This window comes from Niveispirillum fermenti, from assembly GCF_052474395.1.
The window spans coordinates 345,169-402,839 of the sequence record NZ_CP156679.1; the positions used below are offsets into that span (position 1 = coordinate 345,169).

The 57,671-nt window shown below is 65.7% G+C and carries 42 protein-coding genes (2 of these 42 only partly in view); 23 read left to right on the forward strand and 19 right to left on the reverse strand.

The window, feature by feature from the left end:
* The 5 genes in view from ABC728_RS05920 to ABC728_RS05940 are tightly spaced (at most 48 nt apart) and all read left to right on the forward strand, a layout consistent with a single transcriptional unit that may run on beyond the window.
* A protein-coding gene (locus tag ABC728_RS05920; protein WP_416619184.1) for a hydantoinase/oxoprolinase N-terminal domain-containing protein crosses the window boundary here: on the forward strand, positions 1 to 222 show its final stretch. 1,341 nt of this gene lie to the left of the window's left edge; the window shows 222 of its 1,563 coding nt (coding positions 1,342–1,563); the start codon falls outside the window, past its left edge; it ends in the stop codon at positions 220 to 222.
* Between the two features lie 48 nt (positions 223 to 270).
* A complete protein-coding gene (locus ABC728_RS05925) occupies positions 271 to 2,340 on the forward strand; it encodes a TonB-dependent receptor (protein ID WP_416619183.1) in 2,070 nt (689 codons plus the stop codon).
* A gap of 34 nt (positions 2,341 to 2,374) precedes the next feature.
* Complete coding sequence (locus tag ABC728_RS05930) at positions 2,375 to 3,673, forward strand: cytosine permease (protein ID WP_416619182.1); 1,299 nt, start codon at positions 2,375 to 2,377, stop codon at positions 3,671 to 3,673.
* Entirely contained in the window at positions 3,670 to 4,377 is a 708-nt protein-coding gene (locus ABC728_RS05935) for an aspartate/glutamate racemase family protein (protein ID WP_416619181.1), read from the forward strand. The genes ABC728_RS05930 and ABC728_RS05935 overlap by 4 nt, the downstream gene beginning before the upstream one ends.
* A gap of 32 nt (positions 4,378 to 4,409) precedes the next feature.
* Positions 4,410 to 5,495, forward strand: a complete 1,086-nt coding sequence (locus ABC728_RS05940; protein WP_416619180.1) for a DUF917 domain-containing protein — start codon at positions 4,410 to 4,412, stop codon at positions 5,493 to 5,495.
* Positions 5,496 to 5,532: 37 nt separating this feature from the next.
* Here ABC728_RS05940 and ABC728_RS05945 read toward each other — a convergent pair whose 3' ends face one another.
* From ABC728_RS05945 to ABC728_RS05960, 4 genes are read right to left on the reverse strand one after another with little or no spacing between them, the layout of a single operon-like run.
* The gene (locus ABC728_RS05945; RefSeq protein WP_416619179.1) at positions 5,533 to 6,036 is read right to left on the reverse strand and encodes a sarcosine oxidase subunit gamma; all 504 of its coding nucleotides are present in this window, start codon (positions 6,034 to 6,036) and stop codon (positions 5,533 to 5,535) included.
* A complete protein-coding gene (locus ABC728_RS05950; protein ID WP_416619178.1) occupies positions 6,029 to 8,983 on the reverse strand; it encodes a sarcosine oxidase subunit alpha family protein in 2,955 nt (984 codons plus the stop codon). Before ABC728_RS05950 ends, ABC728_RS05945 begins: the two co-directional genes overlap by 8 nt.
* The gene (locus ABC728_RS05955) at positions 8,980 to 9,237 is read right to left on the reverse strand and encodes a sarcosine oxidase subunit delta (RefSeq protein WP_416619177.1); all 258 of its coding nucleotides are present in this window, start codon (positions 9,235 to 9,237) and stop codon (positions 8,980 to 8,982) included. Before ABC728_RS05955 ends, ABC728_RS05950 begins: the two co-directional genes overlap by 4 nt.
* A gap of 14 nt (positions 9,238 to 9,251) precedes the next feature.
* Positions 9,252 to 10,505 carry a sarcosine oxidase subunit beta family protein gene (locus ABC728_RS05960; RefSeq protein ID WP_416619176.1) on the reverse strand — a complete coding sequence of 418 codons (1,254 nt, stop codon included), beginning with the start codon at positions 10,503 to 10,505 and terminating at the stop codon, positions 9,252 to 9,254.
* Between the two features lie 159 nt (positions 10,506 to 10,664).
* Here ABC728_RS05960 and ABC728_RS05965 point away from each other — a divergent pair, with 159 nt between their 5' ends.
* From ABC728_RS05965 to ABC728_RS06005, 9 genes are all read left to right on the forward strand, one after another.
* Positions 10,665 to 11,570: a GlxA family transcriptional regulator gene (locus ABC728_RS05965; RefSeq protein WP_445376377.1), complete on the forward strand. Its 906-nt coding sequence runs from the start codon at positions 10,665 to 10,667 to the stop codon at positions 11,568 to 11,570.
* Positions 11,571 to 11,831: 261 nt separating this feature from the next.
* On the forward strand, positions 11,832 to 13,904 hold the full coding sequence (locus ABC728_RS05970) for a TonB-dependent receptor (protein ID WP_416619174.1): 2,073 nt from the start codon (positions 11,832 to 11,834) through the stop codon (positions 13,902 to 13,904).
* 114 nt (positions 13,905 to 14,018) lie between these two features.
* Complete coding sequence (locus tag ABC728_RS05975; protein WP_416619173.1) at positions 14,019 to 15,383, forward strand: MFS transporter; 1,365 nt, start codon at positions 14,019 to 14,021, stop codon at positions 15,381 to 15,383.
* A 33-nt stretch (positions 15,384 to 15,416) separates the two neighbouring features.
* Positions 15,417 to 16,331, forward strand: a complete 915-nt coding sequence (locus tag ABC728_RS05980; RefSeq protein WP_416619172.1) for an alpha/beta hydrolase — start codon at positions 15,417 to 15,419, stop codon at positions 16,329 to 16,331.
* Position 16,332: 1 nt separating this feature from the next.
* Positions 16,333 to 18,393: a prolyl oligopeptidase family serine peptidase gene (locus ABC728_RS05985; RefSeq protein ID WP_445376415.1), complete on the forward strand. Its 2,061-nt coding sequence runs from the start codon at positions 16,333 to 16,335 to the stop codon at positions 18,391 to 18,393.
* Between the two features lie 52 nt (positions 18,394 to 18,445).
* The gene (locus ABC728_RS05990) at positions 18,446 to 20,062 is read left to right on the forward strand and encodes a gamma-glutamyltransferase family protein (protein ID WP_416619171.1); all 1,617 of its coding nucleotides are present in this window, start codon (positions 18,446 to 18,448) and stop codon (positions 20,060 to 20,062) included.
* 64 nt (positions 20,063 to 20,126) lie between these two features.
* Entirely contained in the window at positions 20,127 to 21,827 is a 1,701-nt protein-coding gene (locus ABC728_RS05995; protein ID WP_416619170.1) for a DUF885 domain-containing protein, read from the forward strand.
* A 16-nt stretch (positions 21,828 to 21,843) separates the two neighbouring features.
* A complete protein-coding gene (locus ABC728_RS06000) occupies positions 21,844 to 22,770 on the forward strand; it encodes a M14 family metallopeptidase (RefSeq protein WP_416619169.1) in 927 nt (308 codons plus the stop codon).
* A gap of 77 nt (positions 22,771 to 22,847) precedes the next feature.
* On the forward strand, positions 22,848 to 23,753 hold the full coding sequence (locus ABC728_RS06005; protein WP_416619168.1) for a LysR substrate-binding domain-containing protein: 906 nt from the start codon (positions 22,848 to 22,850) through the stop codon (positions 23,751 to 23,753).
* Between the two features lie 9 nt (positions 23,754 to 23,762).
* Here the strand turns inward: ABC728_RS06005 and ABC728_RS06010 are convergent, their stop codons facing one another.
* Positions 23,763 to 25,046, reverse strand: a complete 1,284-nt coding sequence (locus tag ABC728_RS06010; RefSeq protein ID WP_416619167.1) for an NAD(P)/FAD-dependent oxidoreductase — start codon at positions 25,044 to 25,046, stop codon at positions 23,763 to 23,765.
* A 244-nt stretch (positions 25,047 to 25,290) separates the two neighbouring features.
* Between ABC728_RS06010 and hglS the strand changes: the two genes are divergently transcribed.
* Genes hglS through amaB form a run of 3 tightly spaced genes read left to right on the forward strand, consistent with a single transcriptional unit; the run spans position 25,291 to position 31,207 of the window.
* Positions 25,291 to 26,694, forward strand: a complete 1,404-nt coding sequence (gene hglS / locus ABC728_RS06015) for a 2-oxoadipate dioxygenase/decarboxylase HglS (RefSeq protein WP_416619166.1) — start codon at positions 25,291 to 25,293, stop codon at positions 26,692 to 26,694.
* A gap of 2 nt (positions 26,695 to 26,696) precedes the next feature.
* Positions 26,697 to 29,624: an FAD-binding and (Fe-S)-binding domain-containing protein gene (locus ABC728_RS06020; protein WP_416619165.1), complete on the forward strand. Its 2,928-nt coding sequence runs from the start codon at positions 26,697 to 26,699 to the stop codon at positions 29,622 to 29,624.
* 11 nt (positions 29,625 to 29,635) lie between these two features.
* Complete coding sequence (amaB, locus tag ABC728_RS06025) at positions 29,636 to 31,207, forward strand: L-piperidine-6-carboxylate dehydrogenase (protein WP_416619164.1); 1,572 nt, start codon at positions 29,636 to 29,638, stop codon at positions 31,205 to 31,207.
* 8 nt (positions 31,208 to 31,215) lie between these two features.
* Here amaB and ABC728_RS06030 read toward each other — a convergent pair whose 3' ends face one another.
* Positions 31,216 to 32,835 (reverse strand): GMC family oxidoreductase, encoded by a 1,620-nt coding sequence (locus ABC728_RS06030; RefSeq protein WP_416619163.1) that lies wholly within the window; start codon positions 32,833 to 32,835, stop codon positions 31,216 to 31,218.
* Complete coding sequence (locus ABC728_RS06035) at positions 32,832 to 33,107, reverse strand: hypothetical protein (RefSeq protein ID WP_416619162.1); 276 nt, start codon at positions 33,105 to 33,107, stop codon at positions 32,832 to 32,834. Before ABC728_RS06035 ends, ABC728_RS06030 begins: the two co-directional genes overlap by 4 nt.
* Positions 33,108 to 33,415: 308 nt before the next feature.
* Between ABC728_RS06035 and ABC728_RS06040 the strand changes: the two genes are divergently transcribed.
* Together ABC728_RS06040 and ABC728_RS06045 are read left to right on the forward strand one after the other, a co-directional pair.
* A complete protein-coding gene (locus ABC728_RS06040) occupies positions 33,416 to 34,918 on the forward strand; it encodes an AMP-binding protein (protein WP_416619161.1) in 1,503 nt (500 codons plus the stop codon).
* Complete coding sequence (locus ABC728_RS06045) at positions 34,915 to 35,721, forward strand: enoyl-CoA hydratase/isomerase family protein (RefSeq protein ID WP_445376378.1); 807 nt, start codon at positions 34,915 to 34,917, stop codon at positions 35,719 to 35,721. The genes ABC728_RS06040 and ABC728_RS06045 overlap by 4 nt, the downstream gene beginning before the upstream one ends.
* Before the next feature lie 72 nt (positions 35,722 to 35,793).
* Here ABC728_RS06045 and ABC728_RS06050 read toward each other — a convergent pair whose 3' ends face one another.
* From ABC728_RS06050 to ABC728_RS06065, 4 genes are all read right to left on the reverse strand, one after another.
* Positions 35,794 to 37,071, reverse strand: a complete 1,278-nt coding sequence (locus ABC728_RS06050; RefSeq protein ID WP_416619159.1) for a spinster family MFS transporter — start codon at positions 37,069 to 37,071, stop codon at positions 35,794 to 35,796.
* A gap of 191 nt (positions 37,072 to 37,262) precedes the next feature.
* On the reverse strand, positions 37,263 to 38,456 hold the full coding sequence (locus ABC728_RS06055) for an acetyl-CoA acetyltransferase (RefSeq protein ID WP_416619158.1): 1,194 nt from the start codon (positions 38,454 to 38,456) through the stop codon (positions 37,263 to 37,265).
* Positions 38,457 to 38,536: 80 nt separating this feature from the next.
* The gene (locus tag ABC728_RS06060) at positions 38,537 to 40,003 is read right to left on the reverse strand and encodes a 3-oxoacyl-[acyl-carrier-protein] synthase III C-terminal domain-containing protein (RefSeq protein ID WP_416619157.1); all 1,467 of its coding nucleotides are present in this window, start codon (positions 40,001 to 40,003) and stop codon (positions 38,537 to 38,539) included.
* An 11-nt stretch (positions 40,004 to 40,014) separates the two neighbouring features.
* Positions 40,015 to 40,923 (reverse strand): SDR family NAD(P)-dependent oxidoreductase, encoded by a 909-nt coding sequence (locus ABC728_RS06065; RefSeq protein ID WP_445376416.1) that lies wholly within the window; start codon positions 40,921 to 40,923, stop codon positions 40,015 to 40,017.
* A gap of 110 nt (positions 40,924 to 41,033) precedes the next feature.
* On the opposite strand from ABC728_RS06065, the gene ABC728_RS06070 reads away from it, so the two are divergent.
* Entirely contained in the window at positions 41,034 to 41,924 is an 891-nt protein-coding gene (locus tag ABC728_RS06070; RefSeq protein ID WP_416619155.1) for a LysR family transcriptional regulator, read from the forward strand.
* 5 nt (positions 41,925 to 41,929) lie between these two features.
* On the opposite strand, the gene ABC728_RS06075 is transcribed toward ABC728_RS06070, so the two are convergent.
* From ABC728_RS06075 to ABC728_RS06085, 3 genes are read right to left on the reverse strand one after another with little or no spacing between them, the layout of a single operon-like run.
* Positions 41,930 to 44,101 carry a 3-hydroxyacyl-CoA dehydrogenase NAD-binding domain-containing protein gene (locus ABC728_RS06075; protein ID WP_416619154.1) on the reverse strand — a complete coding sequence of 724 codons (2,172 nt, stop codon included), beginning with the start codon at positions 44,099 to 44,101 and terminating at the stop codon, positions 41,930 to 41,932.
* A gap of 23 nt (positions 44,102 to 44,124) precedes the next feature.
* Complete coding sequence (locus tag ABC728_RS06080; protein WP_416619153.1) at positions 44,125 to 45,333, reverse strand: acetyl-CoA C-acetyltransferase; 1,209 nt, start codon at positions 45,331 to 45,333, stop codon at positions 44,125 to 44,127.
* A gap of 49 nt (positions 45,334 to 45,382) precedes the next feature.
* A complete protein-coding gene (locus ABC728_RS06085; protein ID WP_416619152.1) occupies positions 45,383 to 47,731 on the reverse strand; it encodes a TonB-dependent receptor in 2,349 nt (782 codons plus the stop codon).
* A 324-nt stretch (positions 47,732 to 48,055) separates the two neighbouring features.
* On the opposite strand from ABC728_RS06085, the gene ABC728_RS06090 reads away from it, so the two are divergent.
* The gene (locus ABC728_RS06090) at positions 48,056 to 49,534 is read left to right on the forward strand and encodes an aldehyde dehydrogenase family protein (RefSeq protein WP_416619151.1); all 1,479 of its coding nucleotides are present in this window, start codon (positions 48,056 to 48,058) and stop codon (positions 49,532 to 49,534) included.
* 158 nt (positions 49,535 to 49,692) lie between these two features.
* On the opposite strand, the gene ABC728_RS06095 is transcribed toward ABC728_RS06090, so the two are convergent.
* The 4 genes from ABC728_RS06095 to ABC728_RS06110 all read right to left on the reverse strand — a co-directional run bounded on the left by ABC728_RS06095 (position 49,693) and on the right by ABC728_RS06110 (position 53,782).
* Complete coding sequence (locus tag ABC728_RS06095; RefSeq protein WP_416619150.1) at positions 49,693 to 50,940, reverse strand: MFS transporter; 1,248 nt, start codon at positions 50,938 to 50,940, stop codon at positions 49,693 to 49,695.
* A gap of 61 nt (positions 50,941 to 51,001) precedes the next feature.
* Positions 51,002 to 52,390 carry an FAD-dependent oxidoreductase gene (locus tag ABC728_RS06100; RefSeq protein ID WP_416619149.1) on the reverse strand — a complete coding sequence of 463 codons (1,389 nt, stop codon included), beginning with the start codon at positions 52,388 to 52,390 and terminating at the stop codon, positions 51,002 to 51,004.
* Positions 52,387 to 52,683 carry a (2Fe-2S)-binding protein gene (locus ABC728_RS06105; protein ID WP_445376379.1) on the reverse strand — a complete coding sequence of 99 codons (297 nt, stop codon included), beginning with the start codon at positions 52,681 to 52,683 and terminating at the stop codon, positions 52,387 to 52,389. Before ABC728_RS06105 ends, ABC728_RS06100 begins: the two co-directional genes overlap by 4 nt.
* Positions 52,664 to 53,782 carry an NAD(P)/FAD-dependent oxidoreductase gene (locus tag ABC728_RS06110; RefSeq protein ID WP_416619147.1) on the reverse strand — a complete coding sequence of 373 codons (1,119 nt, stop codon included), beginning with the start codon at positions 53,780 to 53,782 and terminating at the stop codon, positions 52,664 to 52,666. Before ABC728_RS06110 ends, ABC728_RS06105 begins: the two co-directional genes overlap by 20 nt.
* A gap of 494 nt (positions 53,783 to 54,276) precedes the next feature.
* Between ABC728_RS06110 and ABC728_RS06115 the strand changes: the two genes are divergently transcribed.
* Positions 54,277 to 56,952: a TonB-dependent receptor plug domain-containing protein gene (locus ABC728_RS06115; protein ID WP_416619146.1), complete on the forward strand. Its 2,676-nt coding sequence runs from the start codon at positions 54,277 to 54,279 to the stop codon at positions 56,950 to 56,952.
* A 94-nt stretch (positions 56,953 to 57,046) separates the two neighbouring features.
* Here the strand turns inward: ABC728_RS06115 and ABC728_RS06120 are convergent, their stop codons facing one another.
* A complete protein-coding gene (locus ABC728_RS06120; protein ID WP_416619145.1) occupies positions 57,047 to 57,418 on the reverse strand; it encodes a RidA family protein in 372 nt (123 codons plus the stop codon).
* Positions 57,419 to 57,617: 199 nt separating this feature from the next.
* Here ABC728_RS06120 and ABC728_RS06125 point away from each other — a divergent pair, with 199 nt between their 5' ends.
* Positions 57,618 to 57,671: the beginning of a LysR substrate-binding domain-containing protein gene (locus tag ABC728_RS06125; protein ID WP_416619144.1), read on the forward strand. It continues 864 nt past the right edge of the window; 54 of the gene's 918 nt are visible here — the first part of the coding sequence; it begins with the start codon at positions 57,618 to 57,620; its stop codon lies beyond the right edge, outside the window.

Consider the following 57,671-nt stretch of genomic DNA (forward strand, 5'->3'; position numbering starts at 1 on the left):
GTTGACCGTGTCTACCATTATGGCCGCATCGGCCGGGACGCGGCGCTGGAGCAGGCGCGGGCGGAAGCCATCGCCGCCGCCGCGTCGGCCGGCGCTGATCCAGCCACCATTGAGATCTTCGACCTGGAGGAACGGCCGCTCGCCTATGTGCCGGGCGGTGCGGTGCGCATCCGGGCCAAGGCCGTCGGGGCGCTGCGAACAGGCCGGCAATCATTGGCCTGAGACAGATCGCTCCTTTCATACAACAATAAGTGAACACGGGAGTTCATCATGGGAAAGCGTAAAGGGAAACATTCCATCCTGGCGTCGCTGCTGCTGACGACAGTCCTGCTGCCGCCGGTGCCGGCTGTGACGGCATCGGAAATACAGCTTGAGGAGATCGTCGTGACCGCCCGCAAGCGGGAGGAGCGCCTGCAGGAGGTGCCGGAATCGGTTACCGTCTTCTCCGCCGCGCAGATCGAGCAGGCCGGCATCGAGAGCGTGCGCGACTTCGTCGACATGACGCCCAACCTGATCATCCGGGAGACGTTCCGCAGCAACGAGACCTTCCTGACCATGCGGGGCCTTGCCGGTGCCCAGGGCGCCCTGCCGCCGGTCAGCATCATTGTCGATGGCGTGCAGTTAGGGTCGAACGACTTCCTGACCCAGGACCTGATTGATGTGGCCCAGATCGAGGTGCTGAAGGGGCCGCAGGGGGCGTTGTACGGCCAGGGTGCCATCGCGGGCGCCATCAATATCACCACGAAGAGGCCCACCAACGAGACGGAGGGCCAGGTGAAGGCAAGCTATGGCCGGGGCAACACCTACCGCCTGTCGGGTGTCGTATCGGGTCCCATCGTGGAAGACAGGCTTTTCGTGCGGGCCAGCGCCTACCATCGCAGTACGGACGGCCTGATCCATAATGCGCGCGGCGACCGGATCGACTTCAGCGATCAAACGTCGGGCCGCCTGCAATTCGTTTATCAGGGGGAGAAGCTGCGCGCACAGATGCGCGGCGCCTGGACGGAGGGTGATGGCAGTTGCTGCATCCAGGACATCGCACCGCGCGACGCAGCGGGCAATTTTGCAGGTATCGACGATATCGTGGACGGCCTGGCAACCAGCAATATCATCGGACGCGACAGTACCCGGTTCCGGGATGCGTCACTACGGCTCGACTATGACATGGGGGCTGTCAGCCTGATCTCTGTCAGCGGTTTCGCGGACGTGGAGCAATGGATCTTCGCCGACGCCGATTATTCCGCTGCCCCGCTGCGGGTTCAGGATATCACCTTCGCCACCAAGGTGATGAACCAGGAACTGCGCCTGGCATCGAATGGCAAGGGAGTGTTCAACTGGATCGTCGGCGGTTTCTACCAGGACAAGCAGGAGAACCAGGCGATCCAGGTGGGGGCGGAGATCCCCGGCGGCATCAATCCCAACCTGCTGAACCAGTTGAACCGCATCAACAGTGAAAGCTGGGCCCTGTTCGGACAGGGGGAATATGAGGTGACGGAGGAACTGACGCTGCTGGCGGCCCTGCGCTATGACCGCGACAAGCAGGATTCGCGCGACCGCCGCGCCCCGGCGGCCAGCTTCAAACAGGCGACCTTCAAGAAATTGCAGCCCAAATTGCAGGTCTCCTACAAATGGTCGCCCGATGTGATGACCTATGTCACCTATTCGGAGGGTTTCCGCACCGGCGGCTTCACCCAGAACACCAAGTTCGACAACGAGACCACGCGCAATTACGAGGTGGGGTTCAAGACCACGCTGATGGACGGGCTGATGACGCTGAACGGGTCGGTCTTCCATATCGACTATTCCAACCAGCTCCTGTCCTTTGTGATCTTCTCCGCCACGGAATCCCGCCGCGGTGTCCTGAACATCAAGAGTACGGATATCGACGGGTTCGAGTTGGAACTGAACGCAAGGTTGACCGATGCGCTGTCGGTCAATGCCGGTATCGGTGTCACCGACAGCACGGTTGCCGCCATCGACACCACGGAACTGGGGGCCGCCACCGCCGTGGGCAAGAAATCGCCCACCGTGCCGCCCTTCACCTTCAACGCATCAGCCACCTACACACAACCCCTGACGGCGGATATGGACCTGATCGCTTTCGGTTCCTACCAGCGGCGCGGCGCCTTCTATTTCGACCTCAACAACACAATGCGCACCGGTACGAAAAGCTTCATCGACGCCCGGCTGTCGGTGGATGCGTCCGACTGGGCCGTGGCGCTGGTCGGCAAGAACCTGACCGACAGCCGGCATGCGACCAACCTGTCCATCACCGGATCCGATCTGCGCTTTCCCAACCAGCCGCGCAGCTATGGCGTGGAGGCGACGTTCCGGTTCTAGTTCCATAAAGACAAGCGGGTGAAGGGAGTACTCCATGGCCGGCATCGGCTCACGCCAGGAATATGCAAACGGTCCTGTGCCGGAAAGCGTCGCCATTGTCCACGGTTGGCGCATTGCCCTGATCAAGATCGGCGTCATCATCGCCCTGCCGGCTTTTGTGATGGGGGCAGAGATTGGAACGGCGCAGGGGCTGGGGCGGTCCGCCCTGGTCTTTGCCGCCGGGGCCGCCATCCTGACCGTGCTGGGCATGGCCACGGGCAGCATGGCGGCCCGGACCCGCCTGTCGACGGCGCAGATCATCCGGCTGGCCTTCGGGCGCGATGGAGGGCGGGTGGTCAGCTTCGTTCTGGCGCTGACGCTGCTGGGCTGGTTCGGGGTGACGGCGCAGATTTTTGGGGAAAGCCTGGCCGGCATCGGCCGGCAGATGGGGATCGGCCTGGGTCCCACGCCCTATATCCTGATCGGCGGGTCGCTGATGATCACCACGACGCTGTTCGGCTTCGCGGGGCTTCAGCGCCTGTCCAATCTGGTCATGCCGCTGGTTGGGCTGGTGTTGCTGGCCATGGCCTTCCTGGGCTGGCGCATGGCGGAGCCGGGTGTGCTTCTGGCCACGCCTGCCGACCCGCCGACGCTGGGTATTGGCATCTCCGCCGTCGTGGGGGCGATGGTGGTGGGTGCGACGATCTTTCCCGACATCACGCGGTTTGCCCGCGATGCGGGACAGGCGCGGATTGCCGCCCTGCTGAGCTATGGCATGATGCCCCTGGTGCTGGTCCTGGCGGCCGTTCCCGCCATCGCCACGGGACATCGTGATCTGGTGGCGCTGATGGTGGCGTTGGGTCTGGGTGTGCCGGCGTTGCTGTTCCTGGTCGTCAAGGCCTGGATGACCAATGCCGGCAATCTCTATTCCTCCTCCCTGGGCCTGTCGGCGGCGCTGGGTCGGGTCCGCCACCATTGGGTCGTCGGGGCGGCCGGTGCCATCGGCGTCACGCTGGCGGCCCTGGGCGTCAGTTCGCACCTGATCCCGCTGATGCTGGCGGTCGGCATCGCCATCCCGCCAGTGGCCGCCATCTATCTGACCGACTATTTCACTGTCAGCGGCCGGCGGTATGTGCCGGAAATGATGGCGGCGCGGCCGCGCCTGTCGGTCGCCGCCTTCCTGTCCTGGGGCCTTGCCGTGGCCGTGGGGGCCGGTGCGTCGGCGGGCTGGTACCGGTTGACGGGCATTCCGGCCATCGACGCCATGCTGGCCGCTGGCCTTTTCCACCTGTTGCTGTCCCGGCTGTGGTTCGCCCGCCGGGCGCCGATTGCGATCCCGGAGCAGACATCATGACCCACCATGTCCGGCTGATCACGCCGCACATCACCCCGCGCCCGCACAAACGCCAGGAATTCGGCGACCTGCTGGCACCCCTGCGTTTCAGCCATGTGAACATCGCGGACGGCCCGCCCTCGATCGAAAGCCTGCATGACGAGGTGATGTGTTCACCCGGCGTCGTCGCCAGCGCCCGCCAGGCAGAGGCGGACGGTGTGGACGCGATCATCATCGATTGCGTCGGCGATCCCGGTCTGCATGGCGCGCGTGAGGCCGTGTCCATCCCCGTCATCGGGCCGGGAGAGGCGGGCATGCACCTGGCCGCCACCCTGGGTCACCGGTTCGGCGTGGTCACCATATCCGACCGCGTTCGCCCCCTGCTGGAACGCAACGCCCTTCTTTATGGATTGCGTGCCAAGCTGGCCAGCGTCCAGGCCGTGGAGATCGGCGTGCTCGATATCGATCATAGCGGCGATACGCTGCTGCCCCGCCTGCTGGACGGGGCCGTGCAGGCCATCGAGCGGGACCGGGCCGATGCCATCCTGCTGGGCTGCACCGGCTTCCTGGGCCTGTCGGACAAGCTGTCCGCCGCCCTGGCCGCGCGCGGCACGCCTGTTCCCGTCATCAGCCCGCTGCAGGCGGCCTTGATGGCGGCCGTGACCTGCCTGTCGCTGGGCCTGTCTCACAGCCGCCGGGCCTTTCCGCCGCCGCCGCGCCGCTGATCTTTCAGACATTCCCTCACAAGGCCGACATCATGTCCCTCGACCTGTCCATCGACGATCTTGAAGACCTTGCCCGTGGAGCCGCCTTCCTGGGCACCGGCGGCGGCGGTGATCCGCATATCGGCCGGCTGGTGGCCGGGGAAGCCTTCGCCCGCCACGGGGCGCCGCGCATCCTGGCCCCGGCGGACCTGCCCGACGATGCGCTGGTCTGTTCCATCGCCGGTTTCGGCGCCCCTACCGTGCAGGTTGAAAAACTGATCCGCGGGGATGAGGTGATGGCCGCCCTGGACCGGCTGGAAGCGCATCTGGGCCGGCGGATCGACGCCCTGCTGCCGGCGGAGATCGGCGGCGGCAATTCGCTGTTGCCACTGGCGGCGGGCGCCATGCGGGGCCTGCCCGTGATCGACGGTGACGGCATGGGCCGCGCCTTCCCCGAATTGCAGATGAACAGCTTCAGCCTGCACGGCATCCGCGCCACGCCGCTGGTGGTGATCGATGAATACCATAACAGCGCCGTCATCAACGCCGTAACCGACAAGGTGGCGGAGGACATGACGCGGGCGCTGGCCATCCAGATGGGGTTGCGTGTCTTCATCGCCTGTTTCCCCATGGATGGCGCGCGCATGAAGGCGGCGGTCGTGCCGGGTACCCTGTCGGCGGCGCTGGCCGTGGGCCGGGCCATCCGCCAGGGTCGGCGCGGCGGTGATCCCGTCGGATCGCTGGTGGACTGCCTGCGTACCCTCCCGCCTTATGGCGGTGGGGCCATCCTGTTCGACGGCAAGATCACCGATCTGGAGCGTCGGACGGCGGATGGCTTCGCCTCAGGCCTGGCGCGGGTGGCGGCCCTGGATGGGGCGGGTGAAGCCGAAGTGCTGTTCCAGAACGAAAACCTTGTGGCGCGCATTGGCGACCGCGTCCTGGCCATCGTGCCCGACCTGATCTGCATCGTCGATCGTGACACGGGCGAACCGATACCGACCCAAAGCCTGCGTTACGGCCAGCGGATCAGGATCGTGGCTGTCCCGGCCCCCCCCCAGCTTCGTTCCGACGCCGCGCTGCGGGTGATGGGGCCGGTGGCCTTCGGGTTGGACCACCCCTATCTGCCCATGCGGGGGTGAATGCTTCCGTGCAGGGGCGGCGCTGCCCCGCTGTCGCTCAAAGCCCGGCGCAGGCGGCATCGGCCCATCGCATGAAGCTGTCGGTGTAGCTGCGGTAGACCGCGACCTCGTAGCAGTGCCCGTCCGTTATGTTGCGGATGATCACATCCACATGCCCGATCATGGTGACGCCAACCGCACCGGCCGGAAAGGCCACGCCGTCCAGATCGATATAGGCGCCACGCTGGAGCAGGGTCCGTGCATCCGGCCCCTCCACCCGGAACAGGCGGTAGGCGCCGGTCTGGTCAGACACGCTGGCCAGTCCGGTGAGCCGGTCCCCCAGGTCGCCGCATCCGTCGGAGCCGTCATCATGTCCGACTGCCAGCCAGCTTCCCGGTCCGGTTCCCATCATGATGAAGCGTTCCGCCGCCACCCAGGTCGGCCCGAGGGGCATGTCGATGCCAATCGCTCCGCCAATGGCGGCCGTGGTTGCGCCGCGGCGCGCCAGGATGGAGGCCACGGACAGGTCCGGCCGTTCCGTAATCCGAACAGTATCAACCACGGACGCGCGCTCCTTCGGGATCGTAGAAAACCGGATCACAGATTTCCGCCTCCACGGCGGTTCCGCGCAACAGGTCATGGGCAACGATAAGCTCACCATGGCGGCCCCGCCCGCCGGACAGCAGGGCCAGAGCGATGGGATGGCCCAGCGTCGGTGAATAGGCGACGGAGGTGACATAGCCCTCGTCATGCGCCGCGACCGGCGCCTGGCCCGGCCGGACCAGATGCGCGCCCGCCGTGAACAACTGGCGCCGGTCACGTGGCTTCAGCCCGACCAGCACCGGGCGGTTTGGATCGACAAGGGCGGGGCGTCCGGCAAGGGTGCGGCCGATGAAATCCTTCTTGCTCGATACCATCCGGCCCATGCCCAGATCGGCGGCGGTGGTCTGGCCGTTCAGTTCCGGTCCCGCCACATGGCCCTTCTCGATCCGCATGACGCCCAGCGCCTCGGTGCCATAGGGCGTGATGCCAAGGCTGGCGCCAAGATCGAACAGGCGGCGGATCAGCCGGTCGCCCGCACGGGCCGGCACGCAGAGTTCGTAGGCAAGCTCACCGGAGAAGGACAGACGGAACAGCCGTGCCGGCCCTCCCTCCCACGTCAGTTCCATGGCGGCCATGGGCGGGAAGGCGGCGTTGGACAGGTCGATCCCCGGCAATGCCGCCGCGACCAGCGTGCGCGAGGCGGGACCGGCGATGGAGAAGGCGGCCCAGCGTTCGGTCACCGATACCGCCTGCACGTCCAGTTCCGGCCACAGGACCTGACGGGCGTGGTCGATATGCTGCATGACCCGGCCGGCATTGACCGTCGTCGTCGTCAGATAGTAGCGATCGGCCGCAAAGCGGGTGGTCGTGCCATCGTCGAAGACGAACCCATCCTCGCGCAACATGATGCCATAGCGGGCGCGCCCCACCGCCAGGGTGGAGAATGTGCCGGTATATAGCCGGTCCAGCAGGGTGCCCGCGTCCGGCCCATGGATGTCGATCTTGCCGAGCGTCGAGACATCGCAGACGCCGACCCCGGACCGGGTCAGCCGTACCTCCCGGTCGACCGCATCGCGCCAGGGTTCGTCCTGATGATGCGGGAACCATTGCGCGCGCTTCCACAGGGCGGCGTCGGTGAACACGGCACCGCGCGCAGCCGCCCAGCCGTGACTGGGGGTGAGGCGTTCTGGCCGGAAGTCGCGGCCGCGGTGATGGCCCGCCAGCGCGCCGATGGCCACCGGCTGCCAGGGGGGCCGTGACAGGATCGTGCCGGTCTGCGTCAGCGTCCTGCCGGTCGCCCTGGCCAGAAGCACGTGGCCGTTGACGCCGCTGGTCTTGCCCTGGTCCGTCGCCATGCCCAGCGTGGTGTAGCGCTTCAGATGCTCGACGGAGGTGAAGCCTTCCTGAACGGCCAGATCGATATCCCGGTCGGTGACATCGTTCTGGAAATCGACGAAGGCCTTGCCGCGCCTCTCTGCGACATGCCACAGCGCGCGGCCGCTGGCCGGATCGTCGCTGGTCGTCAGGTCCGGTTCGGCAATGCCGGGACGGCCCAGCGCCTGGGCGATCTGTGCGCCGCGTGACCAGCCGTCGCGGATGGCGTCGCCCAGTGGGAACTTGCCGTTGGCGGCACCGGCGATATGAAGGCCCGGCGGGGTCTGCGTCAGCAGGAATGTCTCCTGCACGTCCGACCAGACCGGGCGTGTGCCCAGGTTGGACCCAAGCCCGATGGCCGGGTTCCATCCACCCGCCATGGCCAGAAGGTCGGCACGGAGTTGATGGCGCTTTCCATCGGCATAAAGATCGACGGAATGCAGCGGCGCACCATGGGTGTCGGCCACCCGTGCCCCGATATGGACGGGAACCCCGCGGGGCAGGAGTGCCCGGACCGCCGCTGGCACATCGTCGCGGGCATCGGCCAGGGCGGCCACCTCTGCCCCGGCGGCGATCAGGTCGGCGGCCGTGCGCCAGCCGCTGTCGCCCGTGGTGAACACCACCGCGCGCTTGCCCGGAACGGCTGCGAAGCGGTTGATATAGGTGGAGACGGCTGAGGCCAGCATGACCCCCGGCCGGTCATTGCCACCGAAGACCAGGGGCCGTTCGATGGCGCCCGATGCCAGCACGGCCTCCCGCGCGACGATCTTCCACAGCCGCTGACGCGGGCGGGCCGGTGTCGTTGGCGGCAGATGGTCGGTCAGCCGCTCCACCGCCACATATTCGCGTCCGTCACAGGCGGCGACGATGGTCGTGCGGACCAGCCGCCGCACATTGGGCATCGATGCCAGTTCGTCGGCCACCTGCGTCGCCCAGGCATCGCCGGGCAGGCCGGCGACGACATGCCGCTCTGACAGAAGGCGGCCGCCGAACCGGAAATCCTCCCCGGCCAGGATCACGCGCAGGCCTGCCCGTCCGGCGGCCAGGGCAGCGGCCAGCCCGGCCGGCCCGCCCCCGATGACCAGCAGGTCGCAGAACCCATGCGCCCGGTCATAATGGTCCGGGTCGGGATGGGGGGAAAGGTGGCCGAGGCCCGCCGCCCGGCGGATCAGCGGCTCATATACCTTCTCCCAGAAGGAAGCCGGCCACATGAAGGTCTTGTAGTAGAAGCCGGCCACCAGCATCGGCGCGATGGCCTGGTTCACCGCCAGCAGATCGAACCGCAGGTTCGGCCAGCGGTTCTGGCTGATGGCCGTCAGCCCGTCGAACAGCTCGACAAGCGTGGCGCGGGTATTGGGTTCGGCATGGGCCCCCTCCCGCAGGGTCACCAGCGCGTTGGGTTCCTCCGACCCTGCCGACAGAATCCCCCGCGGCCGGTGATATTTGAAGGATCGTCCCACCAGCCTGACGCCATTGGCGATCAGGGCGGAGGCCAGGGTATCCCCGGCCAGCCCCTGATAGGTGCGGCCATCGAAGCGGAAGGTGAGGGGATTGGACCGGTCGATCTGCCCCCCTGTTGCCAGCCGGCTCATCGCGCACCCTCCGTCGCAAGGGTGACGGACATGATCTCGTGCGAGACGGTGTCGCGCCGGACGGTCAGCCATTGGCGGCAGCCATGCAGGTGGTACCAATGCTCATCGATCGGCCCCGCGATATTCTCCCGCAGATAGACATAATCGACGAAGGCGCCGGCATCGGGTGTGGCCGGCCGTGTTGGTGCAGCGTCGCCCCGATAGATGAATTCGCCAATGTCACGCGAGCCGCAATAAGGGCAATGGATACGCATTTTTCAGCAGCGCCTCAGTGGAGATTGGGTTGGGCGCCTTCGCCCTTTTCGTTGATCAGCGCCCCGGTGGCGAACCGGTCCAGGCGGTAGGCCGACGCCAGGTCATGCGCCGCGCCGGTCGCCAGCAGATGGGCGAAGCACCAGCCGCTGGCGGGCGTGGCCTTGAACCCGCCATAGCACCAGCCGGCATTCAGGAACAGACCGTCCACGGGCGTTGCGTCGATGATGGGCGAGCCATCCATGGACATGTCCATGATGCCGCCCCAACTGCGCAGCACGCGCGCCCGGCCCAGCATCGGCATCATCGCCATGCCGCTTTCGCAGACATCCTCCACGGTCGGCATCTGACCGCGCTGGGCATAGCTGTTATAGCCGTCCAGATTGCCGCCGAACACCAGGCCGCCCTTGTCGGACTGGCTGACATAGAAATGGCCGGCGCCATAGGTGATGACGCCGGGAATGGCCGGCTTCAGTCCTTCGGAAACGAATGCCTGCAGGACGTGGCTCTCGATGGGCAGCTTCAGGCCGGCCAGGGCCGCGACGCGCGAGGTGCTGCCCGCCACGGCCAGGCCGATCCGCCCGGCACCGATCCGCCCGCGCGTGGTTTCCAGGGCAATGGCGGCGCCCGCCGCATCACGCTCGATCCCCACCACCTCGCATCCCTGGATGATGTCGACCCCCAGCGCGGAGGCGGCCCTGGCATAGCCCCAGGCGACGGCATCATGCCGCACCGTTCCGCCGCGCGGTTGCAGCAGACCGCCCATGATCGGAAAACGCGCATTGTCGAAATCCAGGAACGGTGCCATCCGGCGGACCCGGTCGCGATCCAGCAATTCTGCATCGACGCCATGGAAGCGCATCGCATTGCCGCGACGCACGGCGGCGTCGCGCTGCGCATCATTATGGTAGAGGTTCAGGATGCCGCGCTGGCTGACCATCGCGTTATAGTTCAGGTCCTGTTCCAGCCCTTCCCAGAGCTTCATCGACCATTCATAGAACGGGATATTGCCGTCCATGAGGTAGTTGGAACGGATGATGGTCGTATTGCGGCCGACATTGCCGCCGCCGATCCAGCCTTTTTCCAGCACCGCCACACGGGCGACGCCGTGGTTCCTTGCCAGATAATAGGCCGTCGCCAGACCATGCCCGCCGCCGCCGACCACAACGATGTCATAATGGGGTTGAGGGGGCCGGTCCGCCCAGGCCGGCTTCCAGCCGCGATGTCCGCGAAGCGATTGCGCAATCAAAGTCGCCCAGGAATAGCGCATATCCTTCCTCTCCCGGTCCGTATGCTTTAGACCCATCTTGATGGTATTTGAGCGGCGATGATGCACAGCGGCGACAAAATCGGGTCCAGAAGCGACACCCCCGGCATGGGCGTTCGACCGGTCCGCGTGGGATTCCTTCTTATCGAGGGGTTCGCCCTCATGTCCTATGCGGCGGTGATCGAGCCGTTCCGCGCGGCGAACCGCCTGTCCGGGCGTGAACTTTACGAATGGCGGCACTATTCGGTGGATGGCGAGCCGGCCCGGCCATCAACCGGGGTGACCATGCAGGTTGATGGCATGATCGACGGCAATGCCGATGTCGACATGATGTTCGTGTTCGCCGGCGGTAATCCCGCTTTGTTCGACAATCGCACGACCTTCGCCGCCCTTCGGCGGCTGAGCACACGCGGCATCGTCATTGGCGGTGTGTCCGGCGGGGCCTTCCTGCTGGCGCGGGCGGAACTGCTGGAGGGTTATCGCTGCACGATCCATTGGGAACACGAGCCGGCTTTCATCGAAACCTTCCCCGACCTTGAGGTCGAACGCGGTCTTTTTGTCATCGACCGGCGGCGGATCACCTGTGCCGGCGGCACCGCCGGGCTCGATCTCGTGGCGGAACTGATCGCCAGCACCCACGGCCCCGACCTCGCCCAGCTTGTCAGCGACTGGTATCTGCGGACCCACAAGCGGCCGGCAGAAGGCGCACAAAGGGCGGCTGTCAGCCAGCGCTACCGGGTATCGCATCCGGGCCTTGTCGCGACGCTGGAAGCCATGGAGGCCAATAAGGAGACGCCGCTGGAGCGTGAGGCCCTGGCATTTACCGCCGGTGTTTCGGTCCGCCAGCTGGAACGGCTGTTCAGGACGCAGATGCGCACCACGATCCGTGAACATTACCTGAGGATCAGGCTCGATGAATCGATGCGGCTGCTGCGGGAGACGGACCTGTCGACCGTCATGGTCGCGGTCACCTGTGGTTTTTCAAGCTCAAGCCATTTTTCGCGCAGCTTTCGCCAGCGCTTCGCCATGTCCCCGGGGCAGGCGCGGGCATCCTCCCACTCCCCATAGGTGCGGCTTTTTCAGGAGGCGTGGCGGGCCGGTGCTATCCACCATGTCGCCTGTGGACCCATTTTTGTCGCAATGAGACATTTCCCCGCCTCGCTTGGCCTTATCCTCACATCACCGGCTCATGCTGATCATTACGCGCGGATCTCAACCGCGGCGGCAGGCGAGCCAAAAATCTCAGGGATGGTCATGGGAGACTTGGATATGGCGCGAAGCGGCAAATGTTCATACTGGTCGCGTGGTCACCTGCTTGCCGGAGCGGCCATGGTTCTTGCCCTGCCGGCCGGGGTTCAGGCTCAGGCCACTACTGCCGCCGTGGGCGCAGAGCCGGTGATCCTGGAGGAAATCATCGTCACGGCGCAAAAGCGCATGGAGCGGCTGATCGAGGTTCCCCTGGCGATCACGGCCGTCACTGGTGCGGAAATCGAACGACGTGGCGTGGCGAGCCTGCGGGAGCTGCAATATGCCGTGCCCGGCCTGTCGCTGGTGGAGACGGCGCCGGGCCAGGAACGCCTGCAGATCCGTGGTGTGTCGGCCACCAACGGCCTGCCCACCGTCGGCCAGTATCTGGATGAGATGCCGACCAGCATCGATGACAATACCCAGAGCGTCGGCCTGCGCCTGATCGACATGGAACGTGTCGAGGTGCTGCGCGGACCGCAAGGAACGCTCTATGGTGAAGGGTCCATGGGCGGCACCATCCGCTATCTGACGGCCAATCCCGACCTGCGGGATTTCGGCGGGCGCCTGGAAGGCCAGTTGGGCCGGGTGACCGATGGCGGCACCGCCGGGCGCGTGAGCGGTGTCGTCAATCTGCCTTTGGTGAAAGATCGCGTGGGCCTGCGCGTGGTGGCCGGGTATGAGGATACGGGCGGCTGGATCGACAGCACGGTGACGGGCAAGAAGGACGTCAATGCCGCCAGAATCTTCACGATCCGCGGCAAGCTGCTGGCCGAGGTGACGGAGAACCTGCAGGCATCCATCATGGTCCTGCATCAGGACCAGAAGCAGGATTACCAGAATTACGGGACCGGCCGGCAGACATCCGCTCCCTTGGCGGCATACAACAATCCGAACTACGATCTGGTCAACGCCGTCCTGCGATGGGACCTGGGCTGGGGCTCTCTGCTGAACAGCTTCGGTTACCAGAAGGCGGAGAACAGCACGATGACGGATCTTTCGTCCGTTTATGTGCCGTTGCTGCCGGTGTTCGGATATCCGGCGGGGACCATCACCAGCGTAGGGCTGGGCTCGGATTCAAGCACGGAGATTTTCTCCAATGAGATCCGGCTGGCATCGGCCCCCGGCATCGTGGAATGGACGGTTGGGCTCTATGGCCGTCGCCTTGACCGCGAAGGTGTCTCCAGGACGGTCACCGCACCCGGCACCATGGCCTTCGACCTGATCTCTGCCGTGGCGACCAGCAAGTCAGAGGCGGGGGCGGTGTTCGGCGAACTGGCATGGAATGTTTCCGACCAGCTCACCGTGACCGGCGGGCTCCGCTATTTCTATGAAAAGCGCACGCTCACGGCGGTGTCGGCCAGCTTCGGTAACCCGGCCATCAACGAGAACAGCGGCGATTTCTCCTCCGTCAATCCGCGGGTGAATGTCAGCTACAAGTTTTCGCCGGACGGGCTGGTCTATGCCAGCGTTGCGAAGGGCTTCCGCAGCGGTGGTTTCAACTCCGCGGCGACGGGCGGTCCGGCCGACTATGATCCTGAGAAGCTGTGGACCTATGAGGTCGGCACCCGGCATCAGTTGCTGGACAACCGCCTGATCGTCGATGCCGCGGCCTATTACAATGACTGGCAGGGCGTGCAGAGCTCGTTCTTCCCCGTCGGTGCCGCCATCGGATACATCACGAATGGCGGCAAGGTGCAGGGCTATGGCATCGACGCATCCCTCACCGCCCGCCCCGTCAGCGGCCTGACGGTCAGCGCCACCTATGGCTGGAACGATCTTTCCTATAAGACCGCTTCCGCCGAACATGCGGTTGGCGATCCGGTGGATTATGCCGTGCAGGAAAGCTGGTCGGGCTATATCGACTACCGCTGGCCCCTGTCGGAGAGCCTGGACGGCTTTGCGCGCCTGGATTATCAGCATGCCGGGCGTTCCGCGATCATCAACCGCGGGTCCAATGTGAATGTCCGGATTGGTGCCCGCGACCTGTTGAACGCGCGGATCGGCGTGGATTTCGGCAATTTCGAACTGTCCCTGTTCGCCGACAACCTGACCGATGTCAGCAGGCCGGTCATTCCCGGTCCCTATGGTGTGATCCTGCAGGACGTGGAGCAGACGCCCCGTATCATCGGCGTGAATTTCAAGACCGGGTTCTAAGGGGCGTCGCACGGCCAGGATAGCGGATGAAACCGGATGGGCAATCGGGTTGGCTGCGGATCATGGTATGTGCGCGCTCAAACCTGCGGGATAGACGGGTTCAGGAACAAGCCAATGCATCGAACTATGCCCCCGGCAGTCACGGACATCCGTGCATCGCTTTGTCTGGCGGTGATGGTCGCCGTGATGCTGTATGCCACGATCGATCGCCAGGTATTCGGGCTGGTCGCCGCCGAGATGAGTGTCTCACTCGATCTCAGCAACACCCAGCTCGGCCTTATCCAGGGCATCGGCTTCGCCCTGTTCACGTTTCTGGGCGCCTATCCCATCGCCTGGTTTGCCGACCGGTTCGACAAACGATGGGTGCTGGCGCTCTGTGTTGTCAGTTGGGCGCTGGGCACGGCCGCATGCGGCTTTGCGTCGGGGTTTGTCTCCCTGTTCGCCGCCTCTGCGGCCGTGGCGGCGGCGGAGGCCGGTATTGCGCCCATCTTCATGTCGCTTCTGCCGGAACTGTTCCGTGGACAGGCGCGCGTCACGGCGACGATGATCTATTACATCGCTGTATCGTTGAGCATGGCGTCCGGTCTCTTCCTGGTCGGTGCCATGATCTCCGGCCTCAATGCGATGGGCCCGGCCCTGTCGGCCTTTGCGGAGCTTGAGAACTGGCGCTGGGCCTTCATTGCTGCCGCCATTCCGTTTCCCCTCTTCATGGCGATGCTTTTCGTCCTTCCGAAGGGGCGGGTGGAAAGCAGGGCGGGGGGGCAGCCGGCAGCACCGGTGGCACCCATCATTCCGTTCCTGAAAAGCAATATGCGGTCGGTGCTTTTCGTCTTTATCGGCATGACCTTCTTCGCCCTGGGTGTCACCGGCATCCTGGCCTGGACGCCGGTCTCGCTGACCCGCATTTTCGGGTTGGGTCCGGCGGAAGTGGGCATGGTGCTGGGGGCGGTCATCGCGGCAGCCAGCGTGGTTGGCGTCGTGGCCGGCAATTTCGTTCTGCGGTATCTGCAGAAGCGGCTTGGCTATCGCGCGGCACCGCGCATCATCTGGGTCACGCTGGCCATCTCGGTTCCGTTCATTTGCTTCATCCCGTTTGTGACCGCACCCTGGCAGGTCTATGTCATCGTCAGCATACAGATCATCGCATCGACGATTGCCGGTGCGTCCAGCGTCAGCCTGTTGCAGGAACTGGCCCCGGCCCCGGTCCGGGCGCGCATCATGGCGATCCGGGCGATGACCAACGGGCCGGCGGTCGGCCTGGGCGTCGCCGGTGCTGCATTCTTCGGCGACTTGATCGATGCGGGGCCGCATAGTCTGTTCTGGGGTGGCCTGGCCATCAGCCTGCCAGCCTGGGTGATCTGCATCATCATGCTCCGCCTTGCGGAAAAGCCGTTCCAGGCGACGGCACGGGCGAACAGCGGCTTGCAACACCCCCTTGACCGCACGCCGGAGACCGCCGGCGCGACCACGGCGCGATGATCGGACCCGGTACGATAGGGGAGGGAAAAAACGATGAGCGAAGATGCGAAGAAGGCGCCGGTGCATGACTGGGCGCGGCCCGGGGCCCGCTGCGCCATGTCCATCGAGCCGGCCATCGCCATGCCGGCCGCCGCCTTCGGCTGGGATTATGAAGTCCAGGTGGCATTGCCGGCCAGCTATCACGCCATGCCGGACAAGCATTATCCCGTCCTGTGGGTGACGGACGGGCCGTTCCTGCTTCACCTGACCGTGGGCCTGCTCAATACCCTGGTGATCGGTGGGCTGGCGCCAGAGATGATCGTCGTGGGCATCGGGTGTTCCGCCGATGCCGGGGTGGCGGAATTCGGCCGCCGCCGCGCCATCGATTTTGCACCGCCCGGGCGGAACATCCTGTTCGACGGGCCGGGCGGGGATTATTTTCGCAAGCTCGGCGTGCCGGAGGACGGGCAGCAGCAGAAGGCCGACGATCTTCTTGCCTTCCTGGTCGACGAGGTACGGCCGGACCTGGCGCGCACCTATCGCATGAGCGCGGATCATGGCCTGCTGGGCCATTCCGGCGGCGGCATGTTCGCAAACTATGCCCTGTTCGCCAGGCCCGGCGCCTTCGGCCGCTATATCATCGGCAGCCCGTCCAGCAACGCGGTGGACCGTTCGGCCTTCCGGCTGGAAACCGACTATGCCGCGGCCCATGCGGACCTGAAGGCCCATGTGTTTTTCGGCGCCGGGGAGCGGGAGATCGGCCAGATCAGTCTGGCTGCCTGGGGCATCGTCAGCGCACCGGTCCTGATGGCTGAGACGCTGCTGCTGCGCCAATATCCGTCGCTCAAGCTCACCACACGGATTTTCCCTGGCAAGGATCACAGCTCCGTCATCGCGGACATCATCGGCGAAGGCATCCGCGCGGTGTGGGCCGATGCGCTGGATGGCGGGAAGGGCGGGGGTGCCTGATATGGCCGGCATGGATGCCAGGGCTTCGCTGACGGCCGAAGCGCGCCCCGAACAGGTGGTCTTCGGCGGCGGTACGGTCCGCCATGTCGATCCGTTCCGCTGGCTGGAAAGTGATAAGGACGGCGATGTCATGGGCTGGCAGACGGCGCAGGACCAGATGGCCCGCGCCCATCTTTCCGGTCTGCCGACCTATCAACAATTCCTGGCCCGGCTTCTTTCGATGGGTGATGCGGATGACATGATGCTGCCGACCTTTGCCGGCGGCCACTATATCCGCCGCTTCGTGCCCGCTGACCAGGACCTGATGGTCGTCGAACTGTCGGATACGCCGACGGGACCGGGCCGGCGTGTCGTCGATCTGAACCTGCTGCGTGCCGGTGAGCCGTTGCAGATGGCGGGATACGCGCTGTCGCACAGCGGCCGGATGGCGATCGTCGCCTATACCGCTGGGGGCCGGGAGAAGCCTGTCGTCCAACTGGTGGAGGTGGAAACGGGCAGGATCCTGTCTCAGGGCCTGCCCAGCGAGCGGATGAGCAATTTCGTCTGGTTGCCCGACGATAGCGGGTTTTTCTATGTCAGCATGGACCCGGCCGACATCGCGGCCAACAGGACGCTGTTCCGGGTCATGATCGGCCGACCGGCCGAAGCCGTCCACGAGAGGGTCGAGCCCAGCCATTTCTATGTGCGGCCGGTGGTTGCGGCCGATGGGCGCCATGTGCTGCTGTTCGCCAACCATCTGGCCCCCCGCCCGGAATTCATCCTGGATACGCAAGGGGACGGGGTCTGGAAGCCGTTCCTGAGGGATGTTGAAGGCATCTTCCGGGGCGATATCGTTGGCGACCGGTTCTTCACCATCATCGATGACGGTGCATCCGGCGGCCGGCTGGTGTCGATCCCGCTGGCATGCCCGGCCCAGACAGAGACCTGGCAGGAAATCATCCCGCCATCGGATGCCGTGCTGGCCAATGTGTTGGCGGTGGGCGACCGGGCCGTCGTCCTTGATTTCGTCGACACCTATTCACGGCTGCGCGTCTACCACCGGTCGGGGGTGCTGGAAGGGGAGATTGAATTGCCCGGCCGGGGTCTGGTGAACCGCACGGGCAGCTTCTTCTCCTTCTTCAACGTCACCAATACCATTGCACGCGGCCGGGGTGACCAGATCGACTTCCTGTTTTCCACGCCCGCGACCTCGCCCGCCTATTGCACGGCCGATGTGAAGACCCGTGCCTTGACCCGCGTCACGGAACCGGAATGGACGCTGGATGCGCAGGTGCTGGACTGCACGGCCGTGAGCGCCGATGGCGCGGAGATCGTCTATCATATCGTGGCGCGTCGCGACCTTGACCTGTCGCGGCCGCAGCCGACCATCATTACCGGCTATGGCGGCTATAATGTCGCCGTGCTTCCCGGCTGGTTCGGAAGCCGCTGGGCGGCGTGGGTGGAGGCGGGCGGCGTGCTGGTCCTGGGGCATCTGCGCGGCGGGGGGGAGTTCGGCAGTCGCTGGTGGCACCAGGGACGCCTGGCGTCCAAACAGAACACGTTCAACGACCTGTATGCCATTGCCGAAGACCTGATTGCGCGGGGCATCACCACGTCCCGGCACCTTGGGGTGACCGGCGGATCGAATGGCGGCGTGATGGCGGCCGTGGCGGCCGTGCAGCGGCCCGACCTGTTCCGTGCCATCTCGCCGGAGGCGCCCGTCACCGACCTGCTGGGCCGGGTGCGGGACCCGTTCACCATGGCGGCGACGCTGGATTATGGCGATCCGTCCGACCCCGCGATGGCAGACATTCTCATGCGCTGGTCACCCTATCAGAATGTCCGGGACGGCACTGCCTATCCGGCCATGCTGATCGATTGCGGGGCCAACGATCCGCGCTGCCCGCCCTGGCACGGTCGCAAGCTGGCGGCCCGCCTGCAGCAGGCGGGGGGCGGCACGCTGCCCATCCTGCTGCGGGTGCATGCCGATGCGGGGCACGGCACCGTGGGCAAGGACAGCCAGACGCGCCAGTCGGCGGAAGTCCTGGCTTTCTTCGCCGAATATCTGGGGCTCACCCCTTAAACGCATACCGGCATGCGGCTCGGCCGGAAGATATCCCAAGGAGAGGCAAGTGATGTTCGATCATGACGAAATCGCACAGCTTACGCAGGCGGCCGTGTTCGGGCGCAAGCAGAAGGCGTCGGGACGCGACGGGGTCGTGGTCACCTCGCACCCCATCGTCTCGCGCGTGGCGCTGAATGTCCTGCGTGACGGCGGCAATGCCGTTGATGCCGCCCTTGCCGCCTCGCTGGCGCAGACGGTTGTCGAACCGCACATGACCACGGCCTTCGGCGTGCTCAGCATGATGCATTACGACAAGGCGACCGGCGCCACTCAATATATAAACGGGTCGATGAACGCACCGCTGGCCGGCCTGCCGGGCTTCTCCGCGGCGGATGTGCCGACAGGGCGCAGCGTGGCGGTTCCCGGCTTCTGGGCGGCGTGGGAGGCATCGCGCCTGCGCTATGGCAGCAAGTCGCGCGAAGCCCTGGCCGCACCCGCCATCGAACTGGCCCATAAGGGCTTTCCGATCTACCCGTTCCTCTACGGCATGATGTTCGAAAAGATGGACAAGATCGGCCTGTCGGAGGAAGGCCGCAGCATCTATTTCCGCGACAACAGCCTGCGCGGCCCTGGCGAGCCGCTGGTCAACCACGCGCTGGGCGAGACGCTGGAGCGGATGGCGACGGACGGCGTCGATTATTTCTACCGTTCCGCCTTCACCCAGAAGGTGGTCGACACCGTCAAGCGTGCCGGCGGCGTGCTGACCATGGAGGATTTCGACCGTTACGAGGTTCGCTGGATGGACCCGGCCTGGGGCCGTTATCGCGATTATAAGATCGCCGGTTCTCCCCCGCCTGACAATGGCGGGACCCACATCATCGAAATCCTTAATCTTGTCGAGCGCATCCCGCTGAAGGAGTGGGGCCTGCCGAACGAGAGCGCCGATACCATGTATTGGCTGGCCCGCTTCTGTCTGGAAGTGTTCGCCGATGGCGCCGCCCAGGGCGATCCCAACAGCTGGCCGCTGCCGCTGGAAACCATCCTGTCCAAGGATTACGCGGCCATGCGCTTCGAGCTGATGCGGATGCGCGAGCCCAAGCGGGTGGACCCCGCCCGCGTACCCTATCCGGGGTCGAACCACCTGACCGTTGTGGATCGTGACGGCAATATTGCCACGGTCCTCCATTCCGTCATGTCCAGCGCCTGGTCGAACGGGCTGATCGTGGACGGTATGAACCTGTGGGCCGGCGGTGTGCATTTCTTCCGCACCATGCCGAAGCCGGGGGATCGCGGCACCTGCTATGTCGCCCCGCACATCATCTTTGACGCGGATGGAAAGCCGGTGCTGGCCGCCGGGTCGCCCAGTGTCGGCCTGATCCCGAATTGCGTGACCAACGCGCTCAACATTCTGGATTTCGGGATGGATATCGAGAGTTCGGTCCACCGGCCGCGCATCGGCGGCCCGACCTATGGTCCGGACAGCCTTTCACCCGATGCCTTCACGCTGGAGGTGGATTGCGGCACGCCGGAAATCCATGCCGGCGTGCGGGCACGCGGGCTTCGGATGGAACTGGTCAATCCCTGGAACTACCATAATGGCAGCTATGAGGGCGTGCATATCGCTGCCGACGGGACGGCCAGCGCCTGCGCCGACCCGCGCCGAACCGGTGTTGCCGACGCGGTCTGACCACCACCTCCTTCCCGACCATCGCCCGCTCGCACGAAGCCGGCCGCTACCCAAGGAAACCGCGATGAGCGCTTCCACCACCCTGGCCGATCTGGCCGCACGCTTCTGGACCTTCCAGTGCCAGGAGTTCCCGATCACCGCCATCGCCGCCGGTGTCGCCACCGGCGCGAACCAGCTGCTGCACGAGGCGCCTGCCGATTTTGAGCGGCGGGCCGCCTGGGCCCGGGCGGCGCTGGCCGAGCTTGCCAGCATCGATCCGGCGCCGCTGAGCGTTCAGGACCGGGCCACGCACCGGCTGCTCGACCATGAGTTCCGGTCCCTGGTGGAGATGGTGGATGCTGGTGCCCATCTGCGGCCCACGCTGTATCCGCTGGGGCCGGAATTCACGCTGATCTATTGGGCCAACTCCACCGCGCTGGCGACGGCCGATGATGCACGGCGCTACCTTCAGCGTCTGGCGACGACCGCGGCCTCCTTCGCGACGGTGCAGGAAAGCCTGTCGAGGGGCGTTGCCGCCGGTATGGCCCATCCCCGTCTCGTCGTTGAACGGGCCATCGCACAGATCCGTGGCCAGATGTCGATGCCCGTGCAGGAGAATGCCTTTTACGGTCCGCTGGCACGGGCCGCGGGCCGGGGGCGGGCGATGGCGGCCCTGGCCGAGGAAGGACGCAAGCTGGTCGAGACGGTGGTGGTGCCCGCCTTCCTGGCCTATGCCCGTTATCTTGAACGCACGATATTGCCGCCCGCCCGCGACAGCCTTGCCTGTAGTGATGATGTCGATGGCCAGCGTCACTACACCTATCATATCGGCCAGTATACGACGCTCGACCTGCCGCCCGCCGACATCCATGCCATCGGCCTGAAGGAGGTCGGGCGCATCAAGGGGGAAATGCTGGCTGTTGCCGGGGCCGCCGGCTTCCCCGATGACCTTGAAGGCTTCCGCCAGCATCTGCAAACCGACAAGCAGCAGTTCGCCGCCAGTGCCGAGGCATTGCGTGAGCAGATCGAAATCCTGTCCAAGCGCATCGACGCTCGCATACCCGAGTATTTCGGCCGTATCCCGCGCATCACCTATGGCATCAACTCTATTCCGGTGGCCGTGGCCGACAAGATGCCGCCGGCCTATGCGCAGCCCAATCCCGCCGATGGCAGTGCGGCCGGCATCCACTGGATCACCTCGCTGCCGGGCAAATGCCCGCGCTATATGCATCTGCCACTGGCCTTGCATGAGGCCTGGCCAGGGCATCTGATGCATCTGGCTCTGATCCAGGAAATGGACCAGCTTCCCGACTTCCGCCGGTTCGGTGCCCTGAAATATGCCGCCTGCCTGGAAGGCTGGGCGCTCTATTGCGAGGCGCTGGGCGAGGATATGGGCTTCTACGACACGCCGGAGAAGCGGTATGGACGCCTGGAAATGGAGATGTGGCGCGCCCTGCGCCTGGTGCTGGATACCGGCATCCACGCCCAGGGCTGGGGCCGGGATCAGGCGATCGCCTATTTCCGTCAGAACATGGCCATGCCGCTGGAAACGCTGACTGCGGAGGTCGACCGCTATATCGGCATGCCGGGGCAGGCGCTGGCCTATCAGCTTGGCAATCTGAAGTTCCGCGAACTGCGCGCCCGTGCCGAGGCGGCCTTGGGAGAGGGGTTCCGCATCCGCGATTTCCACGACACACTGATGGCGGCCGGGGCGGTGACGCTGCCCGTGCTTGAAATGTTGATTGACGACTGGATCGCCGGCAGCACAATGGCCGCCGCATCCTGACGGGAGATGAAGTGCGATGACGACCGACAGCCCCATCGGAGAGGCCGGGCGCCCGTGGGGGGAGCGGGAGCGCGACCAGTGGCGGTCCCGGCAATCCCGGCGCCGCTTCTATGACAAGGACATCGTCACGCGGATCGATGCCCTGGGGGACCGTTTCGAGCGGACCGTCTATGGGCAGGTACGATATGCCGGCGACGCCTATACGCTCTACGCACTGCGCAGCCGTGTGATGCGTCCGGGGCTGCCGGCGGTCCTGGTGACCGGGGGGGTGCATGGTTATGAAACCAGCGGCGTCCTCGGCGCGCTGGCCTTCCTCGATCAGGCTGCCGGGGCCTATGCCGGCAGGGTCAATCTGCTGGTCGCCCCCTGTGTCAGCCCCTGGGCCTATGAGCGGATCCACCGCTGGAATCATGATGCCGTGGATCCAAACCGCAATTTCCGGCCGGGCGGGCCGGTTGAGGCGACGGCGCTGATGGATCTCACGCAATCCTTTGCCAATGATTACCTCCTGCATATCGACCTGCATGAGACCACGGACACCGACCGGACCGAGTTCGGCCCCGCCTTGAGCGCCCGTGACGGTAAGGTCTTCGTGGAGGAGGAGACGCCGGACGGTTTCTATCTGGTGGCTGACAGCGAGGATCGGCAGCTTGATTTCCAGAAAGCCATCATTGCCGAGGTCGAGAAGGTAACCCATATCGCGCCGCCGGATGCGCAGGGTGAAATCATCGGATCGCCCGTCATCGCCCATGGCATCATCGAATATCCGGTTGCGCAACTGGGGCTTTGCCCCTCCATCACGAATGCGCGTTTCAAGACGACGACGGAGGTTTATCCCGACAGCTCGCGCACGACCCCGGACATCTGCATCCGGGCGCAGGTGGCGGCCGTGCGGGCGGCGCTTGATTTCGCCTTGGCCCATTCAGGGGGAAAGGCCGGCTGATTGCCGATCCCTTTCCCCTCGTCCCCGTGCCCCCAGTCTGACACTGTCCCGCAGCGCCGGCCCCTCGGGAGGAGCCCTTGCAGACGCCCCGCCGTTTCCTGCCGTCCCTGCCGCTCCTGTCCGCCTTCGAGGCGGCGGCGCGGACAGGCAGCATCACGGCCGCCGCCCGTGAACTCTGCCTGACGCAGAGTGCCGTCAGCCGCCAGATCAAGGCGCTGGAGGAACAGCTTGAGGTCGAACTGTTCCATCGCGAACGCCAGACCATTCACCTGACCGTGGCGGGCGACGGCTATGCGCGGGAAATAAGAGAGGCGTTGCGCCGGATCAGCACCGCCTCGCTCAATCTCCGTGCCAACCCGTCGGGCGGGACGTTGAACCTGGCGGTCCTGCCCACCTTCGGCACGCGCTGGCTGGCCCCACGGCTTCCTTCCTTCATGGCAGCCCATCCGGGCATCACCATCAATCTGGTGACCCGGCCCGGCCGGTTTGAATTCCGACTGGAAGCCATCGATGCCGCCATCCATTTCGGCCCGGCGGAATGGCCCGGTGCCGAACTGGCCATGCTGATGCCGGAGACGGTGATTCCCGCCTGTTCCCCTTCCCTGAAGGAACGGTTTGCGTTCGATCTGGTCGCCGACATCCGCAAGGCACCGCTGCTCCATCTGACCAGCCGGCCCGATGCCTGGGAGCAATGGCTGCGGGCCAACGGTGTCGATGCCCATGGCGTCCATGGCATGCTGATCGACCAGTTCGCCACGGCCGCCCAGGCCGCGGTGGCGGGATTGGGCGTGGCCCTGCTGCCCGACCTGCTGATCGGTGAGGAACTGCGATCGGGCCAACTGGTCCCCGCGTTGGACCGGCCGATGCGCAGCACGGAATGTTATCACCTCGTCTGGCCCACTGACCGTGCGAGCCATCCCCGGCTGGCGGCGTTCCGGGAGTGGATACTGGCGGAGACATCGGCGGCGCGGGCGGGGGCCTGACCGCCCTTTTCACCAGCGCATGGATGCGGCATGCACGATCTGGGCTCCGGCCTCGAAGAAGGCTTCCCGTGCCCGGCCCAGGCGCGGCCGGGTGACCGGCGACACGGGCAGCGGCAATTCCCCATCCTGCAGGGTGCCCTGCATCAGGGCCGCCGCCAGCCTGCCGAAAACAGTTCCGGGCGCGATGCCCCGGCCATTATAGCCGCTGAAGCTGATCACATTGTCGGCGAAGCGGTGGAAACGTGGCAGATTGTCGCCCGTCATGCCGATCTGGCCATACCATTCCGCCGCGAACGTGACCGGGCCGATCTGGGGGAACAGCCGGCGCAGGGCACGGTGCGCCCAGGCCCGGTGGATGGCGGTGCCGGTGCCGCGCAGCGCGCCGACGCTGCCGAACACCATCCGCCCGGCCCGGTCCATGCGGAAGGAACTCAACACATCGCGCGTGTCCCAGGCCCCTTCGCGGCCGGGCAGGATGGTCTCGCGGATGTCCGGGGGCAGGGGCGGGGTCGCGACATTGAAATAGGGCAGGTGGACCTGTTCGGTCCGCACCTGCGACCAGGGGCCGCTGGCATAGGCGTCCGTTGCCACGATCACCCGGTCCGCCGTCAAGGTCCCGTGACCGGTGGACAGACGCCATTTTCCGCCCTGCGCCTGTGCATCCCTGACCGCGCTGCCGGTGAATATCCGGGCGCCGGCGGCCAGGGCGGCGCGGGTCAGGCCACGGGCATAGGCCAGCGGCTGGATCGTGCCGGCGCGGGCATCCAGCAGGGCGCCGGCATAGGCGGATGATCCCGTCCGCGCCCGCGTCTCCGCCGCGTCCAGCAGCCGGACGGGGGCACCGCGCAGCACCCATTGCGCCTGACGCCGCGCGATCTCCGCCAGACCGCCGCGCCCGACCGCGCAATGCAGCGTGCCGCTTCGTTCAGCCTCGCACTCGATGCCCAGCCGATCCACCAGGGCGAACACCTCCCGCGGGCCGTCGCCCAGCAGGTTCAGCAGCCGCTCCCCCCGCACCGGCCCCAGGACGTCGCACAGATGGTCGGGCATGACCCACATGCCGGCATTGACCAGCCCGACATTGCGGCCCGCCCCGCCGAACCCGGGTTCCACCGCTTCCAGAACGGTGACCGCAACCCCGGCTTCGGCCAGATGCAGCGCCGCCGACAGGCCGGTATAGCCGCCGCCGATGACGGCCACATCGGTCCGTGCATCCCCGTGCAAGGGTGTGCAGGCGACGGGCGCCGGCGCAGTCTTTTCCCAAAGGCCATGGGAGCGGTCATTTCCCAACATCTGTTGTTCCACGTCCGGAAATCGGTGAGTCCCGGATAAGCGATGGCGGATGGGTATGATCCTGCATAGCGATGATTGCTCCAAACATCATTCCCCCATGGAATGAAATGCGGGGGGGAGGGGCCGTCGCGCTGTGTGCAGGTCATTCTGGCGTGGAATGAGGTCTTGATAATCCCTGATTTGATTGCCGGCACTCGTCCGACGAAGCTCCCCGCCGTTTATTGCACCAGCCTGGGAGCCGCAGATGACGAGGACGGATTGTGTCCCGCCGGATGAAATCCGCGCCCTGTTTTCCATCGCCCTGTCGGACATGTACCGGACCGAGGTGCCGCAATATGGCGCGTTGCTGGAACTGGTGGCATCGGTGAACGCCGATGCGCTGGCATCCGCACCGGACTTGATGGCCCGTCTGGAATGCCGTGGCGAACTGGCCCGGCTGGATGTCGAACGCCATGGCGCCATCCGGGTGGGCACGGCCGCCGAACTGTTCGACATGCGCCGGCTGTTCGCGGTCATGGGCATGGTTCCCGTCGGTTACTATGATCTGTCGGTGGCCGGTGTGCCGGTGCATTCCACGGCTTTCCGGCCCGTGGGCGCGGCTGACCTGCGCCGCAATCCGTTTCGCGTCTTCACCTCGCTGTTGCGCCTGGACCTGATCGGGGATGAAGCGTTGCGGGCAGAGGCGGCGGCCATCCTGTCGGCCCGGCGGATATTCACGCCGCGCGCCATGGAACTGGTAGCGGTGTCGGAGACACAGGGCGGCCTGGACCATGACCAGGCGGCCGGGTTCGTGCGCGAGGCGCTGGAGACCTTCCGCTGGCATGCGCAGGCGAATGTCGGTTTGTCGACCTACAAGGCGCTGGTGGCCGCACACCGGCTGGTTGCCGATATCGTCAGTTTCAAGGGGCCGCATATCAACCACCTGACCCCGCGCACCCTGGATATCGATGCGGCACAGGCCCGCATGGTTGCGCAGGGCATGGCGGCGAAGGCGCAGATCGAAGGGCCGCCGCGGCGCGACTGCCCCATCCTATTGCGCCAGACCAGCTTCAAGGCCCTGTCGGAACCGGTTGGTTTCGCCACCGGCCAAGGGGATGTGCTGGGCACCCATACGGCCCGTTTCGGGGAGATTGAACAGCGCGGTGCCGCCCTGACGCCCAAGGGCCGGCTGCTGTATGACCAGTTGCTGGCGGCGGCGCGGCGCGACGCGCAGGCGGGATCGGGCGATGATGGGCAGGCCCTGGCGATGCGCTTTCGTGCCTTTCCCGACGATTGGCGGATGCTGCGCGATCAGGGGCTGGCCTTCTTCCGCTATTTCCCCACGCCGGCCGGGCTGGCGGCGCCTGAAGACCGGATGTCGGTCCTGTCGGTGGATGACCTCGTGGACCGGGGTTATCTGGGATATGAGCCGATCACCTATGAGGATTTCCTGCCCGTCAGTGCAGCCGGGATATTCCAGTCCAATCTTGGCGCAGGGGAGCGGCGGCAATATGACGAGCGCTCCAGCCGTGCATCGTTCGAACAGGCGCTGGGCGCGCCTGTCCGCGATGAAATGGTTCTCTATGCGGACGAGCAGTCCCTGTCGATCCGCACAGCCCTGGCGCGGCTGGGGCTGGACCCGGACCTGCCCTTGAAGGCGGAAGCGTGAAGGTGGAACCGGTCCCCCGGTTTCTGGCGGCGCTGCGGGACAGTTCCTATCGCGGCGACATCGCCGATGATGCGGCAACCCGCACGGTCTTCGCCACGGACAACAGCATCTATCAGCGTCCGCCCGCCGCCATCCTGTTCCCGCGCGATGGCCATGATATCGCAACCATCGTCAGGCTTGCGGCATCCGCCGATCATGGTCCCATTCCCCTGGCGCCCAGGGGCGGGGGGACCGGCACGAACGGACAGTCGCTGACCGCCGGTGTGGTGATCGACACCTCGCGCCATATGAACCGGATCGAGGGGCTGGACCCGGAACGGCTGACCGTCACCGTCCAGCCGGGGGTGGTGCTGAACCAGCTCAACGCCTTCCTGCGGCCCCACGGCCTGTTCTTTGCGCCCACCGTCTCCACCGCCTCGCGGGCCACGCTGGGCGGCATGGTGGCCACCGATGCCTCGGGCAAGGGGTCCCGGATCTATGGCAAGACGTCGGACTATATCGACGGGATGGAGGTCGTGCTGGCCGATGGCTCCAGCCACGCCGTCGCGGCCCTGGACCGGGACGCGCTGCGGCGGGTCATGCGGCAGGACGATCTGGCGGGGCGGCTGCACCGCGAGGTGCATCGTGTCGTCACCCGACACCATGACCTGATCGCTGAAATCTTTCCCCGCATGAACCGGGGCCTGACCGGTTATAATCTGCGCAATGTCCTGGGCGGGGACGGACTGTTCCGGCTGCACTATCTTCTGGCGGGATCGGAGGGGACGCTGGCTGTAACCACGCGCCTGACCCTGCGCGTGCGGCCCATTCCCGCCTGTCGTGCGCTTGTGGGCATCCGTTACGGGTCCTTCAACGGTGCCCTGGCCGATATCGGGCGGCTGCTGGCGGCGGACCCGGCGGCCATCGAGATCCTGGACGACAAGATCCTCCGCCTCGCACGCCAGGACCCCGTCTGGGCCGATATAGACGGCGTGCTGGGTGGTCCTGCGACAATGCCCGTCGGCGGGCTGAACATCGTGGAGTTCGTGGCCGACCGGCCGGCGGTGCTGGAACAGGCGCTGCATCGCCTGTCGGCCATGCTGACCGGCGATGCCGGGGCGGTGCTGGATTGGGCCATCGTGCGCGACCCCGCCACCATCGCGCAGCTCTGGTCCCTGCGGGAAAGGGCGGTGGGCCTGCTGGGCCGGCTGGACGGGCGGCACCAGGGAACCCCCTTTGTCGAGGATGCGGCGGTCCCGCCCGAGCGCCTGGTGGACTTCATCACCGGGTTCCGCGCCATTCTGGATGGCCACGGCCTGGATTTCGGCATGTTCGGTCATGCGGATGTCGGCTGCCTGCATGTCCGCCCGGCGCTGGATATGCGCGACCCCGCCCACGCCGCCCTGATCCGCCCCATCTCCGACGCGGTGGCGGCGCTGGCCAGGCGCCATGGCGGCCTGTTGTGGGGCGAACATGGGCGGGGGTTCCGGGGCGAATATTCGCCCATCTTCTTCGGGCCGGTGCTGTACGATGAGCTTTGCCGCATCAAGCGGGCGGCCGATCCATTGAACCTGCTGAACCCTGGCAAGCTGGCATCGCCCGACGGGGGGCGGCCGGTTGACCGGATCGATGGCGTGCCGTTCAGGGGGGGCTTCGACCGGGAAATCGGCCCGGCTCTGGCCCGGCCTTTTGAAAAGGCCGTCGCCTGCAATGGCAATGGCGCCTGCTTCAACTGGGATGCCGACGATGCGATGTGTCCCTCCTACAAGGCGACGCGCGACCGGCGGCAATCCCCCAAGGGCCGCGCCGCCCTGCTGCGGGAATGGGCGCGGCTGAAAAGCCTGCCCACAGCACCCGCCACCCTGGAGGCATTTGAAGGCGAGGTGCATGCAGCATTGGCAAGCTGCCTGTCCTGCAAGGCCTGCGCGGGGCAATGCCCTGTCAAGGTCGATATCCCCGCCATGCGGGCCCGTTTTCTTCATGCCTTCCACCAGCACCGCCCTCGGCCGCTGCGCGATCCCCTGGTGGCGCGCATGGAAACACTGCTGCCGATGGCCCGCCGGGTGCCGCGATTGGCCAATCTGCTGCTGGGATGGGCGTCCGGCCTTTTGCGCGACCGCTTCGGCCTGATCGACCTGCCCCGCATTGATCCGGCGCGCGGTGGCCGCCACCCGTCTTCCGCCGATCTTGCCATCTGGTCCGGGCTTGCTCCGGCTGACAGGGTGCGCACGGTCCTGCTGCTGGAGGATAGTTTCACCGGCAGCTTCGACGGGGCCACGGTGCACGCGGTGCGTGACCTGCTGATCACCCTGGGGTACCGGGTTCATCAGATCGCCGCCCGGCCCAATGGCAAGGCCCTGCATGTGCAGGGCATGCTGGACCGGTTCGCCCTTGTGGCGCGGGCGGCCTGCGATTTCCAGGGGCGGCTGCTGGATGCCGGCGTGCCGGTCATCGGCATCGAACCGGCGGCCCTGCTCATGCAGGACCAGGAATACCGGGGGCATGCGCCACCCCGCGACGATGGCCGCCGCATCCTGTCGGTGGAGGATTTCCTGGCCGGGGAGATCGCCGCCGGGCGGCTCCCGGTGCCGGATGGGTCACGGCAGGGGACAACCTTCCGGCTGTTTGCGCATTGCACTGAACGGACAGCCACGCCCCGCGCGCCCAGGCTCTGGAAGGACATCTTCGCCGCCTTCGGCCTTACGCTCGAAATCCAGGCGACGGGCTGCTGCGGCATGGCCGGCCTGTTCGGGCATGAACGCGAACAGGCCGGCCTGTCGGCAAGACTGTTCGAGATGAGCTGGCGGCCGAAGCTGACGGGCATCCCGGCCGGGCAGGTGCTTGCCACGGGCTTTTCCTGTCGTTGCCAGATCCACCGCATGGCCGGCTTCCGGCCCCGTCACCCCGCAGAGGCGCTGCTGGCCCATCTGCGGCATTCCCATCATTCATAAGGAACCCTGTCATGCCCGCCACCCCGACTTCCCTGATTGCCGAGACCCTGTCCCTGCTGGACCGGTTCGGCGTGGACAAGGATCGCCACCTGGCGGGGACCCTTACCTCCCGCTCGCCGGTTACCGGCGAGACACTGGCCGCCCGCTCGCCGGTTACCGGCGAGACACTGACCCAAGTGCGGGAGGCCGGTGCGGTGGAGGCGGCACAGGTCATTGATCAGGCCCATCAGGCGTTCCTGCAATGGCGCCTGGTGCCGGCCCCCCGCCGGGGCGAACTGCTGCGCCTGTTCGGCGAGGTTTTGCGCAGCCACAAGGCAGCACTGGGCCGCCTTGTCTCCATCGAGGCGGGCAAGATCATCTCCGAAGGGCTGGGCGAGGTGCAGGAGATGATCGATATCTGCGACTTCGCCGTGGGCCTGTCGCGCCAGCTTCACGGTCTGACCATCGCGACGGAGCGGGCGGAACACCGGATGATGGAGACCTGGCACCCGCTGGGTGTCACCGGCATCATCTCCGCCTTCAATTTCCCCGTGGCCGTCTGGGCATGGAACGCCGCCCTGGCGCTGGTGGCCGGCAATGCCGTGGTATGGAAGCCGTCGGAAAAGACGCCGCTGACGGCGCTGGCCGTGGATGCGCTGTTCGCCCGCGCCATGGAGCGGTTCCGCGCCGATGGCGGCACGGCGCCGGAGGGTCTGTCCGGCCTGTTGATCGGCGGACGCGCGGTGGGCGAGATGCTGGTCGACCATCGCCATGTGCCGCTGGTGTCGGCCACGGGGTCGACGGCGATGGGCCGGGCCGTCGGCCCGCGTCTGGCGTCCCGCTTTGCCCGCGCCATTTTGGAACTGGGCGGCAATAACGCCGCCATCGTGGCGCCCACGGCCGATCTCGACCTCGCCTTGCGCGGCATTGCCTTCGCGGCGATGGGGACGGCCGGCCAGCGCTGCACCAGCCTGCGCCGTCTGTTCATCCATGACAGCCTTTATGACAGCTTCGTGCCGCGCCTGAAGCAGGCCTATGCCACGGTGCCGGTGGGCAACCCGCTGGTGGAGAGCAGCCTCGTCGGGCCACTGATCGACCGGCAGGCCTTCGAAGCCCAGCAGGCGGCCCTGGCCGACGCCGTGGCCGCAGGCGGCGTTCTATCCGGCGGCGGGCGGGTGGAATCCGGCTTCGGTCCCGACGCCTATTATGTCCGCCCGGCCCTGGTCGAAATCGCCGGCCAGCACGGACCGGTGGAGAAGGAGACCTTCGCACCGATCCTCTATGTGATGCGCTACAGCGATTTCGACGCCGCCTTGACACAGCACAATGCCGTTCCCCAGGGCCTTTCCTCCTCGATCTTCACCAACGACATCCGGGAGGCGGAGACCTTCCTGTCTGTCCGTGGGTCAGATTGCGGCATCGCCAATGTCAATATCGGCCCCTCGGGTGCGGAGATCGGCGGGGCTTTCGGGGGTGAGAAGGAGACGGGCGGCGGGCGGGAATCCGGGTCGGACGCCTGGAAGGCCTATATGCGGCGGGCGACCAACACCGTGAATTACGGGCGCACCCTGCCGCTCGCCCAAGGGGTGAGGTTCGATATCTGAAACTGCTTTCAGGGACCTTTGGTCAGAAAATCCGCGGCACGTTCGCCGATCATGATGCTGGGGGCGTTCGTGTGGCCGCCGATCAATGTGGGCATGATGGAGGCGTCGGCGACGCGCAGCGCTTCCACGCCATGCACCTGCAGGGCGGCATTGACCACACTCTCGTCATCCGTGCCCATCCGGCAGGTGCAGGCCGGATGCTGGGCCGTGACGGCGACGGACCGGATATAGCGGTCCATCGCCTGCCGGTCGGCCATTTTGGGGCCGGGAAACACCTCCTCGCCCACGAAATCACGGATCGGGTCCGTCGCCATCAGGTCGCGCGTCCATTCGATCGAATGGCGCAGCAGATCGACATCCCCGGGGTCGGACAAGAGGTTGAAGCGGATTTCCGGGGCCATCAGGGGATCGGCCGACCGCAGGCGGACGGTTCCCCGGCTGCCCGGCCGCAGCACGCAGTTCAGCGAGGTCAGCATGTCCTCATGCGGTGGCCGGATGCCGGGAAACCAGACATGGGCGCTCAGGCTGGTCGGCATCAGGATATTCTCCAGATCCGGCCGTTCCAGCCCTGCGTGCGAGCGGTAATAGGCGATGGCGGTCAGGGGCTGGGTCCCCATCATGCCCTTGCCGGTCAGCGCCCAGCGCAATGCGGACAGCGCCACCCGGTCGGCCCGCAATTTCGCGCGCAGCGGGAAGGGGCGCGTGCCCCGGAACCCCATGGGCACCAGCGGGTGGTCCTGCAGGTTGCTGCCCACACCGGTCAGGTCCGCCACCACATCAATTCCCTGCGCATGCAGATGGTCGGCGGGGCCGATGCCCGACAGCATCAGCAGGTGCGGTGAAGCATAGGCGCCGCCGCACAGCACGATTTCACCCGTGCAATGGGCGGTGAGGGTCCGGCCCGCCTGCCGGTATTCCACCCCCACGGCGCGGGTTCCCTGAAATAGGATGCGGGTCGCCTGCGCCCCGGTCCTGATCGTCAGGTTGGGCCGGCCGCGCGCCGGCGCCAGGAAGGCGCTGGCGGTGCTGGCCCGGCGTCCCCGTCCGACCGTCAGGTCCGGCAGGCCGAAACCTTCCGAGGTGCCCGCCTCGAAATCGTCGGTGACGGGATGGCCCAGGGCGCGGGCCGTCGCCTGCATGGCCCGGACCAGCGGATCGTCATGCGACATGCGCGACACGCTCATCGGGCCGTCGCTGCCATGCCAATGGCTGGTCCCCCGTTCGCTACGCTCCGATTTGCGGAAATAGGGCAGGACATCATCGAAGGACCAGCCTTTGGCCCCCATCTGCGCCCATTGATCATAGTCGCCGGGATGGCCGCGCGAATACATCATGCCATTCACGGCCGATGATCCGCCCAGTACCTTGCCGCGTGCCGCCGGGATGGACCTTTCCGCCGCGTGCGGCTCCGGCTCCGATTTGTAGCCCCAGTCGAACAGCATGTGCTGACGCAGCAGGCGGAAGGCGACCGGCATGTGGATCAGCAGGCTGCGGTCGCGGGGACCGGCTTCCAGCAGCAGGACGCCAATATCGGGATCCTCGCTCAGCCTTGCCGCGACCACGGCTCCGGCCGACCCGCCGCCGATGATGATGAAGTCGTGCCGGCTTCCGTCATTCCCGTTCTTCATGCGCCGGCAACCTGTTCCTGGGTGATCATCATCGGGTCCAGGCTATTGGAACCGGCATCGCCGATGCGTTTGTGCTGATCTTCCAGCATGGGTTTATCCTTCCGCCCGGCGGTGGGGTGCAGCATCGTCCGCCGCCGCGCCGAATAATCAACAGGGTTCATGCGGGCGCGCCGCATGCCGCTGGCACAGCAATGCATACTCCCCGCCATCGCCGGTGTCATGCCGCGGCCGGACCCATGCTGGTACCAGCCGTCTTGCAGGAAATTTCCCATGCTGGCCTCGCCCCCCCCCGATATTGTTGTTTTGCCGCGCACCCGCCGGTGGCCCGGTTTCCGGCCAATGTCGGCGGGGGCTCGATCATGCGTCAAATGACTTGTGGTCAATTGGTATTCTCCGGAAGAATAATGGGGGGATATTCCACTAAGGAATGCGAATACCCAGCAAAGCATTAGACGGGAATGCCGGTCGTTGGCAGGTTTCACCGGTTCGGTTTTGCAATGGAGAGGGGCGATCCGGTGCCTGGTGGAATGACAAGCAGCTGTGCGTCACGGTCTGGAACGGAACGCGCGGGGCCGGCCCTATGAGCGTGATGCCTTCCGCGACCAGCCGTCTGCCGCTGGGCCTCGTCCTCGCCTACCACGCCGCCATCGATCCCGACCGGCCGGCGCTGACCCAGGATGGCGTGACCTTGAGCCGGGCCGAACTGGATGCCCGCGCCAACCGCCGTGCCCGCCTGCTGGCCCGTCACGGGGTGAGGCAGGGGGATTTCGTCATCTTCGCCCTGCCCAATTCCATCGCCTTTTTCGAGACCAGCTTCGCCCTGTGGAAGCTGGGGGCCGTGCCCTGTCCGATCTCGCCCAAGATGCCGGCGGCCGAATGCGCCGCCATTGTGGCGGCGGTGTCGCCGCGTCTGGTAATCGGGCCGCCCGGCCTGTGCTTCGCCCGGTGCCCGACCCTGGCGCCGGATATGGAACCGGGGCCAGAGGATGGCGACCAGCCCCTGCCGGCGTGCGTGTCCCCTTCCTGGAAGGCGATCACCAGCGGTGGTTCGACCGGGCGGCCCAAGGTCATCGTCACCAATGTCGACGGGCGGGCCGATCCGGTGGGGGCCGGCTATGCCTTGCAACAGGCGGGTGACACCATCCTCAATCCAGGGCCGCTTTATCATAATGCCGCCTTCAGTGCCGCGCATCAGTGCCTGTTCGGCGGCGGCCATGTGGTCAATATGGAACGGTTCGATGCGGAGGCCTGTCTGGCCCTGATCGAGCGCCACCGCGTCAGCTATGTGATGATGGTTCCCACCATGATGGGCCGTATCTGGCGCCTGCCGGAAGCGGTGCGGGGCCGGTACGACCTGTCCGGCCTGCGCACCCTGGTGCATCTGGGCGGCCCCTGTTCGCCGTGGCTGAAGGAAAGCTGGATCGGCTGGATCGGGCCGGATCGGCTGTTCGAGATTTATGCGGGAACGGAGGGGATCGGGGCTACAATCATCAGCGGGACCGACTGGCTGGCCCATCGCGGATCGGTCGGCCGCCCGGCGCCGGGCACCGAAATGGCGATCCTGCGTCCCGATGGCTCGCCCTGTGCGCCCGGAGAGGTGGGGGAGATTTTCTTCCGTCAGGCGTCCGGGGCGGGTCCCAATTTCCACTATATCGGATCGGAGATGAAGGTCACCGATGGCTGGACGTCGCTGGGCGACCTGGGCCATGTCGATGAAGAGGGGTTCCTCTATATCTCCGACCGCCGCACCGACCTGATCATCTCCGGTGCCGTCAATATCTATCCGGCGGAGGTGGAGGCGGCGATCGAGCGCCATCCGGATGTGCGCGGCAGCGTGGTGATCGGCCTGCCCGACGATGATCTGGGCAACCGGGTGCATGCCATCGTGCAGGTCTCACCCGGTCAGGCCCCACCCTTGGACGCGGAGACTTTGGCGGCCTACCTCGCCACGCAACTGGCCCGCTACAAGGTCCCGCGAAGCTTCGAATTCGTCACCACCGACCTGCGCGACGAGGTGGGCAAGGCCCGCCGCAGCCAGTTCCGCCAGGAACGCCTTTCCCAGGAAAACATGGGTAGAAAATGAACCAGCATGAATTTTCGCCGGACAATGGTCCATTGGCTGAACCGGATGCGGACGGCAATGTCATCAATGTGACGCGGGCCGAGAGCCATGTCGCCATCGTCCGCTTTGCCCGGCCACCCAGCAATTATTTCAGCATTCCCCTGCTCTCGGCGCTGGCAGGCGCGCTGGAGCAGGTGGACGCCGATCCCGATATCCACGCCATCGTTCTGGCGGCCGAGGGCCGGAATTTCTGCGCCGGGGCCGAACTGACCCAGGCGCATGAGAAGCCGGAGCAGATCTATGCAGCAGCATACCGTCTGTTTGCCATCCGCAAGCCCATCGTGGCGGCGGTGCAGGGAGCGGCCATCGGCGGCGGGCTGGGCCTGACCCTGATCGCCGATTTCCGTGTGGTCGCCCCCAGCACGCGCATGGCGGTGAATTTCGTGAAGATCGGCATCCATCCGGGCTTTGCCATCACCCTGCTGCTGCCGCGTGTGGTGGGACAGCAGAAGGCCGCCGAGTTGCTCTATACCGGCCGGCGCATCAATGGGGAGGAGGCGCTGCGTATCGGTCTTGCCGACCGGCTGGTCGAGGAAGGGGACTTGTTCGACACCGCCCTGACGCTGGCCCGGCAGATCGCGGAGAATGCTCCCCTGGCCGTGGAAGCCACGCGGGCCACCCTGCGCGACGGCCTGCTGGACGACATCCGCCGGCAGACCGATATTGAGGCGCGCAAGCAGAATGAGCTGAGCATCACCGACGATTTCGCCGAGGGCATCCTGGCCGTGCAGGAACGGCGGGCCGGGAACTGGAAGCGGCGGTAGGCGGGCAGTCTCGCCGCTCTGTGCAAAGACAGCACCGCCCTTGGACGGTGCTGTCTTTGTTTGCATATTCCGCTATTTTCCCTGTAGCGCCTCCCGCCGGATCAGCCAGGCGGTGATCGCCTGGCACAGGAAGGCCAGGATGATGAAGGGTGTCAGCCATTGCAGGGCCATGGCCAGACCGGCCGTGCCGTAAACCGGCGTCAGCCGGTCGCTGACCATGCCCACGAACAGCGGGCCGCAGCCCAGGCCCAGCAGGTTCAGCAGGAACAGCAGCGTGGCGCTGACCGTCGCCCGGTACTGGGGCGGCGTGCGGTTCTGCAGCAAGGCCAGCGCCGGCACCAGATAGATGGATGTCAGCATGGTGGGCGGCACCAGCAGCAGCAGCGACAGCGACCAGTCATCCACCATGGTGAAGCCGAACAGAAACGGCACCACCAGCAGCATGCCGAGGCCGGGCAGCAGGGCGTACCAGATGGGATTGCGCGCCCCCGCCTTGTCCGCGACCATTGCGCCGATCCAGGCGGCGACAACCATCGAACCCGCGACCAGAACCCCGAAATAGCCGCTGATCTGGCCCAACGACATGCCCTGCACCCGGCTGAGGAAGGCCGGCGTCCAGTTCAGCAGCCCGTAGGAGCAGAAGGAGGTCAGACCGCAGGCAAGGCCCGTGAAGATGAAGATCGGTGACCGCCAGAAATAGCTCAGCGCCTCCATCAGGCGGGGCGGGCCGGCGTCGGACGGGGCCGCCGCGTCGAAACGCCCGCGAACGGGCTCCCGCACGATCAGCAGCAGCAGCGGCGCGAAAAGCACGCCGACCAGACCGATCACGACGAAAGCCGTGCGCCAGCCATAGGCGTCGGCAATCGCCGCACCGGCCACGGCGCCGACGAAGCTGCCGGCGGGCACGCCCAGCAGATAGAGCGCCAGGGCCCGCCCGCGTTTATGGGCCGGAAAATAATCGGCGATGATCGAGTATGACGGGGGCGAACAGCCCGCCTCCCCGATGCCGACGCCGATGCGGGCCAGCGCCAGGCTGACAAAGCCGGTGGCCAGACCCGACAGGGCGGTGAAGATGCTCCAGATGCCGCAGGCCGCCGCGATCAGGCGGGTGCGATTGCCCCGGTCGGCGATCATCGCCACCGGAATGCCGAAGAACGTATAGAACAGCGCGAACATCAGCCCCGTCAGCATGCCGATCTGGGTATCGCTGAGGCCGAGATCCTGCTTCACCGGCTCTACCAGGATCGACAGCAATTGCCGGTCCACGAAGTTCAGCATGTAGGCGAAGCCCAGCACCGCCACGACAACATAGCGGTAGCGCGCGTCCGGTTCGGATGGGGAGGTGCTCAAGGCCGGGTCCTGTCTGTTCATGGTTGGACGTGTTGGGGGAATGCCTTATACCAAGTCCCGGTGATCGCAACCGATCACCGGCCTCAATCGCCGGCGCCCACATCCGTGAGCTTGGCTACGCCGCATGTGCGGCGCGGCGGCGGTCGCCGCCGTACCAGATCCCGGTGAGTGCAACTCACCGGGATCTGGTATTACAGCAGCCCGACGATGGAGATGGAGCAGATGCCGTGGAACGGCGCGCCGCCCAGATTATGGGCCAGCGCGTTCACCACCGGCTGCTGTCGCTGGCGGGCACCGGCCCGGCCCAGAAGCTGGAGATAATTCTCATAGACCATGCGGATACCGGTGGCGCCGATGGGATGGCCGAAACATTTCAGGCCGCCATCGATCTGGCAGGGCAGGGCGCCATCGGCATCGAACCGCCCGTCCAGCACATCGCGCCAGGCATTGCCATCATCGCTGAGGCCCAGATCCTCCATGGTCACCAGTTCGGTGATGGAGAAGCAATCATGCACTTCCGTCAGGCTCAGTTCCGCGCGCGGATCATTGATGCCGGCTTCCTTGTAGGCGCGGGCGGCGGCGGCGCGGGTGGTGGGCACATAACTGCTGTCCCAGCCGCTGCCCTGCGCCTCCCAACCACCGGTGGCGGCCAGTTGCAGCGACTTGATGGTGACGATGTCCGTCTTGCCCAGCGCGCGCGCGATCTCCGGCCTTGTGACGATGGCGCAGGCCGCGCCGTCGGACACGCCGCAGCAATCGAACAGGCCCAGGGGGGCGGCCACGATGGGGGCCTTGATCACCTGTTCGGCCGTGATGGACTTGCGCAGATGGGCCTTGGGGTTCTTCGTGGCGTTGGCGTGGCTCTTGACCGAGATATGGGCCATGGCGCGCTTCAGATCGTCCGCCGCCACCTTGTGGCGCGCGGCGTAGCCAGAGGCCAGTTGCGCAAAGGCGCCGGGTGCCGTCAGGTTGGCGTTGGTGGCGTCATAGAACGGCCCGCGCGACGCGGCGGGAAGCCCGCTATAGCCGGCATCCTTCAGCTTTTCCATGCCCAGCGCGAAGGCGATGTCGCAGGCACCGCTGGCCACGGCATAGGCGGCCCCGCGCAGTGCCTCCGTGCCCGTTGCGCAGGCATTTTCCACCCGTGTCATGGGGATGTTGTGCAGGCGCAGCGCCAGGGCCAGCGGAATGGCGCCCGGCCCCACGGCATTGCCGGCATGGCCGAACCAGCCAGCCTCCAGTTGCGACGGGTCGATGCCCGCATCGGCGATGGCTTCCTCGAACGCCTCCACCATCAGGCTCGGGCCGTCAGTGTCCCACCGTTCCCCGAATTTCGCGCATCCCATGCCCAGGATGGCGACCTTGTCCTTGATCCCGCTGGCCATTTAAGTTCCTCCAACCAGGATTTTCCTGATCATGAATGAAGTCTTTACCGTCATCCCGGCGAACCTGAGAGCCCCGCAAGTCAGGCAACCTCGGGAGCCCCTGCATCCGGGGCGGCTTTCCAGAAATATTGTGTGAAGCCACGGGCATCGATGCGCTTGATCCGGAACATCATGCGCATGCGCGCACCCGGCTGCGGCACCATATCGCCCACATCGACGATGTCGGCGATCATCCGGCCGCCGCCGTCGAAATCGATCATGCCGTAATGGCTGGGCGGGTCGGGGGAGAAGGCCAGATGGTCGGCGGTGACAGTGACCAGCCGCGCCGGCCGGTCGGCCAGCGGATGATCATCCTGCGTGTCCACCATCCGGGCATTGCGGGCGACGGAGACGGCGCTTTTCGGATATTGCACCGTCCCGGTCACCCGGCATTTCCCGCCAACCAATCCCAGGACGGTTTTCCGGTCGCGGTAAAGGGCGGCATGCGAGGTCTTGAGGTCCAGTTCGGCGCGCATGCCGGCCTCAAGCGTAACCTCGCCCCGGAAATGCAGGTGCTTCAGATAATTTTCCTCCGGCCGCCGCCGGGCCAGCCAGCCATCGACGCCCAGACCGGTCGCACCGTGACCCGCAAGGCCGGTGGTGCGGAACAGCAGCAGATCGACGCCCTGTCCGAAGGCAGCCAGGGCAATGCACTTGCCGGGCTTAACAGTGGCCAGCAGCCGGGCCAGCAGCAGAAGCGGGTGGGCCGCACCGGTATAGCCCAGATCGCCATGCATCCCGTCCACTACCCGTTCAGCCGGAATACCGACAGCCTTGGCGACCTGAGCATCGACCCCCGGTGCGGGCAGGGCCAGGATCAGGTGATCGATATCCGTGGCACTGACGCCGTTGCGGTCCAGCCCATCGCGGATGGCCCCCGTCAGCAGGCGCAGATAGCCCTCGTCCCGGACCCAGCGCCCTTCCCAGGCGTAATCATGGTCACGGTCGCTGGCGCGATAATGATCGACGAAATCGACGGTCACACTGTAATGGCCGATCAGTTCCGCGATCAGGTCCCGCGTCCCGGCCAGCAGGGCGGCCGCCCCGTCGCCATTGAGGAATTCATCCGTGGATGCCGGCCGCGCCGGTCTTTTGTCGGCGGCAAGGCAGAGCACGGAGGCGTCGGCCGCGCGTGCCGCGTCCAGTGCCGACAGCAGGGCGGTCGTGCCCGCCCGCTGCGACCCGCCGACATCCATCGACCCGACCGCATCGGGCAGGGTCAGTGCCTCCTTCACGATCCCGGCATTCTGCCGGTCGGCGAAGGGCAGGGTGGTGGCAGCCAGGAACAGGCGCCCTATTTCCTGCCGGTCGCGCCCGGTCAGGCAGTCGCGTGCCGCCTCCACCGCCATGGTGACCGCATCCTCATCCCAATTGGCCATGGACCGTTCACCCTTGCCCAGGCTGGCCAGGGCGGGATTGTACCAGGCGGTGGCGGCGGCGATGGTCCGGCGTTGCAGGCGCAGCATTGGTACATAGGCGCCGGCGGCGCTGATGCCGACCTTGGTCATGCCGGCTCCCATCACAGCGGGTCCCAATTGATGATCTCGGAGGCGCTGCGCAGCGGCTGTATGCTGGACCGCAGGGCCGGCATCAACGTGTCGGCGCAGCTTTGCGGGGTCCAGCCGGTGGCATTATGCATGGTGCGCAGGATGGTCGGCCGGGAATAGAGGAAAACCTCATCCCCGCGCACGCCGAAAATCTGGCCGGTAATGTCGGCCGCATCATCGGCGCATAGATAGGCCGCCAGCGGTGCGATCTTCTCCGGCGTCAGGGATTTCAGCTTTTCCGCCTTGTCGCGGTTGACGCTGTCCAGCGGCACACTGTCGACCAGCCGTGTCCAGGCCGTCGGCGCCACACAGTTGGAGCGCACGCCGAAACGCTGCATATCCAGCGCGATGGCGGTGGACAGGCCGACAATGCCCGCCTTGGCCGCCCCGTAATTCGCCTGCCCCACATTGCCGATCAGGCCGGTGGTGGAGGTGAAATGCACGAAGGCGCCCGAGCCTTGTTCCCGGAAGTGCGGCGCCGCCGCGCGGGAGACCAGGAAGCAGCCGGTCAGATGCACGTTCAGCACATCGTTCCAGTCGGCCAGGCTCATCTTGTGAAAGATGCTGTCGCGCAGGAAGCCGGCATTGTTGATGACGGCGTCGATACGCCCGAAATGCCCGACCGCGTCCGAAATAATTGAGGCTGCCCCATCCGGATCGGCGACGCTGGCATGGTTGGCCATGGCAGTGCCTCCGGCGGCCCGGATCTGCGCCACCACCTGGTCGGCGGGGCGCGCATCGGTGCCATCCCCATCGGGCGAAACACCCAGATCATTGACCAGCACCCTGGCCCCTTCCTGGGCGCAAAGCCGGGCAATGGCGGCACCGATCCCCCGGCCGGCGCCGGTGACCACGATGGTCTTTCCCGTCAGCATGCTCATCGCGTTCATGGCGAGCTTCCTTCCCATTTTCTGCTTGCAGCCTGGATCGAACCGACATAAGCGTCAAATTCATTTGTAGTCATCAACATGCCTTGATGGAATGACCCGCCATGGATCTCCGGCTGAACTACGTCGTCGCCGTCGCCCGCACCGGTTCCATCACGGCCGCCGCCGAAGCGGTGGGGGTCACCCAGTCCGCGATCACCAAAAGTGTGGCCAGCCTGGAAAAACAGATCGGCTATTCGATCTTCCACCGCACGCCGCGCGGATCGTTCCTGACGGCGGAAGGGCGCGACTTCATCGATCGTGCGGCCCGGCTGGTGGATGACACGCGCGAATTGCTGCGCCGGCCTGCCGAACAGGACCGGGACTATGCCGGCACGCTGCGCATCGGGGTGGGACCTGCCTCGCTGGAATGGCGTCTGCTGGCGCCGCTCGCCCTGCTGCTGAAACGCCATCCCGGCATCAAGGTCGATGTCAGCGGATCGACCTTCGAGCGGACGGTGCAATTGCTGCGCGCCGGCACCGTCGATGTCGCGCTGGGCTTCGATGCTGCCTATGCCGACTGGCCGGATATTCATCGCGAAACCATCCGGGCCGTCCGTTCCATCAATTTTGTGCGCAAGGGGCACCCATTGCTGGAACGGCCGTCGATCACGGCCACCGACCTGGCGGAATTCGACTTTGTCAGCCCGTCCGACGGCCGCCCTTATGGCGTGGCTGTCCGCAAGATTTACGAGGATGCCAATATCGAATGGCACAAGCGGGTGCATGTCGTGGATTATTTCCCTCTGGTCCGGCAGATCGTGGCCCAGACGAACGCCATCGGCGTCACCACGGAGTTCTTTGCCGGCACCCCCGCTTTCCGGGCGGATTTTGTGGCGCTGGAAGATATGAACCTGCTGCCGCCTTCCACCATGTGCTGTGCGGTCCGCAAGCGCTGGGACCCAAAGCCCATCGTGCGCGCCTTCATCCGCGCGGTGAAGGAAACACAGGGGTAAGTGCTTTATGCGCTTAACGCGGATACGGGGTAAAAGCGCCGCCCGCTGGCCGCCATCTCCCGCAACTGCGCCGTCGGCGTGAAACGGTTGCCGTGCAGGCTGGCCAGCCGGTCCAGCTTTCGCACCACCGTCCCGATCCCCAGATTGTCCATATGGCTGAACGGTCCGCCCGTGTGGGCGGCGAAGCCCCAGCCGAAAATGGCACCGATATCACCATCCTCCGGCGCCGACAGCACCCCTTCCTCCAGGCAGCGCGCGCATTCGATCAGTTGCCGGTACAGCAGCCGCTCGCGCACATCCTCTGCCGATGGCTGGTCGGCGGCGGGATGGAAATGCTGCGTCAGACCGGGCCACAGGCGCTTGGAACCGCCATCGGCCGGATAGTCGTAATAGCCCCGGCCATTCTTGCGGCCGCGCCGGTCCAGTTGGATGACCATCTTTTCCAGCACATGGTCGGCCGCACTGGGCCGATAGGCCGGGCCCAGGGCGTCACGGGTCGCCTGCATGACCTTCAGGCCCAGCTCGATGGACACCTCGTCCGACACGGCCAGCGGCCCCACGGGCATGCCAAGCTGCCGGCCCATATTCTCGATCAGGGCCGGATTGATGCCCTCTGCCAGCATCGCCGTGCCTTCGCCGACATATGTCGCAAAGCAGCGCGATGTGTAGAAGCCCCGGCTGTCATTGACGACGATGGGCGTCTTGCGGATCTGGGCGATGAAGTCCAGCGCCTTGGCCAGCGCCCGGTCGCCGGTCTTCGGTCCCAGGATTACCTCCACCAGGGGCATGCGCTCCACGGGTGAGAAGAAATGGATGCCGATAAAATTCTCCGGCTTCGACCAGGCGCCGGCCAGCGTGCCGATGGGCAGGGTGGAGGTGTTGGAGCCGAAGATCGTATCGGGGCCCAGTACCGCCTCCACCTTGCGCGTCACCTCGGCCTTGATGCCGGGATCTTCGAACACCGCCTCGATCACGAAATCCGATCCGGCCAGGGCGGCAAAATCCGTGGCGGGAATGATGCGGGCCAGGATCTGTGCCGCCTTTTCCTCATTCAGGCTGCCCTTGGCGACACGTGCAGCCAGTTCGGCCTGCGCATGCGCCTTGCCTTTCTCTGCCGCCGCCATGTCGCGGTCCAGCAGCACGACCTCCATCCCCGCCTGGGCCGCCACACTGGCGATGCCCACCCCCATCATGCCGGCACCCAGCATGGCCAGCCTGGCCGTGGGGGCGGGTGCGACTGTGGCCGGCCGCCGGGCGCCGCGTTCGGCCGCCTGCTTGTTCACGAACAGGGTGCGCACCATGGACCGGGCCTGGGGATCGGCCAGAACTTTGGCGAAATATTTGGATTCCACCCGGATGGCCCGGTCCATGGGCAGTTGCAGCCCTTCATAGACGGCGGACAGCAGGGCGGCGGGCCCGTGGATATTATGCTGGGTCTGTTTCACCATCATCGGTACCGCGCCGATGAAATTCTGCACGAAGGCGGGGTTCATGGCACCCGCGCCGCCCGGCACCTTGAAGCCCTTGCGGTCCCAGGGCTGACGATGCGCGTCGGGATTGGCCGCGACCCAGGCCCGTGCGGCAGCCAGCGCCGTGCCCGCCGGCACCACCGCATCCAGCAGCTTCAGCACCAGCCCGTCCGCCAGGCGGAACAGCTTGCCCTGCAGCATATGGGTCAGGGCCGTCTGCACGCCGGTCAGGCGCGGCATGCGCTGTGTTCCGCCGCCGCCGGGGATCAGGCCCAGCAGACATTCCGGCAGGCCCAGTTGTGTCCTGGGATCATCGCCGGCAACACGGTAATGGCAGGCCAGCGCCAGTTCGAACCCGCCGCCCAGGCACGCCCCTTCGATGGCGCAGGCAACAGGCTTTCCGCAGGTTTCCAGCCGGCGCAGCAGGCGGTTCAGGTCGAACACCCGCTCGAACAGGCCGCCCATATCGTCGCCACCGGCCAACAACGCCTCCATGGCTTTCAGGTCCATGCCCGCCATGAAGCCGCTTTGCTTGCCCGATGCGATGACGATGCCCTTCACGCTGTCGTCATCGCTGATCCGGTCAAGCAGTGAGGCAAAGTCGCTGAGGAACGCCGCGCCAATGACATTCATCGACTGGCCCGGCACATCGATGGTCAGGGTGGCGATGCCGTCGGCGTCGATGTCGTAACGGATGGATGGGGTCATTCTCAAAGCTCCGTGACGGAATATCAGACGCGCTCGATGATGGCGCCGGTGCCCATGCCGGCAGCGACGCACAGGCAGACCAGGGCGGTCTGCCGGCCGCTGCGTTCCAACTCATCCAGGGCGGTGCCCAGGATCATGGCGCCGGTCGCGCCCAGCGGATGGCCCATGGCAATGGCGCCGCCATTGACATTCACCCGGTCGGGATCAAGGTCCAGCGCCTGGATGGTGCGCAGCACGACGCTGGCAAACGCCTCGTTGATCTCCCACAGGTCGATATCGGCGACGGACAGGCCGGTCCGGTCCAGCAGTTTTCGGGCGATGCGTTCCGGCCCGGTCAGCATGATGGTCGGTTCCGACCCGATGGACCCCATGGCCCGGATACGGGCGCGCGGCCGCAGGCCCAGCCGCTGTCCCGCCTCTGGCGATCCGACCAGCACGGCGGCCGCCCCATCGACGATGCCGGAACTGTTGCCGGCATGATGGACATGCTCGATCCGTTCCACCGTGGGATAGCGCAGCAGGGCCGTGGCGTCGAAGCCGGGCATTTTCCGGCCCATATCCTCGAAGGCCGGCTTCAAGGTGCCCAGTGCCTGCAGGTCGGCATCGGGCCGCATATGTTCGTCACGGTCCAGCAGGACCTGCCCGATGACATCGCGGATCGGCAGGATCGACCGGTCGAACCGCCCTTCGTCCCAGGCGCGTTTGGCGCGGCGCTGGCTTTCCACGGCAAAGGCATCGCAGGCGGTTCGCGTAAAACCGTGCAGCGTGGCCAGAAGGTCGGCGCCGATCCCCTGCGGCACGAAATAGGTCTGGTAGGCGACGGCCGGATCGCTGGCCAGGGCGCCGCCATCGGACATCATGGGCACGCGGCTCATGCTTTCCACGCCACCGCCGATGGCCAACGCCACCTCACCGGACATGACCTTGGCCGCCGCGATATTCACCGCTTCCAGGCCGGACCCGCAAAACCGGTTCACCTGCACGCCCGGCACATCCTGATGGTAACCGGCCATCAGTGCCGCGACGCGGGCGATGTCAGCACCTTGTTCACCCACCGGCGTGACACAGCCCAGAATCACATCCCCGATCTGTGCGCTGTCGATGCCGTTGCGGTCGGGAATGGCGGCCAGCACCTGGGCGGCCAGCGCCACCGGCGTCACCTCATGCAGGGCGCCGTCGGGCTTGCCGCGTCCGCGGGGGCTGCGGATCGCGTCGTAGATATAGGCTTCCATGCCGCCTCCAAGCAGGCCGGAGGGTTGACGCCCCCCGGCACGGTTTCTGTCAATATTTGACGCTGAGCTGGATGCCGTAGGTGCGTGGCATGCCCGTGTAACGGCGCACCACGTCGGACAGACGGGCGACGTTATTCCAGTAATATTCATCGAACACATTATGGACGAACAGGCTCGCCGCCCACTGGTCGTCATTGGCGGCGATGCCGAACCGCGCATCCACCAGCGTGTAGGCGTCGATCTGCAGACGCTGGTCGCCGCCGAAACCGGCATTGGTGGCGCTGCGATAGGTGGCGTTCAGACCCAGGATGCCATCCAGCCTGTCGCTCACCGGCGTGCGATACTCGGCATCCCCGACAAGCTGATATTTGGGCGTATAAGGGAAGGCATCACCCTTGAAGTCCGCCGTGGCGCCCAGGATGGTGGAGTTGATGAAGCTGCCCGTCACCTTGCTGTCCAGCCAGGTGCCGCCCAGGCTGATCCGAATGTCTTCGGCCGGATAGGCATTGACCTGGATTTCGGCCCCCTGGATCCGCGATTTCGGCACATTCACCAGGCCCGGCAGGTTGCCCAGCACCGTGGGCCGGCGGGCCAGCAACTGCTTGTCATCGTAATCGTAATGGAACAGGGCGCCATTGGCGTCCAGGGCGCCGCGAATGACGGTCGCCTTGAAGCCGACCTCATAGGCCATGACGGACTCTTGCGTGACGGGCGACAGGGTCGAGGCCTCGATGGCCGGCAGGGTGGGGGCGCTGCCCGACTTGTAACCCTTGCTGGCATTCACATAGAACAGGGTCCGCGGCAGCGGCTTCCAGTCCAGGCCCAGGCGCCAGGAGACATTATCCTCGTTCAGCGACTGGACGACCTCGCCCGGTGTGGCCGTGGCGTCCAGCGTGACGCACTGGTTGGCCTGCAAGGGTGCGATGGGTGCCAGGCCGACGCGGCCGCGCACGACATTGACCAGCGTGCTGTATGTGGCGGCCGATGTCGCATCACCGCTGACAGCACAGGACCGGTAATCCAGATCGACCTTGGTATAACGCACGCCGCCATGGGCCGTGATCTCATCGGTCAGATCGATGTCGACATTGCCGAACAAGGCCCTGTTGTCGAAATCCTGTTTGCCCCGCAACCCGGAACTCAGCGTGCGCATGCCGGGGATGGTGGTAAAGGAACTGGTTGTATACGGGAACTGGTACAGGCTGTTCTCGTTCGACCTTTCCCTGGCATAGCTGGCACCGGCCACGATGACCGCCGGTCCCACCACCCCCGTCAGGCGCAGTTCTTGCGAAAAGGCCGACAGGCTGCCGCGGACATTGGTCAGGGACGCGCGCTGGTCCGTACCGTCCTGATCGACCAACTGGTCCACTTCCATGTCGGAATAGGCGGTGATGGAGGTGAGCTGCAAATTATCGGTGATATCCAGGTCACCGCGCAACGATGCCTGATAGAAGCCGTTATCCCGCTTCAGCGACTGGTCCGGGTCCCAGTCGGCGGCGCGGTTATTGTCCGGCGCGACGGGGTAGCCGACAACATTGGGGATGTTGCCGGTGGCGGCCGGGGCGGAATAGACCCGCGCGATCAACTGTGCGGCCTGAGTGTCCGACTTGTCCTTGAAGCCGTTGATATTGATCGTGAATTTCAGATCGTCGGACGGCGTCACATCCAGCAGCAGGCGACCCTGATAGAAGCGCTTGGCGCCCAGGCTGTCGTCACGGGTATAGCTTTCCTGCCAGTCGCCGCTGCGCACCGCACGGGCCGACAGGCGGGCGGCCACGACATCGCCCACCAGCGGGCCGCTGACATAGCCCGACGTTTCAAAGCTGTTGAAGCGGGCGATGCTGGCGGTCATCCCGGCGGCGAAATCGCGTGTCGGCTTGGCCGCGACATAGTTCAGGGCGCCACCCGTGGCGTTCTGGCCGAACAATGTGCCCTGCGGCCCCTTCAGCACTTCCACGCGCGCCAGATCCAACGCGGCGCCTTGCGCCATGATGGAGAAGGGCAGGGGCACTTCGTCGGTATAGACGGCGACGCTGGGCTTGGCGCCCAGGGTGGTGTCGAAGAAGCCGACGCCGCGCAGCGTGAAGACCGGGGTGCCGGAGCCGCTTTCGGTAAAGCTGAGGCCCGGTGTCACCTTGGCCAGGTCTTCCACATCGGTTATGCCGCGGGCGATCAGGTCGTCGCCGGTGATGGCGGTGATCGACATGGGCACGTCATTCAATGACTGCTCGCGCTTCTGCGCGGTGACGATGATCTCTTCCAGCACGATGGCGCTGTTCTGTCCGTCGGCGGCGGCCGGTGCGGGCGCAGCCTGGGCCAGGGCGATGGACGGCCACAGGACGGTGTTCAACGCCGTCGCCATCAACAGCACGGACCGGCCTGCATGGTTACGCTTCATTTTCTTCCTCCCTTCAGGCATCGCGGTCTGCTGTCCGCGATGCCACCGCCCTTCGGCTGATGCCGGCGGGCTGCTTGTTCATCCATTTGTTCCTGAGAGGAAAGAGGGCGGCCGGGTGATTGTAAAATTCAATTTGCTGGCCCTTTATTCCTTTGGGGAATGTTGCGCGCCTGCCGGTCGGCGCCATGCTTCGCTGGAATATCGCCGTCCAAGAAGGAATTGCGGATTGCGCCTCCGCTTCCCTTAGAAAATCCGTATGCCAGCCGCACCGCCGGTGGCCTGTCATACCAATTATTCTTGGAAATGTTCGAGGGAGAAGGCCGGATGATGACGGACATTGCCGATGCGACACGTGTCTCGCTTGGCCGCCCGTTCCGGATGCTGATCGGGGAGACGTGGCGCGAGGCATCCGGTGGCGCGCGGATGGAGGCCATCAACCCTGCCGATGAACAGCCTTTTGCCACCATCCCCGCAGGCACGGCGGCTGATGTGGATATGGCTGTGGCCGCCGCCCGCCGCGCGTTCGATACCGGTGCCTGGACGGGACTGACGGCCGGCCGGCGTGCCCAGGTTCTTTGGCGGGTTGCCGACCTGCTGGAAGCACGCGCCCAGGAATTTGCCGAGCTTGAAACGCTGGACAATGGCAAGCCTGTCAGTGCGGCGCGTGCGGCGGATCTTCAACTGGCTATCGGCGCGTTCCGCTACTGGTCGGGCTGGTGTACCAAGATCACGGGCGAAACGCCGACCGTCGACCTGCCCGGCACCTTCATGGCCATGACGCTGCGTGAGCCCGTCGGCGTGGTGGCCATCATCACGCCCTGGAACTTCCCCCTGGTTCAGGCGGTGGTGAAGATTGCACCGGCCCTGGCCGCCGGATGTACGATGGTGGTGAAACCGGCGGAGCAGACATCGCTGACCCTGCTGCGGCTGGGGGAAGTGCTGTTGGAGGCGGGCGTGCCGCCGGGCGTGGTGAATATCGTGTCCGGCCTGGGGAGTGTCGCGGGCGCCGCCCTCGCGGCCCATGACGATGTCGACAAAATCTCCTTCACCGGTTCCACGCCTGTGGGGAAGACCCTGCTGACCGCAGCGCAGGGCAATCTGAAGCGCCTGACACTGGAACTGGGGGGCAAGTCGCCGACCATCCTGATGGAGGATGCCGATCTGGACCGCGCCATCCCCAGTGTTGCCGGCGGCATTTTCCGCAATGCCGGACAGATGTGCGCGGCGGGTTCCCGCCTGCTGGTGGCCCGCACGGTGGTGGATCGGGTGATGGATGGGCTGGTACAGCAGGCCCTTGCCTTGCGGATCGGCCCCGGCATGCATCCGGCGACCACGCTGGGGCCGCTCGTGTCTGCGGCGCAGCAACACCGCGTGCTGTCCTATATCGAGGGTGCCCGACGGGAGGGGGTGGGTGTCATCACCGGCGGGCATGCCGCCGGCGACCGGGGCTATTTCGTCGCGCCGACCATCCTGCTCGACCCGGATGCCAGGGCGACGGTTTCGCGGGAGGAGATTTTCGGGCCGGTGCTGGTGGTCACGCCCTATGACGATCCGGCTGATCTGGCCCGGCTGGCCAACGAAACGGTGTACGGCCTGTCAGCCAATATCTGGAGCCGGGATGTCGCCGCCGCCTACCGGCTGGCCCGGCAGGTCAAGGCGGGCACGATCACCGTCAATAGCGGCATGATCGTCGCCCCGGCCCTGCCGTTCGGTGGCTTCAAGCAATCGGGCTGGGGCCGCGAAGGCGGTGCCGAGGGGCTGTCCGCCTTCATGGAAACGAAAAGCATCATCACTGCGCTTTGATGCTTGCATCATCTTCAGACCCCTTATTTCCGTTGACCGGAGATACGGGGTCTTCCTTTCGGTTCCTGGAACGCTGGCGCCGCATCTGCGGCCTGGGCTGCACGCGGCCGTCGCCGCCGAACCAATTCCCGATGAGTCCAGCTCATCGGGAATTGGTATTATCCATCCGCCTGACTGGCCGACCGGGGCCGCGGCCCGCCGGGGAGGGTCAGCGCGATCATGGCCGAGATCAGCAGTGAGACGATCAGAAGCAGGAAGGTCATGTTGAAATCCCCACCCATCGCTTCAACCAGAAACCCGAGCATCAGCGGAGAAATGAAGGCCGCAATCTGACCTGCCATGTTGATGAAGCCGCTCGTCACCCCCATCAGCTTCTTCGGGACGGTGTTCATGGGCAACGCCCAGAAGGCCGTGAAGAAGGAAGCCAGGAAAAATCCGGCAAGCGTCTGCGATATGATCAGCATCTGCGGCGAACTCGCCGTGAAGGTCATGTAAAGGAAGAAAGCGGATGGTATCTGGGTTGCCACAATGGCCAGCCGCCGCCGGTTGCTGAAATATCTGTCAGAGATCCAGCCGCCGAGGACGCTGCCCACCGTTCCGGCAAAGAACGGCAGCGATACCACGATACCCATCTGCATCATCGAAAACCCCCGGCTTTGTACCAGATAGGTCGGCATCCAGGTGGTGAACCCCCAGAATGTGATGTTGAAGCTGAACAGGATAAGGAAGTACCGGATAATATTCGGCTCTTTTACCGCCTCCAGGATGCCGGCCTTTCTTTCGCCCGGACCGGGCAACTCTTCCTGGCCGATCTCCGTCAATTCCGCCGCCGTGATGTTCCTGGCTTCCGATGGCCTGTCGGCGACCAGCTTCCAGAAGACCGCGGCGAACAGCACGCCGGGAATGAAAAGCAGAAAGAAGACGGCCTTCCAGCCCCATACCGACATGATGGCCACGACGATCAGCGGGCTGATGGCCACACCAAGGGGGTTGGACGCCAGCATGATCGCGTTCGCCGTGGCCCGTTCCTGCCGGGGAAACCAGGTGGCGATGGTCTTGAAGGCGCAAGCCGGATAAACCCCTTCGCCAAGACCGAACAGGAACCGCACGACCAGCATCTGCATGAAATTGGCGGCGACGCCGGTAATGGCGGTGAAGGCGGACCACCACAGCATGGCCAGCGTGGCGACCTTGCGCACGCCGAACCTGTCCGCCAGCATGCCGCCGGGGATTTGCGAAAGGGAATATCCGGCAAAGAAGGCGCTCATCAGAATGCCGCTTTGCATCGGGGTGAGCTGGTAATCCGCGGCGATATAGGGGATCGCGACGGAGATGGCCATCCGGTCGATCCCGGAGATGATCCAGGTGACGAACAGGATCGAGAGAACCTTGTGGCGCGCCTTCATGGAATATTTCCGTCCCAACGGCTTGAGTTTTCTGCGTAAACCCACCCCCTGCCCCTGGGGATCAGGGTGGGGGCGGGCGATCCAGCAAAGCCAGTTCGCCAAGGGTCACGGGCTTCAAGGGGGGACGGACGTGAAGGAAGCCGACCTCCCCTGGCGGGCGCCCCTGTGCGGCCGCCAGCAGCCGGGTCAGCGTATAGCCGCATTGACGGCCCTGGCAGGGTCCCATACCGGTGCGGGTGGCGGCCTTGATCTGGTTGGGTCCGGGCATGCCCATGCCGCACAGCGCCCTGACCTCCCCCGCGGTGACTTCCTCGCACCGGCATATGATGGTGTCATCAGATGGCGCAAAGATTTCAGGGCGCGGCCGGAAAAGACTGTCGAGAAGCGGGCGCACGGCGCGTTCGCGATCAAGCTGCCGGCGCGGGCGATGTGCCGCCGCTGCCGCATCGGCCGTTGCCAGCCGGCCGGCCTTGACGGCGACCCGCAGGGCGGCCAGTTCGCCGCGCAGACAGGCGGCCTTTGCCCCCGCGATGCCGGCCCCGTCACCGGCGATGAAAAGCCCGGCCTGCGAACTCTCCCCCCACTCATCCAGCACGGGGGCAAAGCAATCCTGCGCCTCGTTCCACGCCATCAGGCAGTCCAGTGACAGTGGCAGATGGATGTTCGGAACGACCCCTTCATGGACCAGTATCGTGTCTGCCGGTGCGGTCACGATGGTGCCGCCCCTTGTCCGGTAACGCACCGCCTCCACCCGGGTGCGGCCTATGGCTTCGATCCCGGTGGCACCCCTGACGACGGGCACGCCGGCCCGGCGCAGCGCCGCCATCCAGCTAAGACCCTTGATCAGGGCGGCGGGCGTGTGCAGGGCACCCGGCAGGTGTCGAAGGGCTGCGCGCCACCGGCCGGGCGGGGTGGTGTCCAGATAGGAGGCGATCCGGCCGCCGGCCTGCAGAAGCTGCACCGCATAGAGCAGGGGCAAGGGGCCGCTGCCGGCAATCCGGAGCGGGCCTGCCGGGACCTGGCCCGCATTCTTCAGCAATATCTGGGCGGCACCGACGGTCAGCACGCCGGGAAGCGTCCAGCCGGGAAAGGGGACGGGTCTTTCCTGGGCACCTGTGGCCAGGATGACGGTATCGGCCTCGATCACTTCCGCCTGTCCGGCATGGCTGACAAAGGCGCGATAGCCCCGTTCGATCTGCCAAAGCTGGGTCGCCGCCCGATAGGTGGCTCCGCTGGCCCGGAACTGCGCGGCAATGGGCCGTCCTTCGGTGAAGGTCGGGCCCAGGATGGCATCCCGCCGGGCGGTCTGTTCGACCGAACGCCATATCTGTCCGCCGGGGGCGGGCTGATCGTCGATGACCGTCACGCTCAATCCGTGCCGGCGGGCGACGATGGCCGCGACCATGCCGGCCGGGCCGGCACCCACGATGAGAAGGTCCTGGCGGCTCATCCACAAATCCTCGGTCGGCCGATCTGGCGCATGACGCGCATTCCGTCCTGAACCGGCTTCATGCAGGTCTGGACCGAACGGGTCCCGTCGACCTCCGCCAGGCATTCAAAACAGACGCCCATCATGCAGTAGGGGGCGCGCGGGCTTTGGGAAACGGGTGTCTGGCGCGACCAGGGTTGATCCTGTCGCAGCAGCACGGCGGCAATCGTCTCACCCGGTTCGACGGTGACGGCGACACCGTCGATGTCGATCACCGGCCCGCCGGGGTCCGGCTCATGCAACTTCCTGAACATCGAAGCGCCTCTGGTGGAAAACGTCAAAGGAGGATGACAGACGGCCTGCGGCGATGGCGGCGGCGACCTGCACCGCATGCACTGCCGCAAGGGTCACGCCGGAATGGCAAAGGGCCACGAAAGCCCCGGGATGTGTCCCGGACTCCGCATAGATGGGATAGCTGTCGGGGGTCAGGATACGCAGCCCCGCCCATTGCCGGACCAGCCGCACATTGCCCAGGGCGGGAACGGTGCGAACGGCCTCCGCGCTGAGGGCGGCGGCGGCGGTGCTTGTGGCGGCGGTGTCGAGGCCGGCCTCCTCATGGGTGGCGCCGATCATGACCGTGCCATCCCGCGTCTGGCGCAGGCCGATGGTTGGCAATGGCAGGAAGGGGGCCAACCGTTCGGTGACCAGTATCTGCCCGCGCTGCGGCCGGATCGGAATGTCCATCCCGACCTGTGCGGCCAGCGCCTTGCTGGCAAGGCCGGCGGCGATCACGATACGGGCGGCCGACGCTGTCCCGCCCGTGAACGCGACCTGGAAGCAACCGCTGCGATCGGTTCCGATGGTCTGCACGGCGCTGCGCCCCAGCAGACGCCCCCCCTTGCGCAGGATACCGGCATGCAGCGCCGTCAGCAGGCGGAGCGGGTTCGCCTGCCCGTCCAGCCGTCCGAAACTGGCGCCGATCACATCCGGACCCAGCCCGGCATCCGGCATCAGTGCCGTCAGGGCCCTGCGGTCCAGCATCTCCCAATCGGCAGGGCCGGCATATTGGTTGTGCAGACGCAACAGCTCCGTCCGCCGCTGCTCATAGGCCGCTTCGCCCAGGCAGAGGGCCAGGCCGCCCTTGCGTTCATATTGCAGGTCGATGGCCGTCAGCGCGCCGAGCTCGCCGCTGAAGTCAGACCATAGACCCACGGAATCACGGGTCAATTGCTGATAGGCGGGCATGTCCATGCCCTTGCCATGCGACCAGACGAGCCCGAAATTCGCGCTGGAGGCCCGGATATCCCGGTCCCCTCCGTCCAGCACCAGGGGTTTCAACCCGTGATTTGCCAGCCCGTAGGCAATGGCCGAGCCGACAAGGCCAGCCCCGATGACAATGATGTCGGCGTTCATGGAAGTCCCTCTCGCATGAAGCGACCCTAGGCACCGCACGCCATGTCTGTCCAACTCGATAAATCACATATGCTATTCCTCTGGGTTATGGGGTATGCGGCGACCATCGGGACCGGCGATATCGCGTTCGCCGGTCGATCCGCCGGGTTGGCGCGTTCGCCAGGATGCGGCCGGACTGACCGACATACCCATGCCTCTGGCGGCCCGGCTGTTGAAGAAAATCCATAACCTGTAAGAATAACCTACATGGTTTTTCGACTTTGACAGAAATAGGCATGGCTTCACACGATAAGGCACCGCATACATAAAAATGGGAGGCTCATGTGGCCAAAGCCAAAAGGGGAAACCGTCGGTTCAATTCCCGTGCCGGACTGCTTTGCAGTGCGGGCACGGCGGGGCTTGTCGCCTTGTGGTCATGCGGGGGGGCCGTTGCGCAGGGCGCGTCCTCCCCGCCGGACGGCGCGGCGCGCGGCGAGGCCGTGCTTGAGGAGATCATGGTAACCGCCACCCGTATCCAGCGCGACGGATACGAGGCACCGACGCCGACATCGGTGATCGGCATCGAGGAGATCGCGGCGAAGGCGCCGGCCAACCTTGCCGATTTCGTGAACGAATTGCCGTCGATGGCGCCCAACAACACGCCGCGCGCCAATGTCGGCTTCGTCAGTGCGGGGCTGGTTGGCATCAATGCGCTCAATCTGCGCAGCCTGGGTGCCAGCCGCACCCTGGTCCTGCTGGACGGGCAGCGGGTGGGGCCGTCGACACTGACCGGTCTGGTGGATGTGAACCAGTTTCCCCAGGCGCTGGTCAAGCGGGTGGACGTGGTCACCGGCGGGGCCTCGGCCGGCTGGGGTTCCGATGCCGTGGCCGGGGTCGTCAATTTCCTGCTCGACAAGGATTTCACCGGGTTGAAGGGCCAGGTACAGGGCGGCACCACCACCTATGGCGATGGCCGCAACTACAACCTGTCCCTGGCCGGGGGCACGGGTTTCGCCGATGGCCGTGGCCATATCCTGGTCAGCGCGGAACATGCCTATAACAAGGGTATCTCTGGCGTGCCGCGCGATTGGTACGACGGCAGCAAGCTGATGTTCAATCCGGCCTATACGCCGACCAATGGCCAGCCGCAGTTGCTGGTCAGCCCCAATACCGGCTTCGCGACGGCGACGCCCGGCGGCATCATCACGTCGGGGCCGCTGCGTGGCACCTATTTCGGACCTGGCGGCGTTCCTGCCCAGTTCAATTATGGACCGGTCATCAGCGCACCCTTCATGCAGGGTGGCGATTGGGAATATGCCGATTTTGCCAGGTCCGGCGATCTCGATCCCCGGCTGTCGCGACAGAACCTGTTCATCCGGTCCAGCTATGACGTGACGGACAATGTGCAGGTTTTCGTGCAGGGGTCCTATAGCAGGGCCAAATCGTTCCAGCGGACGCTGAACCAGTTCAATTTCGCGAACATCACCATTCAGCCCGACAATGCCTTCATCCCGGCCAGCATCGCCGATCAGGTCACGGCCCCCTTCACGTTGGGCACCTTCAACCAGGACATGGGACCCATCCCCGCCCTGTCCCGGCGGTCTTCCTGGCGGGGTGTCGCCGGGGCCAGCGGCAATTTCGAGGCTTTCGGATCCGACTGGGATTGGGATGTCTATGGCCAGAAAAGCGTGAACCACGCCTACACGGCGGCCGATATCAGCATCACCGCGAATTACCGGGCCGCCATCGACGCGGTGCGCAATGCGAATGGGGCCATCGTCTGCCGCTCCACCCTGAGCAATCCCGGCAATGGCTGTGTGCCCTACAACATCTTCGGCACCGGCGTGGTCAGCGAGGCCGCGCTGGATTATGTGCTGGGCACCTCCTGGGGCCGCACCAAGCTGAAAGAGGATGTGTTTGCCGGCACGTTGCGGGGCCGGCCCTTCTCTAGCTGGGCCGGGCCGGTGTCGGTGGCGGGCGGCCTGGAACACCGGCGCGAAGCCGTATCGGGCAGCAATGACCCCCTGTCATCGACCCGCTCGTTCTTCGCCGGCAATTATTCCGCCAGCTTCGGTTCCTACAATGTGACCGAAGGGTTCCTGGAAACCGTGGTGCCGCTGGCCGCGGACCAGCCCTGGGCCCGCAGCCTGGATTTCAACGGGGCGGTACGGGCAACCCACTACAGCACGTCCGGCTATGTCACGACCTGGAAACTGGGGCTCACCTATTCGCCGGTCGACGATATCTCCTTCCGCACGACGCGGTCGCGTGATATCCGGGCGGCCAACCTGGCGGAACTGTTCCAGGCCAGTCAGACCTCCACGACCTCTTTCAACGATCCGTTCCGCAACAACGCATCGACCACGGCCTTCCAGGTGACGCGGGGCAATCTTTCCCTGGATCCGGAGGTGGCGGACAGCCTGGGTGTCGGCGTGATCCTGCGGCCGCGTTTCCTTCCCGGCTTCACGGCATCGGCGGATTATTACGACATCGACATCAAGGACGCGATTTCCACCGTCAATGCCGCGACGGTCGTGAACCAGTGTTTCCAGGGCAATGGTGCGTTCTGTTCCCAGATCGACCGGGATGTGGCCGGCGTGATCTCCTCCGTCCTGGTGCAGCCCGTGAACCTCGCCAAGCAGATCGCCCGCGGCATCGATTTCGAGGCCGGCTACCGCCAGCCCTTCCTGGATGGCGACCTGGCCATCAGGCTGATGGCCACCCGCTATCTGAAGAACTATTCCGATGACGGGATCACGCCGCCGACGGACACGGTCGGGACCAATGGCACCAACGGCACCTTGAAGAATTCGTTGCCCCGCTGGCGGTATCAGGCCTCCCTGGGGTGGAGCCGTGATCCCGTGTCGGTCCTGTTCACGGCCCGCGGCTTCAGTTCCGGTGTCTACAACACGTCCTATATCCAGTGTACCTCGGGCTGTCCTGCCTCCACGACGGCCAATATGACGATCAACGACAATCATCTGCCCGGTGCCATCTATTTCGACACCAGCATCACGATCAGCCTTTCCGATCAGGTGGATGGCTTCCTGTCGGTGGACAATGTGCTGAACAAGGACCCGGCGCAGATGGCCTATGGCCCCGGCGTCGGCACGGCACCGCTCAGCGTCAATCCGGTGCTTTATGATGTGCTGGGTCGGTCCTTCCGCATGGGCTTCCGCTTCAAGATGTAATCCAGTTCCGCTGCGCGCCACGTGGTGCGCAGCGGAACCTGCGGATGGCATCGCACAGGTCCCGGCGGCGGCTGGCCGCCGGGATTGTCGCGTTTCAGTTGCCGTTCACCGGTGCTACTGACGCCGTCACGATGAATTCCACGAGGACATCGGGTGCGCCCATGTCGCATTGTGCGGTGGCCCGTGCCGGCGCCGCGCCGGGCACGGTCCAGGCATCCCAGACCTCGTTCATGCCGGCGAAGTCCCGGCCGATATCCTTCAGCCATATCTGGACCGCCAACACGCGGCTTCTGTCTGTGCCGGCCGCGGCCAGCAGCCTGTCGACCTTCGCCAGGGCCTGCTTGGTCTGCCCCCTTATATCAAGCTGGCGGTCGTCCGCCGTCTGTCCGCACAGGAAGACCATATTGTTGCAGATCACGACGCGACTGACACGGGCGCTGGTTTCAAAGCGTTGAATATCGGACATTCTTTCTCCTTGCAGCCTTTCATGGCGGCTGCGGTGGTCGGGTGTGTGGAAGAGGCGCGGTGCCGTGGCACCCGGCGGGTCGGCTGGCCGCCAGCCTGCCCGCACGGGGCCAAATCCCCTTGCGCCTGATCAGGCTAGCCAGCCATTCTCCATCCGTCCAAATCGGATATCGGCCCATCCCATTCCCCGGGGTTATGGCATGTCGCGACATATCAATCTTCGCCAGATCGAAGCCTTCAAATCCGTGATCGAA

Coding starts and splice junctions, on each gene's coding strand:
- ABC728_RS06065 (WP_445376416.1), bottom strand. CDS start 40,923: ATGAGCATGCTGACGGGAAAGACCATCGTGGTCACCGGCGCCGGCCGG.
- ABC728_RS06115 (WP_416619146.1), top strand. CDS start 54,277: ATGGTAACCGCCACCCGTATCCAGCGCGACGGATACGAGGCACCGACG.
- ABC728_RS06010 (WP_416619167.1), bottom strand. CDS start 25,046: ATGTTGGGAAATGACCGCTCCCATGGCCTTTGGGAAAAGACTGCGCCG.
- ABC728_RS05950 (WP_416619178.1), bottom strand. CDS start 8,983: ATGAGCCGGCTGGCAACAGGGGGGCAGATCGACCGGTCCAATCCCCTC.
- ABC728_RS06105 (WP_445376379.1), bottom strand. CDS start 52,683: ATGTTCAGGAAGTTGCATGAGCCGGACCCCGGCGGGCCGGTGATCGAC.
- ABC728_RS05935 (WP_416619181.1), top strand. CDS start 3,670: ATGACCCACCATGTCCGGCTGATCACGCCGCACATCACCCCGCGCCCG.
- ABC728_RS06035 (WP_416619162.1), bottom strand. CDS start 33,107: ATGGGAAATTTCCTGCAAGACGGCTGGTACCAGCATGGGTCCGGCCGC.
- ABC728_RS05965 (WP_445376377.1), top strand. CDS start 10,665: ATGTCCTATGCGGCGGTGATCGAGCCGTTCCGCGCGGCGAACCGCCTG.
- ABC728_RS06090 (WP_416619151.1), top strand. CDS start 48,056: ATGATGACGGACATTGCCGATGCGACACGTGTCTCGCTTGGCCGCCCG.
- ABC728_RS06030 (WP_416619163.1), bottom strand. CDS start 32,835: ATGAAGAACGGGAATGACGGAAGCCGGCACGACTTCATCATCATCGGC.
- ABC728_RS06045 (WP_445376378.1), top strand. CDS start 34,915: ATGAACCAGCATGAATTTTCGCCGGACAATGGTCCATTGGCTGAACCG.
- ABC728_RS06100 (WP_416619149.1), bottom strand. CDS start 52,390: ATGAGCCGCCAGGACCTTCTCATCGTGGGTGCCGGCCCGGCCGGCATG.
- ABC728_RS06055 (WP_416619158.1), bottom strand. CDS start 38,456: ATGGCCAGCGGGATCAAGGACAAGGTCGCCATCCTGGGCATGGGATGC.
- ABC728_RS05925 (WP_416619183.1), top strand. CDS start 271: ATGGGAAAGCGTAAAGGGAAACATTCCATCCTGGCGTCGCTGCTGCTG.
- ABC728_RS05955 (WP_416619177.1), bottom strand. CDS start 9,237: ATGCGTATCCATTGCCCTTATTGCGGCTCGCGTGACATTGGCGAATTC.
- ABC728_RS06095 (WP_416619150.1), bottom strand. CDS start 50,940: ATGAAGGCGCGCCACAAGGTTCTCTCGATCCTGTTCGTCACCTGGATC.
- ABC728_RS05990 (WP_416619171.1), top strand. CDS start 18,446: ATGTTCGATCATGACGAAATCGCACAGCTTACGCAGGCGGCCGTGTTC.
- ABC728_RS06060 (WP_416619157.1), bottom strand. CDS start 40,003: ATGACCAAGGTCGGCATCAGCGCCGCCGGCGCCTATGTACCAATGCTG.
- ABC728_RS06000 (WP_416619169.1), top strand. CDS start 21,844: ATGACGACCGACAGCCCCATCGGAGAGGCCGGGCGCCCGTGGGGGGAG.
- ABC728_RS06040 (WP_416619161.1), top strand. CDS start 33,416: ATGAGCGTGATGCCTTCCGCGACCAGCCGTCTGCCGCTGGGCCTCGTC.
- hglS (WP_416619166.1), top strand. CDS start 25,291: ATGACGAGGACGGATTGTGTCCCGCCGGATGAAATCCGCGCCCTGTTT.
- ABC728_RS06075 (WP_416619154.1), bottom strand. CDS start 44,101: ATGACCCCATCCATCCGTTACGACATCGACGCCGACGGCATCGCCACC.
- ABC728_RS05960 (WP_416619176.1), bottom strand. CDS start 10,505: ATGCGCTATTCCTGGGCGACTTTGATTGCGCAATCGCTTCGCGGACAT.
- ABC728_RS05980 (WP_416619172.1), top strand. CDS start 15,417: ATGAGCGAAGATGCGAAGAAGGCGCCGGTGCATGACTGGGCGCGGCCC.
- ABC728_RS05940 (WP_416619180.1), top strand. CDS start 4,410: ATGTCCCTCGACCTGTCCATCGACGATCTTGAAGACCTTGCCCGTGGA.
- ABC728_RS05995 (WP_416619170.1), top strand. CDS start 20,127: ATGAGCGCTTCCACCACCCTGGCCGATCTGGCCGCACGCTTCTGGACC.
- ABC728_RS06120 (WP_416619145.1), bottom strand. CDS start 57,418: ATGTCCGATATTCAACGCTTTGAAACCAGCGCCCGTGTCAGTCGCGTC.
- ABC728_RS06080 (WP_416619153.1), bottom strand. CDS start 45,333: ATGGAAGCCTATATCTACGACGCGATCCGCAGCCCCCGCGGACGCGGC.
- amaB (WP_416619164.1), top strand. CDS start 29,636: ATGCCCGCCACCCCGACTTCCCTGATTGCCGAGACCCTGTCCCTGCTG.
- ABC728_RS06070 (WP_416619155.1), top strand. CDS start 41,034: ATGGATCTCCGGCTGAACTACGTCGTCGCCGTCGCCCGCACCGGTTCC.
- ABC728_RS06085 (WP_416619152.1), bottom strand. CDS start 47,731: ATGAAGCGTAACCATGCAGGCCGGTCCGTGCTGTTGATGGCGACGGCG.
- ABC728_RS05970 (WP_416619174.1), top strand. CDS start 11,832: ATGGTTCTTGCCCTGCCGGCCGGGGTTCAGGCTCAGGCCACTACTGCC.
- ABC728_RS06110 (WP_416619147.1), bottom strand. CDS start 53,782: ATGAACGCCGACATCATTGTCATCGGGGCTGGCCTTGTCGGCTCGGCC.
- ABC728_RS05985 (WP_445376415.1), top strand. CDS start 16,333: ATGGCCGGCATGGATGCCAGGGCTTCGCTGACGGCCGAAGCGCGCCCC.
- ABC728_RS05930 (WP_416619182.1), top strand. CDS start 2,375: ATGGCCGGCATCGGCTCACGCCAGGAATATGCAAACGGTCCTGTGCCG.
- ABC728_RS05975 (WP_416619173.1), top strand. CDS start 14,019: ATGCATCGAACTATGCCCCCGGCAGTCACGGACATCCGTGCATCGCTT.